The sequence below is a fragment of the Streptomyces sp. NPDC002602 genome, assembly GCF_042889445.1.
Classification (GTDB): domain Bacteria; phylum Actinomycetota; class Actinomycetes; order Streptomycetales; family Streptomycetaceae; genus Streptomyces.
On record NZ_JBIAQX010000009.1, the window covers coordinates 1 to 57,671 of the forward strand.

Genomic DNA, 57,671 nt, shown 5'->3' on the forward strand with positions numbered 1-57,671 from the left:
GGTGAATTCATCTACCCAGAACCGTTCGGCAACGTCTGACGCAGGCACCGCAGCGGACTCCGGCTCGGCGCGATGATCCAAACGATACGGCCTAGGCCGTCTCTTTCGGATCTTGCCGGTCGAGCCCGCGTCGTCCGGTGCCGTGCATCGCAAGGCGGAGAGGCTCCTGAGTACTGGACGTACTCGGGTGCCTCGACAACGCGGCGAGGTGCGGTGCCGGGCGGCGCGGGTCAGGCAAGATCCGAAAGAGACGGCCCAGGAGCGGGCCGACCGGGACCCGCGGTGCGGCCTGGGCCTGGCGGTCGATCCCCTGCGCCAGTACACCGCGGACAACGTCGTGCCGTCCCGGGTGTGGCACGGCGATGTCCTCGCCGCTGACTGCCAGTTGTCCCAGGGGTCGTCCGTCGTCGACGAGGCGAGCCGGCGGTCCACCCGCTGGTTCCACGTCCGACTGCCGCGCGGCTCCACACCCCCCACGGCCTGGCTCCCCGCCGTACGGACGAAGGACCGACCGGCGCTGCCGGGGTGCACGCGCCCCACGACCGTGCGCTGATGCCGGGCGCCGCCGGTGCGGCGGCCCCGGCCCGTGTGAGCGGTGCCGGCGCGGAGCCGGTGTCGGGGCTCGGCCGCGTCTCGCGAGGATCCGCCCTCGGGAGAAGGAACGTTTCTGCGCGACGGTGGTCTCGCGACGGAGCCGGAGCGTCCGTTCGGGTGGCGTCATTCTTTCGCCGACCGCAAGTGCCGCTGGAAGCGCGCCGGTCTGTGCTGTGCTGTGGCCACGACCCGAGGACGGTCGTACGCGGGCCCGCCCGCTGTTCGCGGCAGGTCCGCCCCAACAGCGAAGGAGGACTGATGTCGAGCAACCGGAAGAACCTCCGAAGCCGGAGCGCGATCGGCCAACTTCTGGCCTCCGCGGTCGTCTTGACCGCGGCATTCCTGGATGCCTCCGGGGCTCACGCCGCCGCGGTCCACTCCAAACCGAAGCCCGACTGGGACGCCATCGCCCGGTGTGAATCCGGTGGGAACTGGCGGACGAACACCGGCAACGGCCATTACGGCGGTTTGCAGTTCACCCAATCGAGCTGGAACGCGGCCGGAGGTCGCAGATACGCGCCACGCGCCGACCTCGCCACGAAGGCGGAACAGATCGCCACGGCCAGAAGACTCGCCAAGATGCAGGGCATGGGCGCCTGGACCTGCGCACGCCGCCACTGAAGGGCCACGCCCCGACAGGGCGGCGGGTCCGCCCTGTCGGGGAGGTCTCGACCTGACGCGACGACGACCGGCGGTGGTTGACGACCGCGTCCGCCGTGTCGCCGCACCCCCCCGCACCTGCTCGCCGCCCGTCGATCCGACGGTCGCACCGGCGCGCCGTCGCAGCGCCGTTGGCCGTGCGACGGCGGTCCGATCGCCTGTGCGCAGCGCCGATTTGGCACCGATCGCCCGGGATTGGGCGTCTACGGTCGACGCGGATCGCCGCGAGGCGCAGCCGACGTCGATGTGGGTGGTGGCGGGTCCGGGGGGAACGGCGGCGGGGGCCGTTCGGTCAGTCGGTGGCCGTCGACGGCCGCCCGAAATGGCGGGCCGTGGGTGTCAGCGCCGCGGCGGCGGGCACGAGGAAGCAGGCCGCGGCGCAGACGGCGAGCACCGGTGTGACCCCGAAGACCTCGATGGCCGGGGCGATCAGGGCCAGGCCGACCGGGGCCAGGCCGTAGGAGACGAGGAAGTCCAGGGAGGAGACGCGGGCCAGCTTGTCGGGGGCGACCTCGCGCTGGGCCGCCGTGAACCAGGGCACGTTGAACAGCTCGATTCCGATACCCGCCACCACGTAGGCGGCGATGACCACCAGCGGGTGCGCCGGCAGCATCAGGCTCAGCGGCGCGAAGCCGTAGGCGGCCAGTCCGGCGAACGCCGTCCAGCCCGGGGAGCGGGGCCGTCGCCGGGTGGTGAGCAGGGCGCCGCCGAGCGCGCCGACCGTGTAGGCGGTCATGGCCGCGGCGAGGACCCACTCGGTGCCCCAGCGGTCCCGGCTGATCAGGGGCAGGGCGACGCTGGTGGCGGAGTAGCCCAGTGCGACGACGGCGGTCAGGGCTCCGAGTCCGGCGAGGAACCAGGGGTGGCGTCGGGCCTCGCGTATGCCGTCGACGAACTCCGCGCGGAAGGACACGCGCGGCGTCCGCGCGGTGGACGGATCCGGAGCGGCTCCGCGGCCCGGCACGAAGGCGGCGACCAGCCAGAGCAGGCCGATCCCCGACAGGAGCGTCCGTACGTCGACGAAGGCCGCGACCAGCGCGGTCAGGGTGGGCCCGGCCAGCGTGGAGGTCCGCACCGAGAGGGACATGGCGGCGTTCGCCCGCTGCCGGCGATCAGCGTCGACGACCTCGGCGGTGAGTGCCTGGAAGGCGGGGCGGCAGGCTCCCTGACCGGCTCCCGCGAGGGCGGCGGCGACGGTCATCAGGACGAGTGAGCGGCCGAGGCCGACGGTGAGGAGCGGGGCCGCGACCGCCGCCGCGAGAGCCGACCAGAGCACGACCGCCCGGCGGGAGTGACGGTCGGCCAGTACCCCTCCGACGGCGACGGCGCCGAGGAACCCCGCCGTGCGCGCGGCGAGGACCAGGCCCAGGCCGGCCGCCCCGAGTTCACGGTGCAGGACCGCCAGCCCCAACACGAAGGGCAGCGCCCAGGTGGCGAGTCCGGATGCCGTGGTCCCGGCCCACAGGCGCAGGAAGGCGGGGTCGCGCAGTACGGAACGGGGCGGCGGCGCGGCGGGCCTCGGGGTCATCGGGGCGGGTGTGGTCGTCACGGTGCGGTGCTCCTCATCGGTCGGCAGGCCCCGGTCGCGCCGCACGAGGGCGCCCCGGGGGTGTTAATGAAAACGATAACCATTACAGTACTCTTCGAACGTGGTGCTCCTGCCCCGTGGACGACCACGGCAGTGCACGGCGACAGCCACGCCCTCTCTCGGATCGGAGACTCCATGCGTCAACGCCACCGCGCCCGGCTCGCGACCGCGGCCACCCTCACCCTCGTTCTCGCGACCGGCGGTTGCTCGACCGCCGACGGCGGCCCCGCGGTCGCGGGCGACGGCCCCGCATCGCCCGGCGGGGGAGCGACGGTCACCAACTGCGGGCGCGAACTCGACCTCGGCCCGCCCCCGAAGCGGGCCGTCACCCTGGACCAGACCTCGACGGAGACCCTGCTCGAACTCGGCCTCCAGGACCGGATGGCCGGGACGGCCAACCTGAAGACGAAGATCCCCGATCGGTACCGGGACGCGTACGCCGGGATTCCCGTCATCGCCCCCAAGATCGCCACCGGCGAACAACTGCGCTCCGCCGCACCGGACTTCGTACTGGCCGGCTCCGCCGACCTGTACACCGGCGACCGCGCCGGAACCCGCGAGGAGCTGGGCGCCCTCGATGTGCCCACCTTCGTCAGCGCCGTGGACTGCCCCCAGTCGCACCAGGCGGGGAAGAGCCCCTTCGAACTGCTCTTCTCCGACTATGAGCAACTGGGCAAGGTCTTCGGAGTCGAGGAGCGGGCCGGAAGGCTGGTCGCGGGGCAGCGCGCCGCCGTCGCCAAGGCCGGCGCGAACGCCTCCGCCGCCGTCCGCGACGCGAAGTCGCCCTCCGTCGTCTACCTCTACTCCGTCTTCAACGGAATGCCGTACGTCGCCGGGAAGACCGGCCTGCCCGGCGAGATGAGCCGGATCGTCGGCGCGAGGAACGCCTTCGACGACGTCAACGAGGACTGGCCGGAGGTCTCCTGGGAGGAAGTCGCCAAGCGCGCACCGGACTTCATCGTCATAGGCGACCTGTCCGAGCGCGGGCGCCCCGGTGACAGCGCCGCCGAGAAGCGTGCCGCGATGGCCGCCGACCCCCTGGTGTCGAAGCTGCCGGCGGTACGCGACAACAAGATCATCGTGGTGCCCGGCATCGAGCTCGACCCCTCCGTGCGCTCCGTGCACGCGCTGGGCCTGCTGGCCGAGGGGATGAAGGAGCTCGGGCATGCCCACTGACCTCGCCGGCCGCCCGGGTCCGCCGGACCTGCTGCACCCGACGGCACGCGATGTGCGGTTCACGGCACCCACCCCCGGGACGACGCCCCCGGGTGGGGGGACGAACGGGTCACGCCCCCCGGTACCGGGGGGCCGGACCTCCCCGGCCCGGGCGTGGTCGGTACTCGCCGCCGTCCTCGTACTGGCCGCCTCCGTGGCGGCGGGCCTGCGCATCGGTACCGCCCCCGTGGGGTGGGGCGACCTCGCCCGCGTCCTGGGCACGCACCTCGGCCTGGGCAACGAGCCGCTGCCGCCGCTGACCGACTCGCTCGTCTGGGACCTGCGACTGCCGCGGATCCTGATGGCCGCGCTCGTCGGCGCCTCCCTCGCCGTGTGCGGCACCGTCCTCCAGGCCGTCACCCGCAACACGCTCGCCGACCCGTACCTGATCGGCGTGTCCTCCGGCGCGTCGACCGGAGCCGTGGTCGTGGTCGTCCTGCCCCTGGCCGGCGCCGGGGCCCTGGGGGTCACCGGCGGCGCCCTCGCCGGGGCGCTCCTGTCCTTCGCCCTGCTGACGGCGCTGCTGCGTCGAACGGGGCTGGACTCGGTCCGCATCGTCTTGACGGGTGTGGTCGTCGGACAGCTCTTCACCGCTCTGACCTCGCTGGTCCTGATGTCCTCGGCGGACGCCGACACCACGCGCGCCCTCACCCACTGGCTGCTGGGCTCGATGGCCCCCGCCCGCTGGGACGCCGTCGTGGTCTGCGCGATCGTCACACCGCTGGGGCTGGTCGCCGCGTGGCTGTGCGCCAACGCCCTCGACGCTCTCGCGTTCGGCGCGGACACCGCCGCGTCCCTGGGGATCGACGTACGACGCACCCGGATGCTGCTGCTCGTGGTGACGGCCGTACTGACCTCGGTCGCGGTGGCCACCGTCGGCGCCATCGGTTTCGTGGGGCTGATCGTGCCCCACGGGGCGCGGTTCCTCGTCGGGCCGTCGCACCGGGTGCTGCTCCCCTGCGCGGCGCTCGCGGGCGCGGTGTTCCTGGTGTGGACCGACGCTCTGGCCCGGGTCGCCTTCGCTCCCCGGGAGGTGCCGGTGGGCGTGATCACCGCCCTGATCGGCGTACCGCTGTTCCTCGTCGTCCTGCGCAGGAGGGGTGACCTGTGAGGATCACCGCCGAGGGACTGAGCTGGTCGGCGGCGGGCACCCCCGTCGTACGCGGGGTCGACCTGGACGTGGCCGCCGGCGAGAGCGTCGCGCTGATCGGCCCCAACGGCTCCGGCAAGTCCTCTCTCCTGCGCTGCCTGGCAGGGCTGCGCGTGCCCGACGCCGGCACGGTCCGTTACGACGGCCTGCCCGTGAGGGACTGGAGCGCCCGTAGGATCGCGCGCCGGCTGGCCTTCGTCGAGCAGGACTGCGGACTCGACACCGACCTGCGCGTCGCCGACGTCGTGGGCCTGGGACGGACCCCCTTCCGGGACCGCCGGCGCGGGCCGAGCGACACCGACCGGGCGATCGTCGCCGCCGCACTGGACCGCGTCGGGCTCGGCGCGCTCGCCGCACGCTCCTGGAAGTCCCTGTCCGGCGGCGAACGACAACGCGCCCACATCGCCCGCGCGCTCGCCCAGCAGCCGTACGCGCTGCTCCTCGACGAGCCCACCAACCACCTGGACGTGAAACACCGGTTGGAGCTGATGGAGCTGTTGTCCCGCACCGACCAGACCGTCCTGGTCGCCCTGCACGACCTCTCGTTGGCCGCCCGCCACTGCGACCGCCTGGTGCTCATGCGCTCCGGGCACCTGGTCGCCTCCGGCAGCCCCACCGAGGTCCTCACCCCCGAGAACCTCGCCGAGACCTTCGAGGTCGACGCCGAGCTGACCACCGACCGGCTGGGCCGTCCCATGCTCGTCCACCACGGCCCCCTCCCCGCCGCACCCCGAACCGACCCCGTACCCCGAACCGAGCCCGCACCCCGAACCGACCCCGTACCCCGACCCACCCCGTGACAAGGAACCCCATGACCACCCCGACGACCATCGCGCCCGCACCGACCGTCCACGCCCTCGTCGAGGCCGTACTGAACGGTGAACACGGCCCGCTGCCCTCCGACCTCGTGGCGACCAGCGTCTTCTGGATCCACCACGGCACCCGGCTTGCCGGCGGCGACACCACCTACCTCAACCAGTACGTCCTGGTGCGCCTCGGCGGCTCCTTCGGCGCCTGCGCCTTCGAGGCCGGTGAGATCGACCCGTCGGTCTGCCGCGACTCCTCGGGCGCCGCGCTCGACGCCCTGCTGCGCGAGGGCCCACGCCCGCTGAGGATCGCCGCCCTCGACGCCTACCTCGCCGAGCGGCGCCCGCACCGCGAGGCGGCGGACGCGGGCGACGCCGGTGCGGACACCCGACGGGGCGCGGACACCCGACGGGGCGCGAGCGCCGAACGGGTCGTCCTGCCCGCCGGCACCCCCGAAGTCCGGGCGCGGGCCCGCGACGCGGCGATCGCCGGACTGCTCGACATCGAGGAGGGCGCCAAGGTCGGCCTCATCGGCGTGGTCGACCCGCTGGTCGCGGCGATCCGCGAACGCGGCGGCGACCCGCTGCCCTGCGACCTCAACCTCAAGGCCACCCGATGGGGCGATCCCGTCACCGCCGACATGCACGAGGTACTGGACCGCGCCGACGTCGTCGTCGCCACCGGAATGACCCTGGGCAACGGATCGTTCGACACCATCCTGGACCGCTGCCGCACCCGGGGCGTCCCCCTCGTCGTGTACGCGCAGAGCGGCGGCGCCGTGGCCCGCGCCTTCCTGGGCCGCGGGGTCACCGCCCTGTCCGCCGAACCCTTCCCCTTCTCCCAGTTCAGCGCCGACCCCACCGTCCTGTACCGCTACCGTGCCGAGGCCGGCGCATGACCCCCGCACCCCGCCGCGGCACGTCCGGCGCCGGGCGGCGTCCCGACCCCGGCCGTACCGGCACCGGGCACGCCCCCGGCCACCACGGCGAGATACTCCAAGGCGTCTTCCTCGACGACACCGGACGACACCGCGCCGGCCTGGTCACCCTGCCGTTGCCCGGTCCGGGCAGCCGCGCCGAGTTCACCCGCCGCCCGGGTACGCCGCCGCACCGGCTCACCGTCCTGCCGGCCGACCGCACCAAAGCGGCCCGCGCGGCGGCCCTCGCCGTGGCCGAGTGCGCGCCGGGGCACCCGGAGCCCCCGTGCGGCGGGGAGTTGCGGATCACCGGCGACATCCCGGTCGGCCTCGGCATGGGCAGCTCCAGCAGCGATGTCGTCGCCGTGGTGCGGGCGGTCGCGGACTCCTACGGAACGCGCCTGCCGCCCGAGACGATCGCCCGGCTGGCCGTCCGGGCGGAGCTGGCCTGCGATCCGTTGATGCTCGACGGCCGCCCCGTGCTCTTCGCCCAGCGCCAGGGCCGGGTGCTGGAAGTACTCGGCCGCGCCCTGCCACCCGTGGTCGTCGTGGGCTGTTCCCTGGGCGCGGGCGCACCCGTGGACACGCTCTCCCTGCCGGTCCGCGCGCACGACGACGCAGACGTGCGCGCCTGTGAACGGCTGCGCGTCATGCTGCGGCAGGCCGTGGCCACGGGCGATGTCGCCCTGCTGGGGGAGGTCGCGACCGCCAGCGCCCGGCGCGGGCAGGAGGTCCTGCGCCACCCCGAGTTCGACGGCCTCACCGAAGTCGCCGCGCGCTTCGGGGCCGCGGGCGTCCAGATCGCGCACAGCGGCTCCGTCGCCGGCGTGCTCTTCGACCCGGCCGCCCCCGACCTCCGGCGCCGGATCAGAAGCTGCGTACGGGCCCTGGAACACCGCGCGATCCCCGCCACCCGCGTCTTCTCCACCTTCACCACCACCCCCGCGACCGAGGAGTTCCGCAGTGGACCAGCACATCGCCGAGTCGATCGGCCGACCCGACCTGATACGCCTCGACGACCGGCTCGTCTGTCTCCGCTTTGAGACGATGAAGGTCGTCTCGGCGCTCGCCGCGGTGCGCCATCTGCTCGACACCGGCGCGGTGCGGCGCGGGGACACCCTGGTGGACAGCTCCAGCGGCATCTACGCCCACGCCCTCGCGCTGGCCTGCCACCGCCACGGGATGCGCTGCCACATCGTCGGTTCCACGACGGTCGACCACACGCTGAGCACCCAGCTCGCCGTGCTCGGGGCGACGTTGGAGCGGATGGAGCCCTGCGACGACCTCAAACTGGACCAGAAGCGCCGGGTCGAGCGCGTCCACGAGATCCTCGCCGAGCACCCCGAATACCACTGGATGCGGCAGTACCACGACGACATCCACTACCTGGGCTACCGCGCCGTGGCCGGCCTGATCCGGGAATCCACCGGCACGGACGAGCTCACCGTCGTCGGAGGCGTCGGATCCGGCGCCTCCACGGGCGCTCTCGCCCGCTATCTGCGCGAGGACTCGCCCGGCGTCGAACTCGTCGGCGTCCAGCCCTTCGGCAGCGTCACCTTCGGCGCCGCTCACGTGAGCGACCCCGAGATCATCATCGCGGGGATCGGCAGCTCCATCCCCTTCGGGAACGTCGGCCACACGTCCTACGACACGCTCCACTGGGTGTCCTTCGACGCCGCCCTGGCCGGCAGCGTCGACCTGCTGCGCAGACACGCGGTGTTCGCCGGGCTGTCCTCCGGGGCGGCCTACCTCGCCGCCCGCTGGGAACGGGCGCGCTCCCCGCGGCGTACGGTCCTCTTCATCGCGGCCGACACCGGCCACCGCTACGTGGACACGGTGTACGCCCGCCACCGGGAAGCCGTCGCCATCGACTCCCTGGCGCCCCGGCCGGTCACGACGCAGGGCGACCTCGAACTTCCCTGGTGCCGGATGGACTGGGAGCGGGCCCCGGCGGACCCGCGGTCGAGCGGCGTCCTCGGGCGGGGGTGACCGGGACGCCCGGGGTGATCTGCACGGGGACCGGGGGAGGGGACGCCGCGCCGCCGTGGCTTTCGGGCGACAGCGGCGACGTCACTACCAGGACATTCCGGACGGGCGGCATAGGGTGGCAGCCACTCGCCGGAGACGGAAGAACGGACGTTCATGGCCTACGAACGACGGGAATACGCGAACCCTCGCACCCTCCCGGCTCCCACCGGCACCGCCACCCACGACGTCGGCCTGCTGGTCCTGCGGCTCACCGTCGGCCTCACCATGGCCGGCCACGGCACGCAGAAGCTCTTCGGTTGGTTCGGTGGTCCCGGTCTCACCGCCACCGGCAAGGGCTTCACGATGAGCGGCTATCCCGCCGGCGAGGCCATGGCCGTCATCGCCGGTCTCTCCGAGACCCTGGGCGGCCTCGGCCTCGCCCTCGGTTTTCTCACCCCGCTCGCCGGAGCGGTCCTGATCGGCACCTTCGTCAACATCCTCGCCGTACGCGGTGTGAACAGCTTCTTCGCCCCCAGGGGCGTGGAGCTCGAACTGGCCCTGCTGGCCGCGATCGTCGCCCTCACCCTCACCGGGCCGGGTCGCTTCTCCGTGGACCGCTTCCTGCCCGTGCTGAGCGAATCCAGGCCCCGGTACTCGGTCCTCGGTCTGGTGCTGGGCGTCGTCGTGGGGTTCGTCGTCCTCCTCGTCCGGGACTGACACCCGATCGGGCCCGGGGCGCACGGCGCCCGGCCGCGTCGCGTCACACCGGCGTGGGCCGGGAGCCCGGCAGGTCCTCCGGCAGGAGCAGCCGCAGATCGTCCAGGCCCGGAGCCGTGAACGCACCGAGCCGGCGGGCCTGTTGCGTCATCATCTCCTCGACCAGGATGCGTCCCGTACGGGCGTTGCCGAACGACCGGTCGCGCGGCAGCGCCGCCACGTACGCGCGCAGCGCCTCCACCGTCGGCGGCGGGCAGTCGTACCCCGAGTCGGCGGCCTGCGCGGTGATGATCCCCACCAGCTCCTCCACCGTGTAGTCCCCGAACTCGACCGTGCGGGTGAAACGCGAGGTCAGGCCCGGGTTGGAGTCCAGGAAGCGGCGCATCTCGGCGGTGTATCCGGCGGCGATGACCACCACCTCGTCGCGGTGGTCCTCCATCAGCTTGAGCAGCGTCTCCACCGCCTCCCGCCCGAAGTCCGACGGTGAACCCTCCGGGGTCAACGTGTACGCCTCGTCGATGAACAGCACGCCGCCCAGGGCCCGTTCGAAGACCTCCTTGGTCAACTGCGCGGTGTGGCCGACGTACCTGCCGACGAGATCGGTGCGTGCCACCTCCACCAACTGGCCCTTGGGCAGCACCCCGAGGGAGTGCAGGATGCCCGCGTACAGCCGGGCCACCGTCGTCTTGCCGGTACCGGGCGGGCCGGAGAACACCAGGTGTTGGCTGATCCTGGGGGCGGGAAGCCCGGCGGCCCGCCGCTGCCGGGCGGCGGCGAGCAGATGCACCTGATCGGTCACCGCCCGCTTCACCGCGGACAGGCCGATCATGCCCTCCAGACGGGTGAGCAGCTCCTCGGAGCTGTCGGCGTCCCGTGCGGCGCCCCCCTGCTCGACGGCCACGTCCTCGGGCAGCAGCAGCGACAGGTCGCTCTCCGCGGGATCGGCCATCGAGCCCAGTCGGAAGGCCTGTCGATCCACCATCTCCTCGAACACCCGGCGTGCCGCCCGGCCGTTGCCGAAGGCGGCGCCCCGCTCCATCCGGCCGTAGTGGCCGGCCAGGGCGTCCAGGGTGCGCGGGTCCAGCGCGTAGTGGTGGGCCTCGCACATCCGCTCGGTGATGGTGACCAGCTCCTCCACCGAATAGTTCGCGAAGTCGATGGTGCGGGTGAAACGGGACGCCAGCCCCGGGTTGGAGTCCAGGAAGGCGGCCATCTCGTCGGTATAGCCGGCCGCGATGACCACGACCTCGTCGCGATGGTCCTCCATGAGCTTGAGCAGGGTGTCGATGGCCTCCCGGCCGAAGTCGGCGCCGCCGCCCTTGCCGTCGGACAACAGCGTGTACGCCTCGTCCAGGAACAGCACCCCGCCGAGGGCCTCCCTGAACGCCTCCGTCGTCTTGATCGCCGTACCGCCGATGACCTGGGCGACCAGATCGGCCCGCGACACCTCGACCAGATGGCCGGAACGCAGCACCCCCAACTCGGTGAGGATGCCGCCGTACAACCGGGCCACGGTGGTCTTGCCCGTTCCGGGCGGCCCGGAGAACACCAGGTGGCGGCTCATCGGCGGCATCGGCATGCCGAGCCGGGACCGGCGCTGCGCGAGCTGGTTCAGGTTCACCAGCGTCTTGACCTGGTGCTTCACGTCCGCGAGGCCGATCAGCGATTCCAGCTCCTCCTGCGGACCGCGCGGAGCGACACGGGACGGCCCCCGCGACTCCCCGACCCCGGCCGCCTCGGCGCCCCACGCGTCGGCCGTGCCGTTGCCCGCGCTGGTCAGGTTCTCCACGGTGAGCCGATCGCCGGCCCGGGTCTGCTTCAGGCCGGCGCCCCGGTTGTCCCGCACCGCGCAGCCCGTCGCGGTGATCGGCTCGGCACTGTCCACCCGGATGCCGTCGCCGAGGCTGCCGCTGACCAGGCAGGCGTCCAACGCGAGCCGGGCGCCGTCGGAGGCCAACACCCCATGGGCTCCCGAGTCGGTGATCTCGGTACGCAGGAGCGACAGCTCCCCGCCCATGTCCACTCCGACGCCGGACGCGCCGGAGCCGTGCACACGGCAGTCCCGTACGGTGCCCAGCCCGTCCGCGCCGACCCGTACGCCTGTGTCCGCCGAGGCGCGGACGGCGGTGTCCCGCAGATGGGGATTGCCGCCGGCGGCGATCCGTACACCGCACGCCCCCGCGCCGTCGATCTCGCAGAGCTCCAGCCGGCCGCGCCCCTCGTCCACGACCTCCACGCCGTGGCCCCCCGCGGAGGTCACGCGGGCGTGACGCAGCAGCGGGTTGGCGCCCCCGCGGATCAGGATTCCGGTGCTGGCGGCGTCCACGACGTGCAGACGGTCGAACTCGGCCGCCGAGTTCTCGTCCAGCACCACGGCGCCCAGCGGGTCGGCGCAGTCCCGCACGGTGGTGTCGGTCAACGAGGGCGCGCCGGCACCTATGACCCGGACGGCAGGGCCGCCGGCCGTGTCGAACTCGCACTCCCGGAACACGCCCCGGGACCGCTCGGTGACGGCCAGACCGTTCCCCTTGGTCCGCGAGGTGCGACAGCGCACCAGCTCCGGGGCGGCGCCCGAGGCCACCACGATGCCGGGGCCGTCGATGTCGGTGACGGTGACCTCCTCCAGCACCGGCCGGGAGTCGCTGGTCACGTAGACCCCCACGGCCGCGCCGTGGATCCGCGTGCGCACCACGCGGGTGGCGCTGCTTCCCTCCAGGGCCAGGGCCGGCTTCTCCGTGCCGGTGATCTCGCAGTCCTCCACCACTCCCCGCGCCTCGCCGTTGGCGAGCACCCCGTTGCCCCGGGCGTCACGGATCCGGCAGTCGCGGACCGTGGTGCGGCCCTGCTCACCGATGACCACGCCCGAGGTGCCCAGGTTCTCGATGACGCAGCCGGCGACCACCGTCCCCGTGGGCACGGTGTCGACCACGCCCGCCCCGACCGGGTTGCTGATCCGAGAGTCCCGCACGGCCAGCGACCCGGACTCGCGGGCCAGCAGGGCCGTCCACCCGGAGCCGACGACGGTACAGCCGTCCATGGCGACCTGACCGCGCACCGCGTCCACCACCGGCACGTCCTCCGTGCCGCCGCGCAGCGTGAGGTCGGTCAGCATCACGGCGTCGGCGATCAGGGAGACGGCGCTGCCGCGGCGCGGGCAGATCTCGACACTTCCGCGCTCGCCGTCGGCGACGATCGTGACCCGGTTGCGGACCGTCAGGTTCTCCGGGTACCGGCCGGGCCGTACCCGGATCACCGCTCCGGTACGGGCCTGTGCCAAGGCCTCACCGATGGTCCGGAACCCCTGCGGCTCCTCCGGGCTGACGGTGAGCAACTGCCGTGACACGCTGGTCCTCCTCGCTCCGACGCCGTCTGCGCCCCCTGTGGGGACGACGCGACGCACCGCTTGCAGGCTACGTGAGGGGGACGGTGATCTACCAGGTGGAGCAGGCCAGTTCACGCCGCGATTGCGGGATGCGGGCCGAATCCGCCCTGTCGGCCGATGCGTTGCGCGGCTCGGGACACCGCCTGGTGCTGTGGCCGGGAAGGTTCACCGTGTCACGGCGCCCGGCACGGCACCTCGCCGCGTTGTCGGACCGCCCGAGTACGTCCAGTACGAGAGGCGGTCCTCCGCCTTGCGATGCACCGCACCGGACACCGCGACCCGGCAAACCCTCCCGGCCACAGCACTAGGATGCGCGCCATGAGACACGCGCTTTCCCGTGCACCGGCCTCGGCGGCGGCACTGGCCGCGGTGATGCTCTCCGCGGCGTGGCCGGCGCCCGCGGTGGCGGCCTCCGACCCCATCGCCCTGCCCCTGGTCCGTTCCTCGCTGGCGGCGGACGAACCCTGCGCGGCGGCTTCCGCGCAGGTCGCCGAGGTGGAACCCTGGCCGGTGCGGGCGCTCGGCCTGGCCCGCGCCCGGCGCCTCTCCGAGGGCTCGGGGGTGACCGTCGCGGTGGTCGACACCGGCGTGGGCGCCGGGATTCCGGCGCTCGCCGGCCGGGTCCGTCACATCGGCCCCGCGGACCAGGACTGCGTGGGCCACGGCAGTTTCGCCGCAGGGCTGATCGCCGGGGCGCCTCTGCCCGGCGTGGGCACGGTCGGCGTGGCGCCCGCGGCGCGCCTCCTGGCGGTACGCGGCACCGACGAACGCGGCGTCGCCACACCGGAGTCACTGGCCGGCGCCATCCGGACCGCCGCCGACGAGGGCGCCGGGGTGGTGTACGTCGCCTCCGCGCTGGCGACGGGAGCGGGCGTGCTCACGGACGCGGTCGCGTACGCGGCACGAAAGGACGCCCTGGTCGTCGCCCCCTTCGCGCCCGACCTGCCCCCCGAGCCCGGCGGCGCGAGCCCCGCGGCGCAGCCCTGGTACTGGCCGGCGGCGGCCCCGCACGCCCTGTCCGTCATGGACTACGGTCCCGGCGGCGGGCGTCCGGAGCGCGCGCCGACGGCGGTGGGCGCCGACCTGGCGGCGCCGGGGGACACGGTGGTCGGCCCCGGACCGCGGGGCGCGGGCCACTACCTCGGTTCGGGTTCCTCGCTCGCCGCGGCGCACGTGGCCGGGGCCGCGGCCCTGGTCCGCTCGCGCCACCCCGAGCTGACGGCGGACCAGGTGCGCGATCGGCTCATCATGTCCGGCTATCCGGACACCACCCCGAGGCTGGACCCGTACGCCGCCCTGACGGCCGTGCCGACCGGCCGCGCCGCCCCGGGCCCGAGCCCCGAGCCCGCCCGGGTCCCGGACCCGGCGCCCGCCGCACCCCGGCAGCGGGCCCTCGTCGTCGCCGCGGCGGGCGGCGGCCTGGTGCTCCTGGTGGCCGCCGCCGCGGTGGTGGTCCCCCGGGGCCGGGCCCGCGGGTGGCGCCCCCCGGGCCGGGACCCGGAGCCCTCGCCCGGCCCGGACCGGGACTGACCGCCGGGCGGGTCCCCCTCAGGATTCCGGGTCCCCCAGGAACGCCGTCTGGACCTGCACCGTGCGGCGCCGGGCGATGCGGGTGGCGCGTCCGGGCGGCAGCAGCCGGCCCTTGGTGTTGCCGAGGACGTACCCCTCGGACGGCGGGCAGGAGAACAGCAGGGAGGGCGTGTTGACCTCTTGGAGGCGGCGCATCAGCGCGTCGCCCATGCCGCGCCCGGCGCCGCTCGCGGAGCGGGCCACGATCAGGTGCAGTCCGACCTCCCAACCCAGCGACAGGTGCGGCAGCAGCGGCTCGAACGGCGGGTGTGCGGGGTTGCTGCCCACCATGTCGTAGTCGTCCACGAGGATGAACAGCCGGGGACCGGTCCACCAGTCGGCGAGCCGCATCCGGGCCGGGGCGATGTCGGGTCCCGGCACCCGGGTCCGCACCGCGCGCGCCGCGCCGTCCACCAGGTCCTTCAGCGCGTCGATGGAGACCGCGTGCCCGAGCCGGTAGGTGTCCGGGACGGCCTCGACCAGCTCGCGCCGGTAGTCCACCACCATGATCCTGGCCTCGGCCGGCGTGTACCGGTCCATGATGGCCCGTGCCGCGAGCCGGAGCAGGTTGGTCTTGCCGCTCTCGGTGTCCCCGACCGCGATCATGTGCGGACTCTCGCTGAAGTCGTGCCACACGGTGGCCAGTTCATCCTCCTCCAGGCCGAGCGGAACCCGGAAGTCCCCCTCGGGGGCCGGCAGCTCGGCCACGGGCAGCTCGGTCGGCAGCATCCGTACCTGCGGGGCCGGCGGGCCGCTCCAGCTCTCCCGGACCGCCGCCACCAGACCGGCCACGCCCTCCGTCAGGTCGTCGGTCCGCTCGCCGGCGTCGATGCGGGGCAGGGCGGTCAGATAGTGCAGCTTGCCCTCCCGGGTCAGGCCCCGGCCGGGAACCCGGGGCACGGTCGCGGCCCGCCGGATGTCGATCTCGGAGTCCATGGCGTCGCCCATCCGCAGCTCCAGATGGGTGCCCGCCTGGTCCCGCACCGCCGACGGCAGCTCCACCCAACGCGCCGTGGTCACGATGAGGTGCACGCCGTAGTTGAGACCGCGCGCGGCGATGGCACCGAAGGTCGGGATGTGGCGGTCGTAGTCCTGCCGCACCGTGGACCAGCCGTCGATGACCAGGAACACGTCGCCGTGGTCCTCCGCGGGGAACTCGCCGGCGGCCCGGCGGCGCCGGAAGGTGGCCATGGAGTCGATGCCGTGCTCCAGGAAGAACTTCTCCCGCGCCGCCAGCAGCGCGGTCACCTCCGCGATCGTCCGACCCACCCGCTCGCCGTCCATGCGCGCCGCGACACCGCCCATGTGCGGCAGCCCGGCCAGCCCCGACAGGGTGCCGCCGCCGAAGTCCAGGCAGTAGAACTGCACTTCGCGCGGTGTATGGGTGAGGGCGAGGGACGCCAGGATGGTGCGCACCATGGTGCTCTTGCCGCTCTGCGGGCCGCCGGCGACGGCGATGTGCCCACCGACCCCGGACAGGTCCACGGTCAACAGGTCGCGCAACTGGTCGAAGGGCCGGTCCACGATGCCGATCGGCACCTTCAGCCGCCCCCGGTCCGGCGCGTCCACCGTGGTCAGGCCACGCTCCGGGTCGGGCGTCAGCGGCGGCAGGATCTGGTCGAGCGTCGCCGGCAGGTCCAGCGGCGGCAACCACACCTCGTGCGCCGGCGGGCCCGCCCCGAGGAGCCGCTCCACGGCCACGGACAGCAGCGAGTCGCCGCCCTCCTCCGCCTCGGGCTCGGGCGCCGGCAGGTCGGGCACCGTGCGCGGCACCACGTACCCCGTGCTCCACGGCACGGTCTGGCCGGCGGCGCGCGCCTGGCTCGCTCCGCCCCGCCGGTGCCGGTAGGGCCCGGACACGTACGCCGCCCGGAACCGGGTCAGCGCGTCGACCCCGGACTTGAGGAAGCCGCCGCCCGGAGCCGACGGCAGCTCGTAGGCGTCCGGTACCCCCAGTACCCCGCGGCTCTCCATGGCCGAGAAGGTGCGCAGCCCGATCCGGTACGACAGATGGCTCTCCAACTGGTGCATCCGGCCCTCGTCCAGGCGCTGCGAGGCCAGCAAGAGGTGCACGCCGAGGCTGCGGCCCAGCCGGCCGATCATCACGAACAGCTCCATGAACTCCCGGTGCGCCGCCAACAGTTCACTGAACTCGTCGACGATCACGAACAGGCTCGGCAACGGGGCCAGCGGGGTCCCGGCGGCCCGCGCCTTCTCGTACTCCAACGCCGAGGTGTAGTTCCCGGCGGACCGCAGCAGCTCCTGGCGGCGGATCAGCTCACCGTGCAGGGCGTCCTGCATGCGCGAGACGAGCGCGGCCTCGTCGGCCAGGTTGGTGATCACCGCCGAGGTGTGGGGCAGTTCGTCCAGACCGAGGAAGGTCGCGCCACCCTTGAAGTCCACCAGAACGAAGTTGAGCGTCTCGGAGGAGTTGGTCAGCGCCAATGCCAGCACCAGGGTGCGCAGCAGCTCGCTCTTGCCGGAGCCGGTCGCGCCGATCAGCATGCCGTGCGGACCGGTGCCGCCCTGCGCGGACTCCTTGATGTCCAGCTCGACCGGCACCCCGTCCGCGCCCACCCCGATCGGCACCCGCAGCCGGCTCGGCCCCGTTCCGCGCCGCCACAGCGTGTCCGGCGCGTGCCCGTACAGGTCCGAGATGCCCAGCAGGGTGGTCAACTCCACGTCGGTCGACAGAGGTTCGGCGCTGTCCGTGCCGATGCCCATCCGGTACGGCGCCAGCCGTCTGGCCAGCGCGGTGGCGCCCCGCGTGCCGAAGGCGTCGGGGCGGCCCAGGGGCGCCACCTGCTCCTTGCGGTCACGGTCCGTGCGCACCAGCCGGAAGTCACCGTCGGCCACCTCGAAGCGCAGTGTCACCCGGCCCGGCCTCCAGCTCAGTGCCCCGGTCAGGTCGAGGACCACCGTGTTGCGCAGCCCGGGCCCGTCCAGCCGGTGCCCGCCGGGGACCGTGCCGCCGTCCACCACGATCACCGTGAACGGTTCCTCCCGGCCGGGCATCGACTCCGGGTCGAACGGCGGACGTTCCAGGAACTCCGGGCCCAGCAGGTCCTCCAGCTCGCCGAGCGCCGAACCGGTCATCCGCGCCGGGCCCGCCCCGTCGGTCTCCTGCGGATGCAGATGGTGCGGAAGCCACTTCGCCCACTCCCACTCCGCGCGCCGTTCATCGGACACGCACAGCGCGATCCACAGGTCGTCGGGGGAGTGGAACGCGGCCAACTGCGCGACGAGCGCACGCGCGAGAGCGCGAATCGACACCTCGTCGCCCCGGAACAACACCCGCGCCCAGGCCCGCATGTTGATCGCGATCGGCTGGTCCGGCACGGTGGCGTACGCCCGGATGAAGCTGCGCAGCGCGTGGGCGGCCAGCGGTTCGAGGTCCTCGACCGGACTGGTCGCCATCGGATTCAGTCGCAGCCCCAGTTTCTGGTCGCCCACCGCCACCCGCACCTCGCCGAAGTCCTCGTCCTGCGGACGCCGTTCCCACAGGCGCGTGGTGCCGACCAGGGACCACAGCGCGGCCGGGTCCGGATGCCGCCAGGCCAGGGCCCGCTGCTGGTCGATGACGGCGGCCCGCACCTTGCGCCGCGTCTGGGTGAGGTAGCGCAGGTAGTCGCGCCGTTCGCCCTTGACGCGCTGCTTGCGCTCGCTGTTGCGGCGCATGACCTGTCCCAGCATCATGGCCGCCGACGCGATCACCATCATTCCCAGTGCCAGATAGATGAACCCGCCGCCACCGGCCGCTCCTGGCCGGATGAACATCAGCATCATCGACACCGACATCAGCGCCATCGGCAGATACGTCCACACCGCCGACGAATCGGGCACCACCTCCGGGAGCACGGGAGGCTCCTGCAGGGTCAGTTCCCCGTCCGGCATCTCCGGGCCACGCCTGCGGGCCGGCCTTCGGAACAGCACCACACTCACCGAACGGACTCCTCGCACCAGGGTCGCGGGCGTCGCCACACGCGCAGACGGCGAATACCTCGGACAGGTGAGTGATACTACGATCGTTCGTGCTGACCGCCCAAGGCCCAACCAGCGCGCTGTCGGCGCCCGTTGGCCTGCCGATCGAACCCGGAGAGGCGTGAGCCAGACCGATGAGTGACAACCAGGTGGCCGGATTGTGTCGCCTGACCGTACGCGCCCCCGCCCGCACCGTGGACCTCGCCGTCCCCGCCGACGTCCCCGTCGCCGACCTGCTGCCCGCCGTCCTCGGCTACGCCGGGGACGACCTGGCGGAAGCCGGCATCGACCACGGCGGCTGGGTGCTCCAACGCCTGGGTGGCGAGCCGCTGGACGAGGAGCGCACCCTCGACTCCCTCGACCTGCGCGACGGCGAGACCCTCTACCTGCGCCCGCGGACCGAGGCCCTGCCCGAAGTGCACCTCGACGACCTGGTGGACGGCATCGCCACGGCGCTCCAACGGCAACCCCACGGCTGGACCCCCGGCGCCGCCCGCGCGCTGCTGCGCGCCTCGGCGGTCACCGCGCTCCTCGCCGGCCTGGCGGTGCTCGCCCTGCCCGGCGGCTCCGGCGACACCCGCGCCGTCTGCGCCGCCGTGGCGGCGCTGCTGCTCCTCGCCGGAGCCGCCGCGGCAGCCCGCGCCGTCGGTGACGGCGGCGCCGGAGCCGCCCTGGGCCTGATGGCCGGCCCCTACCTCGCGCTCGCCGGGTGGCTCCTGCCCGGCGGGGCCGTCACCGGCCCGCACGGCCAGGAGGGGCTGGCCGCCCGGCTGCTCGCCGCGTCCGTCGCCGGAGCGGGCGGAACGGTCCTGGCGCTGGCCGCGGTCGCCGCGTACGCCGCGCTGTTCCTGGCCCCGGCCGTACTCGCCGGCCTCGGCGCGCTCACCGGCGCCGTGATGCTCGTCGCCGGACTGCGGCTCGGGGAGGCGGTCGCCGTGACGGCCCTCCTCGCCGTCCTCCTCGGCGCGTTCGTGCCCTCGCTCTCCTTCCGCATGGCGGGCCTGCGCATGCCACCGCTCCCCACCAACGCACAGCAGCTCCAGGAGGGCATCGAACCCCACCCGACGGCCACGGTCACCGCGCGCTCGGTGCTCGCCGACGGCTGGATGAGTTCCTTGTACGGGGCGGTCGGACTGGTCTGCGCCGGCTGCCTCACCGTGCTCGCCCGGCACACCGGGCTCGCGGAAGTGTGCACCTCGGCCGTGCTCGCGCTGCTGCTCCTGCTGCACTCCCGCGGACTCGGCAACGTGTGGCAGCGGTTGTCGCTGGTGGTGCCGGGCGTCTGGGGGCCGGTCCTGCTGGTGTGGACGGCCGCCGCCTCCCACACGCCGTCCGGCAGGCTCCTGCTCGTGGTGGCGCTGCTCGCCGGCGCCGCCGTGCTCGCCATCACCTCCTGGACCGTGCCCGGCCGCCGGCTCGTGCCGTACTGGGGCCGCGCGGCGGAGTTGTTCCACTCGGCGGCGGCCATCGCCCTGCTGCCGCTGGTCCTGTGGGTGCTCGGCGTCTACGGGGCCCTTCGGTCCCTCAACGGCTGATCCGGGGGAGGAGCGGCACGATGCAGTCGAAACGCGACCAGGTCCAGGCCCACATGTTCGTCATGGGCCGTCTCACCTCCGCCATGCTCCGCAGCGACCCGGACGCCCCGGAGAGCCCACAGGGACGCACCAACCGCGGCATCGCCATCGGCGTGGTCATCGCCGTACTGCTGTCGGCCGGCGCGTTCGTGTTCGGCCTGTTCAAACCCGGAACCAAGGACTCCTGGCGGCAGCCGGGCACCCTCGTCGTCGCCAAGGAGACCGGCTCGCGCTACCTCTACCTGGACGGCAGGCTCCGGCCCGTGCGCAACTACACCTCCGCGCGACTGCTCGCCGGAGCCGACCTCAAGGTCACCTCGGTCGGGAGCCGCTCCCTCGCCGACACCCCGCGCGGCGCACCCGCCGGCATCCCCGGCGCACCGGACACGCTGCCCGCCGCCGACCGCCTGGACACCACGCCCTGGCAGGTGTGCTCCGGGACCCCGGGCGGCCCCGCCACCACCGTCCTGGCCATCGGCGCGCCCGCCGGCGGTCGTGGACTGGGCGACGACGAGGCGCTGTTGGTGGTCGGGCCCGACCGGGCGGAGTACCTGGTGTGGCGCGGCAGCCGGCTGCGCCTGGGCGACGAGGTCAAGGCCGCGCGGGCGCTGGGTTACGACGCCCGCCCCCGCACACGGGTCTCGGCGGCCTTCCTCAACGCCCTGCCCGAGGGGCCCGACCTGACCCCGCCGGAGGTGACCGGCCGCGGTACGGACGGTCCGCGGCTCGGCGGACGCGGGACCCGCGTCGGCCAGGTCTTCCGGATCACGGTGCCCGGGGCGACCGCCCGCTACTACCTGCTGCGTCAGGACGGCCTGGCCCCGCTCACCGCGACCGGCGCGGCCCTGGTCCTGGGCGATCCGCGGACCCGCCTCACGGCGTACGCGGGCGCCGCCCCGGCCGCCGCCGAGCTGGGAGCCGACGCCCTGGACGGACATGCCGCCCCCCTGCCGGCCGGGGGCGCCGCCACCGATCTGCCCGAGGCGCCGCCCCGGGCGATCGTCCCCGAGACCGGCTCGACGGCGTGTGCCCGGATCGAGTCGGGCGGCGCCGGCAGCCGGGTGAGCGTCGCGCTCTCCCCGCCGGCCGGCCTCGGTCCGGCGGCGCAGCCCGCCCCGGACGGTCTGACCCCGGCCTGTACGCCCGTCGAGCGGATCACGGTCCGGCCGGGCGGCGGCGCCCTGGTGCGCGCGCTGGGCGCCGGCGGCGGCGAACTCGGCTCCACGCTCTACCTGGTGACCGACGGCGGAACGAAGTACCGGGTCGTCGGGACGGACACGCTCACCGCCCTCGGCTACGCGGGCGGTCAGGCCCGGGGGCTGCCCTCGCCACTGCTGGCGATGCTCCCGACCGGACCCGACCTCAGCCCGCGGGCCGCCGCGACCGGTCGAGGGGCCACCACCGCGACGCCCTGCCCGACGGGGGCCGCCGTATCCGATACCGAGAAGCGGCCGTGAGGAACGCGTCGGAGAACCGTCCGCGAGAACCAGACGTCCTGTCCGTGTAGTTGACGCGAAATGCAGGGTCCATGGCCTACGAAGCTGGATTCTTGACATGGCATCACTGAGAATCCAGGGTGCGGCCATGTTGCAGCAGACGACAACTGAGGTTCTTGTCAGCCCGGTTGAATATCTCGTCGGCTGACGAAGGCTGTCCGCGGACGCCGTACCCGGCGTCACTGCGGGACTCGGCGGTGACAACCACCAGGAGGTGCGGCACATGGCAGGCTTCCAGCAGTCACAGGAACAGGCCACCCGGAACGGCATCATGGCACTGGAGCAGGCGTTCACCGGCGTGCAGAACTGCCGACAGGACGTGGAGAACATGAAGTTCAACCTGTCCTCCGGCCTCAAGGGCTCCGACGGCAAGGCGTTCCAGGACCTGCTCAAGCTGTGGGACGACCAGGCGGAGATCATCTCGCGCAACGTACGGGACATGGTCGACACCCTGAACGAGACGCTGCGCACCCAGGGACTCACCCAGGGGTCCAACAACGAGAGCATCACCACCGCCTACAACCAGTCGCAGTCGGTGTTCGACACGCTCAGTGGCTGATCAAGCCAACTTCGCGGACCGGACCGCATCCCGGTGGGCCCGGTACCGCACGGACCGACTCCCCTCCCGTCCCCTCCAGTTGTGAGACGAGGCCCCACGATGAGCGACTTCACCGACGGTCACATCTACGTCGACTACCGGCACATGTCGAACGCGGCGGACGACATGGTCAACCAGACCAAGGCGATCGCCAGTGTTCTGGCCAACCTGGAAGCCGAGCTCCAGGAGCTCAAGCAGACCTGGGAAGGCGAGGACCGTCAGGTCTACAACAGCAAGCAGCAGGCGTGGGACAACGCTGTCGAGGCGATGAAGAACCTTCTGGCGAACCACTCCCGACTGCTGACCGACGTCTCCGACAACTACCAGTACAGCGAGAAGTCCCTCACCCAGATGTGGGGAGACGTGCGCATCGGCCGCTGACCCGGCCCCCGAAACCTTGAAGCCGGCACGGGCCCACCGGTCCGCGGGGCGCGCCGAGAGCGCTCCCCGCGACCCGGAGGCCAAGCCGGCCGAAGGCGCGGCGTGCGGGTCGGCGTACGAGCCGGCATGCGGGTCGGCGTGCGGGTCGGCAGTGCCGGTCGGAGCGTCGGCAGGAGCAAGAGCGGGATTCCGGAGCGGGATCAGGAGCGGGACATGGCGGAGAACACCCCGGTCAACCTGGACAAGGCCTGGCTGGAGAACTTCCTCAACAACGACATCGCGAACTTCATCGCCGAGATCAAGAAGATCATGGGCGACGGCGTGGGCCCGGGCGGTGTGGTTGTGCCGGCGCTGGACGCCCTCCTGTCCAAGGGGGCCCACGGCGACTGGGCGCTGCCCGGTGCCGAACTTCCCCTCACCATCGGGGGAATGACCAAGGACGGCGCCACCAACGGCCAACACATCAAGGAGGCGGTGGAGGAACTCATCGGCTCCGTCACCACCGTCCTGGAGGACCAGAAACTCCTCTTCGACGACATCGACGACAATCTGCGCACCAGTATCGACACCCTCCTCAAGACCCAGGGCGACAATCTGGCCAAGATCGACGGGGACAAGTTCCTCGACATCTTCTCCGACGTCGACGGGTCCCTCGGCGGCCGTGACGAGGACGACGACTAGCAGGAACCGGACCTGCCCCGCCCCGCCTCCCGTCCGCCCGAGTCCCCGGAGCCCGACCGTGCGTGAAGAGAACATCAAGCCGCTGACCTCGGACAACGATGCCTGGCACCAGGCCGTCAAGCTCTTCACCGGCTACGACGCGCCGCTGCGCCACACGCTCTTCGACGAACTCGCCGGCAACGCGGGCATCCCGCAGATGAAGGTGGAGATCAGCAAGCAGGCCCACGTCGACTACGCCGACCCGAACGACTTCAACTGGCGTGTGGAGAACGCGGGCTGGCGGATCGAGAACACCGACTTCGTCATCCCCTTCTACCTCACCGGCGGCGACAACCCGTCCAGCGGCGACCAGGTCTCCATGTACAAGGCCAGGATCACCCTGCTCGGCAACAAGGGAAGCGACGGCCCGCCGGCCGGTGGTGTCGTCGAGGGCGGGGAGTTCAAGAGCCAGTACGACAACCACCTCGGCCTGACGGGCGACGCCGCCGTCTGGACCACCCAGCCCCTCACCCAGTACAGCTATGGGACGGGGCGGGCCCTGGAGGCCCTGCTGAACGACGAGGACGGCACACACGGCTTCCACTGGAACGGCAAGAACGTTCCCAACGACCAGGCGGTCACCCTCACCTCCTTCGACACCGCGGCTTCGGCGTTCGACCGGGCCGCCCAGTTCTTCGTCGACCGCCGTGACGCGGTGGAGGAGTGGGAGCGCCGGATCGGCGTCGAGCAGAACGAGGCCTGGCGCGGCCAGGCGGCCGGGGTCTTCTGGAACCTCGTCCACACCCTCGGCAAGCAGTACGACGGTTACGCCAAGGACATGCGCCCCTCCGGCGCGACGGGCTCCAAGCAGGGCGATGAACTCCGGCAGGCCAAGACGGACTTCCGCAACGCCGTATCCACCCTCCAGCGCAGTTGGGTCCGTTGGGAGTACATGGAGGGCAACCCGCTGCGGTGGCTGCACGACCTGCTCGTGGAGATCACCAACCACGTGTGGGAACGCAACATCAAGATGATCACCTACAAGGTGCATGCCAACCGGTACGGAGCCACCACGACGTACCACGCCACGTCGGGCTTCGACCAGACCGCCACCCGGTTCGGAATGGGTGACAACTTCGGGCAGCTCGACGACCTCACCACCTGGAAGAAGGTGGGGGAGCGGGCCGTCCAGAACTGGCAGGCGTCCGTCATCGAGAGCCTGGAGGTGCCCGCCAACGAGGCGATCCGCCAGGTCCACAACAGCTGGAGCACCAAGAACTTCGACCTCGGATCCGTCCGCACCCGCGGTGGGAGCGACCTCACCAGCTCCTACACCGAGGACAAGAACGAGAAGAAGGAGGCGGACGCCGCGAAGGCCGCGGCGGACGCCGCGCGCAAGCAGGAAGAGTTCATGGCCTGGCAGAAGGAGCAGGCCGCCAAGGCGGAGGCGGAGGCCAAGCGCCGGGAGGAAGAGGCCAAGAAGGAGCAGGAGCGCCGGGAGAAGGAGGCCGACGAGAAGGAGGCCAAGGCCAAGGCGGAACAGGAACGCAAGGAGAAGGAGGCCGAGGAGAAGGAAGCCGCGCTCCGGGCCGAGCAGGAACGCAAGGAAGCCGAAGCGAAGGCGGAGCAGGAACGCAAGGAACAGGAAGCCAAGGCCGAACAGGGGCGCAAGGAGCAGGAGGCGGGCGAGAAGGAGGCCCAGGCCAAGGCGGAGCAGGAACGCAAGGAAGCCGAGGCGGAGGCGAAAGCCGGCGAGAAGGAGGCCGAGGCCGAGCGCAGGCAGGCCGAGGCGGAGGCCAAGGCGGAGCAGAAGGAAGCCGAGCAGGAGCGCAAGCAGGCCGAGGCGGAGGCCAAGGCCGAGGAGAAGCAGCGCGAGCAGGAAGCCAAGCAGGAAGAGGCCCAGCGCAAGCAGGAAGAGGCCCAACAGCGCCAGGAGCAGGTCCAGGCCACCCAGTTCAACCAGGCCCGCACCGACCAGGAACGGGCCCGCAAGGAGCAGGAGCAGAAGGAGGCCCAGGCCGCGGCGAAGGCCGAGGAGAAGGAGCGGGAAGCCGAGGCCAAGCAGGCGGAGGCGGAAGCCGAGGCCGAGCGCAGGCAGGCGGAGGCGCAGGAGAAGGCGGAGCAGAAGGAAGCCGAGCAGGAGCGCAAGCAGGCCGATGCGGAGGCGAAGGCCGAGGAGAAGCAGCGCGAGCAGGAAGCCAAGCAGGAAGAGGCCCAGGCGAAGGCCGAGGCCGCTCAGCGGGAGCGGCAGGAGGAGCAGGGACGACTCCAGACCGAGCAGGAGCTGCGGCAGGAGCAACTCCTCACCGAGCAGGAGAAGCGCGAGGCCGAGCAGCGCGCCGAGGCGCAGGCCCGCCAGAACGAGGCGCAGGCCCGCCAGGAGGCCGCCATCGAACAGGCCCGGGCGGCACACGAGAGCGCCGGCGCCCGGCAACTTCCCGGCCTGGACCGGCCCGGCTCCGTGGACCTGACCGGCGGACAACTGAATCCCGGCGGCCTGCCGGGCGGGCAGTTGAACCCCGGCGACCTGCCGGGCGGGCAGTTGAACCCCGGCGACCTGCCGGGCGGACATCTGAACCCCGGCGACCTGTCCTCGCTGATGCCCGACCCGACCGGTGGCCCCGTTTACTCGGACAACGGCCTCACGATGTCCGACGGCAGCGCGACGACCATCGACGGCCACGGCCGGATCGTCACCCACCACCCCGACGGCAGCACCGTCACCATCGACCCGGACCTCCACACCGCCACCGTGACCCGCCCCGACGGCACCTCCACGACGGGCCCCCTCAACATCGGTGACCGTCTGCCGCACTCCGACGGCAGCGTGTCCCACATCGGCGCCGACGGCCGGATCGTCACTGACTACCCGGACGGCACGACGACCACCATCGACCCCGACACGGGCATCGGCATCACCACCCGACCCGACGGCACCGTGATCAGCGGTCATCTGAACGGCGACGGGGCCCTGCCCGCCGGCCCCGGTTCTCACTCCTCGCTCCCCGGCGTCTCCCGCCCCTCGTCCCACGACGGCTCCCTGGGCTCGTACGAGGAGGAGCTGTACGACCACACCCCGTACCAGCCGTCGTTCGCGGGCAGTGCCTCCGGGCCCGCTCCAGCCCACGGGGCCCTCGGTGACATCGGCACACCGCTCAACACCGGTTCGCTGCCCGGCTCCGGCTCCGGCGCGGGCAGTCCCGCCGGGCCGATGGGCACACCGATGGGCGGGATGGGCGGTCCCATGGGCGGGATGGGCGGCGGCGGGGGCGGCGGCGGGTCGGGCACCTCCGAGCGGGTCCGCAACGTCATCGACGACGGCCGGACGAACGCCGGCCCGCGCGGCGGACGGCCACGTGCGGGAAGCCCGCGGGGCGTGCAGGAGGAGAACGACGTCCGGGTGTCCGCTCCCCGGACCGCCACCACGACCGGCGCCTCTCCGTTCGCGCCTATGGGCGGCGCCGCCCCCGGCGGGCAGCAGACCCAGAGCGGCGACCGCACCCGCGACGCGTGGGTACAGGAGGAAGAGGACGTCTGGGGCACCGACGAGGGAGGCGCGCCCGCCGTGATCGGCCGATGACCCCCGCCGCCGTTCCCCTCACCCGTCAGGCAGCCGATCCGGGCGCCGGCCCGGCCGACCGGAGGTACCACCGGTGACCGAACCGATCGAGCAGCGCATCGCCAAGGCCATGGCGGAACTGGAGTCCGTCAAGGCCGCCGTGGCCCGCGCCGAGGAGCAACTGGCCGACGCCGGCGCGACCGTACGTTCCCGCGACCGCTCCGTGGAGGTCACGGTCGGCTCGCGGGGCGAGCTCACCGGACTCAAGTTCCTTGACGGCAAGTACCGTTCGATGAACCCGGCCCAACTGTCCGCGTCGGTCATGGAAGCCGCCGAACGAGGACGGGCGCAGATGGCCCGCCAGGTCATGGACCTCTTCGATCCCCTCACCGGGCCGAGTGCCGCGATGCCCGAACTGCGCGGCATGACCGTCGACTGGGAGCGCATCTACGGCTCCGCGCTGCTCGACGAGGCCGAAGGCGAGCCGGTCCGCCGTCCGGGGGACCGGCTGCGGGACGAGATCCACGAGGACACGAACGACGGACAGAGAGGAAGGAGCCGGTCATGAGCGGTGTGTACGAGGCGAGCCCGGAGGCGCTCAGGAGGGCCGTCGAGCGCATGCGGCGACTGCCCGAGCTGGCAGAGGGCCTCAGTCGGAGCTTCACCGCGGACGAGCGCAACTACACTCCGTGGCCCGGCTGGACGGACGACTACGCCCTCCAGGTCCGCCCGGTCTACGAACGGAACAACGAGTACTGCCTGGGCACCGGGCGGGTGTTGTACGAAGCCCTCGACGGACTCGTGCAGGCCACGCTGGCGAACCTGGACAACATCGAGCGCACCCGGTCGTACTCCACCGAGCAGATCGCGGAGCATCGGCGCCGCACCCCCGACACGGTCTTCGACGACCCGGGCACCGGCGGGCGCCACTGACCGCGGGCGCCACGGGGTCGACCGGTCCGCGGTGATGGGGGGGCAAGGGTGAACGGAGGCTTGGGTGCAGGAGATCAACTTCCCGGACGACGTCCGCAGGATGCTCTGGATCCTCATCGGCGAAATGCCGTTGGAGGCCCGGGAGAACCTCGCGTACGACAGCCGTGAGCTGTACCTGAGGTTCGGCCGCGGCATCCGGGACCTCCAGGACGAGATCCAGCTCTCCATCTCCGAGGCCGCCACCTCCCTGCCGGACGACGTGGCCGACCCGTACGTCCGGGCGCTGTCACTGCTCACCAACGACGGGGGAGTGAACCACCTCAACGCGATGGTCGACAAGCTGGACGACATCGCCCGGGGCCAGATCGACCACTCGATGAGCATCCAGCAGGCCAAATGGGAGATCATCGCCGAGATCATCGCCCTTCTCGTCGAACTCGCCGTGCTGGCCGCGCTGGCCGTGATCACCGGTGGCACGTCCGTCTCCCAGATGATGCTGGCGAGAGCGCGGAGCCGGCTGGCCGTCCTGCTCATCGTGGACCGGCTGCTGCGCATGACCCACCTCGCGCCCACCCTCACCAGCGCCATCGAGGAGGCGCTCCAGGTCCTCGCCGTCCGACTCGCACAGATCGCCCTGAACCCGCGCGACCGCAGGCCCCACGGGATCGACTGGGAGGACGTGGGGAAGGGAGCCGCGTTCGGCGCGCTCGCCGGCGGGTTCGCCGGAGTCCTCGGCGGCGCGTTCGACCACGCCGGGAAGTGGTTCAAGAACACCTTCGACTCCTTCGACGACTTCGCGAAGAAGAACCCCTTCACGACCAGACTCCTCGACGGCGTCAACGACCTCGCCGAGGCGTTCCTCGTCGGCGCGATCAGCGAATCCGCGGCCGAGGTCCTGGTCAAGGGAGCGTTCGAGGGCGTCTGGGAGTTCACATGGGAGACGTTCGTCGGCTCCGGCACCAGCTCGATGTTCGAGGTGATGGCCGACGGAGCGCTCGGCGGCGGCGGTCTGTGGCTGCACAAGTGGCTGACCGACTCCCGCGACTTCACCGACCTCAACGACATCGACTTCTCCGGCGGTCCGGACGGCCGCGGTCCCGGCGGCCTCGACGGCCCGCCGCGTTCCGCCCCCGCCCCCGTTCCCGCTCCCACGCCGAGCCCGACCCCGATTCCCGCGCCCGTGCCGCACGCGCCGCCGACCGCGACGGTGGGCGACGACACCCCGTTCGGTGACCGGCCGTCCACCGCGCCCACCCCGCCACCGCCGACCCCGCGGTCCCCGGTCCCGATGGCGCCGACGGCACTTCTCGCCACCAACCCGCCCACAGCGCCCGGCGGCACGGGTTCCGACGGGCTCACCGGCCCGGAGGCACGAGCCTCCGCCCCCGACCCACTGCCGCACGTCGCCGCCCCGAACCCCGCACCCCCGCAGGCGATCGGGCGGACGCCCGGTCCGATCGGAATGGGCACCTCGCCGCCCGAGGTCCTCGCCGGCACGCCCGCCGCTTCCGACGCTCCTCTCGTCCGCGACAGCGGCCCGGACCGCACCGTGCCCTCCGGGCCCGCGGCCGGCAGTACCGTGCCCCCTCCGGCCACGGCCGCCCCGGGGACCGGCGGCCGCCCGCTCCCGGTCGCCACCGGAGCGGGCGGCGCGCCCGAGGACGCGACGCGGACCGTCTTCGAGGACGTGAACGGGGACACGGACCCGGACGTTCACGCGGCCACGGGAGCGGACGCGAACGCGGCCACCGGTACGGGCTCGGACAAAGGCGCCGGCACGGGTACGGGTGCGGACACGAGTACGGGTACCGGTACGGGCAAGGGCGCCGGCACGGGTACGGACACGAGTACGGGTACCGGTACGGGCAAGGGCGCCGGCACGGGTACGGACACGAGTACGAGTACCGGTACGGGCAAGGGCGCCGGTACGGGCACGGGGGCGCGGTCCGGCGGGCAGGTGCGACCCGGTGACACCGAGGCCGGCGGCCCACCGGAGGCCACGGGCGGCGAGGGTGCAACGCGCTCCGCCCCGCCCCCGGAGAGCGCCGCGCCCCGCCCGACGACCCCCGGCGGTGCCCCCGATCCGCTGAGCCGGGTCCGCGGGTCCTCCCCGGAGACGTCCACCGCGCCCGACGACGAGCCCCCGGCCCGGGAGAGCGCCGGGCCCCTGGTCAGCGCCGTGGACACCCTCACGTCGGCCGCCCCGCACGGCGGACCCGCCCCGCGGACCGGGAACCCGGTCTGGGAGGCCGCGCGGGCCGCCGTACCGCCCGTCACCCGCGAACACATGTGGACCGACGACGTGCCCGTCCCCGCCGATCCGTCGCGGCCCGGCGAGAGCATCCCGCGCACCGTCCGGTCGGCGTTCGACGTCCGCCGGATCGAGCACGTCGGCGAGTGGGTCACCGACCTCACCGTCCGGGTCGCGACCGGGCCCGACGGCATGCCCGAGGACGCCTGGCAGCGCCTCCGTGCGGGCGTCGAGGAGTACTTCAACGCGCCGGGCCACCGGCTGCCGGGCGGCGACCTGCTCCAGGTGACCGTCGAGCGGGCGACCGGCGCCTCACACCCGGAAGGCGTCACCGGCGCCCCGGCGGAACGCGACGGGGAGACGAACCGCACCCCGTGGTGGACCGGCGCCGACCCGGCCGCCCACGCCGTACGGATCGCCCGACAACTCGGCCTGCACGGCGACATCCCCGCCGGCCCGGCCGGGGATCCCGCCCGGTCCCTCCCGTCGGGGCCGCCCCGCGAAGGGCTGCGCGGCCGTGACCTGAGCCTGCTCGCCTCCCTCATCGACGCCCCCACCGTCCCTACCGCCTTCCCGGACGCTGACGCGGACGCGAACACCGGCCCCGCACCGGCCGCCCCGGCGCCGGTGCGTACCGTCGGCGGCCCACCCGCCGCCGCGACGCACACCCCCTCGCTCCCGGCTCCCGACACGACGAGCGGGCCCCCGGCACCGGCTCCGGCGCCACCGGCGCCCGCGCCGCTCCCGACCGGGACGGGTCCCACCGGTACGCCCCGCCCCGCCACCGTGCCCGCCGTCGTGCCCGCTTCCGCAGAGCGGGGCGGGGACGGTGAGGGCCCGCCGTCCACCGGGGAGGAAGCGGCGGGGGTGGAACCCGTACGGCTCGGGCAGTGGAGCCGGCGGCGTCCGTCCGCTCCGGCGTCCTCCCTGCACCTGGACTGGTTCGATCCCGCGAGCGACCCGCTCGACGGGAGGCGCGCGCCGGGCACGCTGCACGGCCTCACCACGCTGGTCCGTGCCCGTGTCCGGCGCGTCCAGGCCGACGACGGGCGCTGGGTGCGCGACGTCTCCCTGCACCTGCCGGTCCGGTTCGGGCCCGGCTTCGACCCCGCCGGGCTGCCCGCCTTCCAGGAGCGGATGCGCGCGCTCCTCGCCGTGCACGTCAACCAGGGCCTGCGGCTGCCGGGTTCGGGCGATCAACTGCACGTGGACCTGGTGCTGACCCACGCCCCGGAGCACGCCGAGGCCGTGGAGCTCAGCCGCGCCGACGACCCGGCCCGCAGCGACCAGTTGCACATCCGGCTCGGCGCGGGGCCCGGGCGCGACGACGCCGTGGCACTGCACGAGATCCTGCACTACACGGGGATGCGCGACCGGGGACGCGACCCCGAGTCGTTGTTCCGCCGGCTCCTCGCCGCCGATCCCACCGGAGTGATGGCCGACACCGGTGGGCTCCCCACGACGGGAGCCGTCACCGAAGCCGACCTGCGCACGCTGGAGTCGGCCCTCGACTCCGGCCCCGCGGTGCGCGACCATCCGCTCACCGCGGGCACCCCCGAGGTCGGGGCCACCACCCCGGACGCCGGATCGCCGGACGTCGACCCGCTGCCCCCGGACGAGCACGACGACCGCTGGGATTCCGCCCGGGCCCCGCGCGACTGGAGCGCGCCCCTCTCCACGTACGCCACCACCTACGGCACCGGGTACGACGGGACCGTCGGCCTCGTCCACGTCGAACCGCTGTCCGACGCCGTGGTGGAGGGGCTGCACCGCCAGATCCTGACCCGCCTGGGCATTCCCGCCGGCGCCGCCCACGACCATCCGGTACGGGTCCAGCTACGGGAGCGCGCCAACGCTGTCGAGTTGGCGCGGCAGTTGCCGTACCTGCGCAGCACCGGCAGGCGGATCACCGTCACGCACGAGGGCCGGGAGCGCACCGTGGACGTCCGGCTCGGCTTACGGGACCCCGCCCGGTCCCGACGGTACGGCGAGCACGGCGTCGAGGACCCCGAGGGCCGTGTGGAGCGTCGCGGCCAGGGCAGTTCCGAGTCCTCGGTGGCCCAGAACACGGGGAACGTCCGCACGGTGCCGGTGACCTGGTCCGGTTCGTTCACCGTCGGGCGGGCGGGACCGGTCAGCCGGGTGGACGCGGGGCTGGCGGTCACGCTGACCCACAACCAGTTCTCCACGAGCAGCACCGTCACCTCCGCGGTCCAGACGATGACGGCGCAGCGCAGCAACGAGCTGTCCCAGCCCGTGGAGTTCGTCTCGGAGTGGCAGCTCCGGGTCGACCGTCCGGCGGCCGCCGGACCGGGGAGCGGGAACGCCGACTGGGGGGACGGCGAGCGGCACGGCCCGGTCACCGTCTGGTTCCCCCAGCACCTGGCCGTGGAACCGAACGGACCGATGCCGGCGCCCGCCGCCCTCGACGACCTGCCGGTGTGGGGCGTGGACACCGTCACACAACCCGCCCGACTGCTCTCCGAGGTCCGCCACGCCTTCCGCGACGACCTGTCGAACCTGTCGGAAGCCTCTGCGGAGGAACTGGAGGCGTTCCTGTCCGAGCCGGTGCTGCGCGGCACCCTTCCCCTCCAGCGGGGCGGCGGCCTGTACTCGCCGATCCTGCTGAACGACCGGGGCAAGGCGATCGGCGTCTTCAAGCTGACCGCCGTGGTCGAACCCGATCCGGCCCCCACCCACCGCTCGATCGACGGCAAGATCAACCTTGAGGCACATGTCTCCGAGATCCTGAAGGTGGACAGCTCCGCCAAGTACACCAGCGGTGTCGCGGTCGACGGCAGCGTCGCCCCCGTCTTCACGTCCGACACGGAGCGGGGCCACCCCGGGGCCTCCGCGCGCGCCCAGGGCACCATCGCCTTCAAGGGCGGCGGGAAGTGGCAGACCAACTCCTCGCTCTCGGCCGGCGGTTCCGCCACCCTCGCGCACGCCGTACGCACCAACCGCAGCCATCTGCTCACCCCGGCGCGGGTCACCTACCGGGTCACCCTCGTGCGCGCTCGCGGCGGAAGCACCACGCACCGGGCCGGCCCCTGGGACGGGGGCCTGCGCATGCGCATGCTCACCGCGGCCGACGCGCAGGGCCAGGAACACCCCGTCGGCAAGGGGACCCGGCAGCTCCCCGACGACCTGGAGAACCTCGCGACGATCGGCCTGTCCGCCGCCCCGCTGGCCGTCACCGGCGCCGAGCCCATGTTCCGACGGGCCGAGGCATGGCTGCGGGAGGAGGGATTCCTGCCGCCCTCCCAACGCCCCTCCGCCCCCTACGTGGAGGACGAGGAGCGGGCGCAGGCCCAGCTCGCCAACCTGCGCCGCTTCGAACAGGCCCGCTCCGACGTGGGCCTGCGTGCCTCGGCCGACGCCCTCCTCGACGGCGGCCGACCGTTCTGGATGGAGCTGCCGTCGCGTACCGGCGGCACCCGGCGCGTCCAACTGCGACTGAGCGCCACCCGCGACCCGGCCGCCCGGACCCGCCACCGGCGCACCCTGCCGGGCATCCAGGTCATGGGCATCTCCTCGGTCGGCGTCCCCGGCAACGAGTCCAGGGGGCGCGCCCACGGCTGGCAGGTCGGCATCGGCGGCGGCCCGTCCGGCCCGGTCGGCGATCCCGACGAGGCGCCGTGGACGCTCGCCGGCGCCGGCGACTACACGTACGGCCGGCAGGGCGCCGACACCCTCGCGGCGGGCTCCGGGAACAGTCAGGACCAGTTCTTCATCGGCAGCGGGCAGGACGCCGAGGTCTTCGAGGTGCCCGCGCTGCTGGCGCTCGACCTGTACGAGGACGACACCCGGCCGAAGAAACGCTTCGCCGACCCCGGTGGCCCGCCCCGTACGCGCCCGCGTCCGCCCGACGAGGAAAGGCCGCCCGTCCACACCGTCCCGGGCCGGCTCACCCTCGCCGTCCCGCACCACCGCACCCAGCCGGCCGGCGCCGCCCGCCAGGCGCCCGCAGGCCCCCGGATACGTGCCGTCAACGCGGCGGACCGGACTCGCCTGGCCCTGACGGACCCGACCGGAAACCCCGTACCGAACGTCGTCCGCCTGCCCGACGACGCGATCATGGACAGCCTCCAGGGATCGGCCGCCCTCGTCGACGCCTTCGACCGGATCGTGACCGGAACCCACCCGGGCAACCCCCCGAAGGGCGCCCTCCACAAGGCGTGGGACGCCACCACCGGCTTCCTGACGGATCTGGCGAACAAGGCGGGCGGCCTCGCCGACAACCTCGACGGGGCCGACCCCACCGACGAGAGCACGCCGTTCAGGGAGGCGTTGCGCGCCGGGCTCGGCACCTCCAACCTGATCGCCCGCTCCCACCAGATCTTCAAGGGCGGCTACGTCATCGAGGGTCTGACCCTGCCCGGCCTCGGCGCCGACCACGAGTTCTCCGTGGAACTCCAGGGCTACCTGCACGACCCGGAGAACCCGAACAGCGCGACCCAGTACCTGGAGACGGACGTCGGCGCCACCGACACCATCGCGCACCAGACCACCACCAGCGCCACCCATCAGGTCGCCGGAGCCTTCACCGCCGCGCAGCGGCCCGCTCCGGCTCCCCACGCCGCCGAGAGCGGCGCGGGGAAGTCGGCCCGCGCGACGAAGGGCGACGGGCCGGCGCCGGAACCGACCACGCTGTTCAACCCCTCGGGCCGCCAGGCCCTCACCCGCCGCACCGACAACAGCAAGACCGTCACCTCCTCCACCGGGGTGACGCGCACACCCACGGAAAGCGGCACGCAGCACCGCATCCGCACGGGCGCGACCATCCTCCTCACCGTGCGCCACGGCCGGCGCAACCTGGTCGGCAACACCCTGGGAGCCACCGGTGCCGATCCCGTCACCATCGCCGTCGAGATCCCGCGCGGCGCCCAGTTCCTCATGAGCGACACCCAACTCAGCCGGGACACCGAGTGGTTCGGGAGCGTCCCCTCGCTGACTCCGACCCCCCGTCCGGCCGCCGACCTGCCCCTGCCGGATCGTTTCGCCCGTACCGGGGAGCCCGGACTCGCCGGCATCCTCTCGGTCCGGCAGTTCGCACCCGCGGCACACACGCCCGCGACGGCGGCGAACGCGACCGCCGCGAGTACGTCCGCCCAGAACGCGCCGGTCCAGAACGCACCGGTCCAGAACGCCCCCGCGCCGAACATGAACGCCCTGAGCACGAACGCCCCGAGCACGAACGCGAAGAACACGAACGCGCCGAACACGAGCGCCCCGAGCACGAACGCCGCCCCGAACACGAGCGCCCCGCCGCTGCCCGTTCCGCCCGCGACCGGCCCCGTGGAGCGGCGCGACGCGCTGCGGACCGAACTGACCCGGCTGGTCGAGCAGGAGGCGCCCGGCTCCACCAGCCCCGGCCACTCCGCGTACCTGTCCGGGGTGCGGACCCGGATCGCCGACCTGACCACCTCCACCGCCCTGCGCGCCCTGCCCGCCCGCGGCCCCGGCCACGCCCAGCGGTTCCACTTCCTGCACGTCGCCAAGGGAGGCGCCCGGCTCGTCGAGGTGTCGCTCCAGGCCAGGCCCCGGCAGGACACCGCCGGACTGCGCACCGTGCGCGGTCGGCGTGCCGGGGCGGGCGCCGGTCAGGAGCAGGTGCACGTCCACGCCCCGTCGAACACCTCCGTCGGCACCACCACGACCCGCCAGAGCGCCACCACCTTCACCCCCAACGCCCGCTACCCGCGCCCGGCCGAGGACACCCGCACCGACCGCACCGGTCCGGCCGTGACATACACCACCAGCAGTTCCGACACGGCCAGGACCTCCTCGACGGACGAGGACCGCTACTGGATGCGCACGGACAACGCGGCGGACTTCGAAGTGGAGTACGAGTACACGGCCGCCGTCCGCTCCGAACTGGTCACCGAATGGCCGCTCAACATCCCCGGCGGGATCGTCGAGGCCGGCGTGATCGGCTGGTTCGACGAGAACACCGGCTGGATCGAGTGGGCCCGGCGCACCCTGTTCGGTCGGCCCGAACGCACCGCCACCGTGCCCGCCCTGGTCACCCTGCGCTTCACCGGCAGCGAGGCCGTCGACCCGCCGGCGCCCGCGAACCCGATGGCCCCGGCCGTGTCGGCCGCCGACCCGAGGACCGCCACCGCGCCGGCGCCCACGGCCGGCCGCCGTATCGGCGACGGGCAGCGCGTCGTGCCGAGCGGCCCGGCCCCGGTGCTCCACTTCAACGCCTATCGGGAACTCTCCCGGGCCCTCACCGAGGTCGCTCCGGCCCTCGCTCCGGGCCTCGCCTCGACTTCCCTCTCCGAGTCCGCCGAGGCGGCGGCCGTACGCGTCGGGGAGCTGATCCAGGCCGAGAACGTCACCGTGGACCTGCCCCGCGGCGCCGGCGTCACCTTCTCCATGCCCGGCGCGTATCCGGCGGAGCAGGACGCGGACGCAACGCCGGGCCTGCGGATCGAGCTGCGCAACCCCCGGCGGGTCACCGATGCCGGAGACGTCACCCTGGACCGGCTGCGGCTGCCCGGTCTGACCGCGTCGACGGCCCTCACGGTCGGGGGCGCCTCCAACACCGTCCTGCAGACCGCCCACACCGCCGACTCGCTCGATCCCGGCCACCTGTTCGGCGTGGGCCTTCCCGTGCTGGGCCGGCAGCCCCCGACCCAGGGACCCGGCTCCGCCGTCACCGCGAGCCGCCGCGAGTGGTTCAAGCTGGGAGGCACCGCCCTGCCGGCCGACGGCGGACGAGGCACCCGCAGTTACGAGACCATGGTCGACGTCCTGATCACCGTCAACGGGCCGGGTGGCACCCGGTACGTCACCGGAAGCGCCGAGATGCGCCTGACCGAACGCGACGTGCTCGGCCACGGCATCACCGACGCCCGTACCGACCCCCAGGTCTACGACCTCCGGTCGATGCTCGCCGGGCAGCCCGCGGCCGATCTCCGCGACTGGACCAGGCACCCCGTCGGCGACCTGCCCGCCGCGCTGGCCGGCGTACTCGACCTGAACGAGGACGCCGCGCAGATCTGGCTCGCCCCCGGCCCCGACCCGGACGGCTCGCTCCTCGCGCGCGCCCTCTACGCGGCCTCCCGCACCGCCGTACTGGCCGCCCGGCCGGTGGAACTCGTCCTGCGGACGGACGACGGGCTCCAGCACTGGGTGTTCGCCGAGGACGGCTCCCTGGCGAGCACCGACGCGGCCACCGTCACCGCCTGGAACTCCCTGGCCGACAGCATCACCGAGCACAGCGACGCCCTGCGCGGTCAGGCCGCGGCCCGACGCCGGGAGAGCGGCCAACGCGCCCCGCGGGCCGCCGCCCTCACCGCCCTGGACGCAGCCGTGAAGGCACTCACCACCGAGGAGGCCGGCCACCGGCGAGCCGTCGGGGAACTGCGGGACGCGGTCAAGGCCCACACCAGGGCCCGGACCGCCCTGACCGACGGGAAGAACACCGAAGTCCGCCTGAACGGCCGGATACGGAGGACGGAGAAGGACATCGCCGCCGTGGAACGGCGGATCGCCGCCACCGAGCGCGACGAGCGGGCCCGGTCGGTCGAAGCCCGGACCGCCGCCGCCGAACTGCGGCACATGGCACGCCAGACGAAGGCCCCCCGCCCACCGCTCAGCGTCGCGGCCGTACAGGCCCGTGAACAGCGCGCGCGGACCGAACTGACCCGGATCCAAGGGCAGCAGGCCCGGCTGCGCACCCGGCTGGGCCGGCTCGGGACCGATCTGGCGACCGCCCGTACCGACGCGCAGGCCGCCGGCCGGCGCCTGCCCGGTCTCACGGCGGCCGTGACGACCGCCCGGGCCGCCGAGGGCGACCGGCGCACCGATCTCGGGGCCGCCGGCGACCGTCGGAACACGGCCGAAGGGTTGCGCGACCTGCGGCGGAAGACCCTCGACGCCGTCGACTTGGCCATCGCCACCGCGCGGAAGGAGCAGATCCGTCAGGCCGGCATCCAGACCACCGCGGCTCGGCGCCTGCCCCGCCTCGCCCGTACGCTCGGCGCCGCCCGCCGCACCGCCGGCGAGGGCCTGGTAGACGTCCCGCTGTCCTCCGTGACGTCGATCCCCGCCCGCGGCCCGCACACCGCCCTGGCGACCCGTTCCACGGCCACCCCCGCGACGCGGACCGCCACGGCGGCCTCCTCGAAGAAGCCCCAGGGGAAGACCGGGGTGAAGCCCCCGCCGCCGTCCACGCCCAAGGGAACGGTGGGCGGAACACAGACCCTGCCGGGAACGGGAACGGGAACGGGAACGGGAACGGGAACGGGCACGGGTACCGGAACGGGAACGGTCGGCGGCACCGGCACCGGCACCGGCACCGGCACGGGCACGGGCACGGGTGTCGGCACCGGGCCGGCCACCCCGGACGCGCAGGGGCAGTCCTCGCGCCGCCCTCCCGCCGGCCGTGCGCTCCGTACCGTCGCGAACGGCGAGTGCCTGCTGTACGCGTTCCTCGCCAGTGCGCCCCGACTGGTGCGCGACCGGCTGCCCGGTCTGGCCTCCAATGACCCGGCGGTCTTCGCCTGGCTCTCGAACACCGCCGGAGTCCGCGCCGACCTGCACGCCCAGGCCACCGCACTGTCGTACACCGGCACGCTGCCCACGCACCACCCGTCGCAGGCAGCCGTGGCCGCCCTGCGCGCCACCATCGCGCACCGCGTTCAACAATCGGTCGGCGGAACGCCGTTGCCCGACCAGGTCGTCCTCCAACTGCGCGCGTCCATCGCCGACGAGTTCGCACGTCACCTGAATGACCCGGGCACCAGCCGGGCCGACCTGCGGGCGCTCGCCGTGCGGCACGGCGTCGGCACCGCCGCCCGCCTGACCGACGCCGAACTGCGGGACGAACTGGAGATCGCCTACCAGATGAGCACCGCGCCGCTCGACGCCACCGAACTCCAAGGGCTGTTGAACGCGGTGCGGACCTGGGAGAACAGTTGGGCCTCCGATCACGGGGACGCGTTCCTGATGCTGACGGCACATGTCCTCGGTGTCGCCGTTGACGTCGCCCAGCCCGAGTGGGACGGCGGCCCGTCCAGTGTCTTCGACCGCTACGGACCTCAGGGCGCCCCCGTGGTCGAGGTCCACTACTCACCCGCCCGCCGCCACTACTGGGGCAGCGACGCGATCCCCGCCACCGCGCCCGGCACCACACCGGCCCCCGGCACCACACCGGCGCCCACCACCGCGCCCACCACCGCCCCCGGCACCACACCGGCCCCCACGCTGAACCCCGTACCCGTCCCGGCTCGCGGCGCCGACGACGCGCTGAACGCCCGCGCCCGGTCGGCGGGGATCGAAGCCCTCGACATCGACGCGGCGCTGCTGTCGGCGTTGGGGTCCGCGGAGGTCACCCGGCTGCTGGACCGGGGCCGGCCGGTCCCGTTGCCGGAGCTCACCGGCGCGGGCGTGGCGCTCACCGCGGGGCAGACCGCACAAGCCGTGCTGCTCGGAGGCTCGTTGACGGTGGAGGAGCTCGGCTTGACGCCGCTTCAACACCTGCGGTGGCTGTTGAGCGGCCCTGCGGGGGAGCCGCCTGCGGCGGCGGTGTGGGAGGCCGTCGCGCGGGCCCTGGGGATCCCGGGCACGGCTGCCCCGGCCGGCGGCGCCCCCGGCACCGACGGAGGCACGTCCGTGAACTTCGACGACCCGGCGTACGTGGTCACAGGAGACGCGTCATGACGAACCCGCACCCCCGCCCCGTGGCATCGATGACGGTCGGATCCTTCACTTTGCCGTCAACTGCCGTACGCACGAGTAGCGTTGACTCGAACTGCCGGTCGAATGCCGTCCGGCCGGCCAGGATCGGAACGATGACGACAGCGATGACGAGGATCAGCCACGACGGCCGCTCGGCGGCGACGGACGGGGATCGCCGGTGATGCTCTGGAACCGACGCAGGGACGAGCCCACCTCGCAGGACCCCCTGTCCGAGGAGGTCGCCGTCGGGGGAGGGGGCTTCCTGGTCGAGGAGTACGACCGGGTCCTGCTGCTCCGCCGGCCGTCCGACGAGCTGCTCGGGCCGGAGGAGATCGCCGACCTGGTCCGGTGCGCCGAGTCCGACGACCCCGGCACCGTCACCGTGGTCGCCGGCGCCGACGAGGAGTCCGCCCCCGCGCTGTGGCCACGGCTCGGCGACCTGCTCGACTGGGTACGCGACGAAGGCGCCACCGCCGTGCGACTGGTCATGTCCGGCTCCGGCGACGGTCGACCGGGAGAGTACCCGGCGGTGGCCCAACGCATAGCTGACGCATGGGAGTTCGAAGTCGTCGCCCCGGACGGCACGGTGCTCTGCGTGCCCGGCGGCGGACTCTTCGTCCACGGACCGCCCGCCGGGGAAGCCGGCGGGGAACGCGGGTGGTGGAGCTTCCGCCCGGGCGTCGCCCCCGTGGCGCTGGGGCCGCGCCAGCCGGTGCCCGCCTGGCAACCCGCCCGCCTGCCCTCCCGCACCCGCGGCGGTCGCGTCGTCGAGGAGATCCCGGCCGGCGTCCTCATCCGCTCCGGTGACGGCCCGGCACCCCGGCCCGGCGACCTCTGCTACGCGGTACCGATGGACGGCCGAGGCCCGCTGCTGGTGCTCGGCGTCCCGGACGGCGAGGACATCGACACCGAGGACGTCTCCGACGTCGTCGCCTCCTTACCCGACACGGCGAGGGCCGCGCTGCGGGTGGCCCCCGGCGGTCGACGGGACGTGCTGCGCGCCGGACAGGCCGCCGCCGACCTCGTCGGCGCCGGCGTCGTCGTCTACAGCGGCCTTCCGCTGATCGTCGACTCGGGCAAGGGGTCGGACGAGAGCGTGCGGTCCATGGTGGTCGGCCGGGACGGAGCGCCGCGCTGGCAACCCTTCGTCGACTCGGTGCTCTGCGCCCCCGGCGCGTCGGAGCCGAGCCTGCTGCGCTGGAGCCCGCCACTGCCGGACCGGGAGCCGGCCGAGCACGGGGTGGTGCACCTCTCCGATCGCTGGCAGGTCTCCGTGAGCCGGGCGGGCCTGCTGGTCGGCGCCCGGGGCGACGGCCCGCAGCCCCTGGCCTCGCGTCCGGTGGACGCGGACGGTCCGGCGATCGAGGTGGGACGCCCGGGAGAGGAACTGGACACCTCGCTCTGGCCGGCCCTGTCCGAGCTGCTCGACGGGCTGGAGCCCGATCTGCGGACCAGAGCCCGCCTGCACGTGCACGGCAAGGCCCTGGACGGCGGCCGTGAACTGCGGCGCCTGGCAGCTCTGCACGGCGTCCGCAGCGTGCGCTTCGCGACCTTCGGCCGCCCTGCGGAGGGCGCACCCCGCCCCGGTGGGGCGCTGCGTGCCGAAACCGGCCCCGGATCGTCGCCCGCCGTCTCGGGGCCGGTCGTCCCCACCACGGCCGGACCGCCCGTCGCGGCGCCGCCCGGTACGACCGCCGGGACGGCCGTCTCCGCCCCCCGGGTGCGACGCCCGGCGCGGGAGACACGGGGAGCGGACGGCGAGTCCGCCCACCAGAGCCCGGTCCCGAGTTCGGCCGCGGCCCCGGTCCCAGTCCCGAGTTCGGCCCCGGTCCCGGTCCCAGTCCCGGGTTGGGCCCCGGTCCCGAGCTCGGCCCCGAGTCCGAGTTCGGTTACGGACCCGGGTTCGCGCCCGGCGCCGGTCCCGGCCCCCCGACCGGCGCCCCTCCCGGCCACCGGTTCGGGGCCGCTCCCGATCATCGGCGCGGGACGTGGGGCGGAAGGCGAGCCGGCCGGCCCCCCGACCGTCCCGCAGCCCGTCGCGACGGCCACCGTGACCACCACCGCGACCCTGCCGGATCCGGGTGCGGGCTCCTCCGGGAACGGATCCCGTGCCCCCGAGAGCGCTCCCGGCCCGGGCGCCGCCCCGGCGGCTGCGGCGAGCGGTGGCCCGGCCGTCGCGGGCGCCGCCCCGGCGGCACCGGCGGGCAGTGTGGCCGCCTCCGCCTCGGGCCGTGTCCGGTCCTCCGAGCCCCCGGCTCGCGCCGCACCCCGTACCGCCACCTCACCCGCGCCGCCCGTCGCACCTTCCGCCTCCTCGTACACGGCTCCCTCCGGCACCCGTCCCGCCCCGGACCCGGACCCGGTCCCCGCCGCGCCGCCCGTCGCCGGCCCGGAGAGCGCACCGTCCGGGACTCCGGCAGGCGCGCCGGGCCCGCAGCCGCCGCTTCCGGAGCTCGCCGTCGAGGCGGCGAGCCTGGCTTCCGCTCGCCCGTCGGAGCCGCCGCGAGGATTGCTGCCCCCCGTGCCCGTCCTGCCGGAGCACCACAGCACCGAGGCCGAACGGGCGGCGTTCCGGACGCTCGCCGACACGGCCTGGGAACGCCATGCGGCCGCCGTGGCCCGTACGTTGACCCGGCTGCCCGCGCTGCGGGGCGCGGAACAGGTGGCCGCCCGCGCCGACCTGGTGGCCCTGCTGCTCTACCTCGGCCCCCCGGACGGTCCCTTCGGCCATCGGGAGCTGGACCGGGCCTTGCGCGACGGGGGCGGGCGACTCCTGCCGTACGCGGCCTGCGTCGCGTCGGCGCTCCGGCGGCTGCCGTCCTTCCGGGGCGCGGCACTGCGGGGCGCGCCACCTGGAACGGGGCTCGGTACGGGACCCGGCGCGGGGGCCGGCGCCGACGTCGAACTTCCCCGGCCCGGAACCGTACTGCGCGAGCCGGCTGCCGTGAGCGCCCTGCCGTGCGGCGGGACGGGCCAGGACACCGGGCGGGCCCGGTTCGCGATCTGGTCGGTGACCGGCCGCCGCGTACGGCAGCTCTTCGGTGCCGCGGGCTCCTCCGCCGCGCACGATGAGATCGTCTTCGCCCCGGGCACCGCCTTTCGCGTGCTCGACGTGCGGACGGACGGCCCCGACCCGCTCGTGCTGCTGCGTCAACTGGCCACCCCGGCGGCCGCCCCGCCACCCGCCCGGTACGCGGAACCGGACGCCGAGGACCGTGCGGTGCTCGCACGTCTCGACGAGGCGTTGCGCGGACGCACCGCCGCCCGGGGCGGCTTCGTCTGGCCCGAGCGCTGCGCGGGACCGCTGGGGGGAGCCGGACCGCACACCGACTGACCATCCACGTGGCCGCGCTCCGTCGCGGTCTCCGCGAGACCAAGGCGCACCACGACGACCGACTGTTCGAACGAGGCATGAGGAGTGTCAATGCCCCACCAACAAGGCGGCTCGCAGATGTCGAGCCCTGCCGTGAGACTCGCGGCGGTCCTGCCCGCGGTACCGGGCGAACCCGGCTCCGCACTCGGACCACGCGGATCCGCCACGACGCGGGTACCGGCGACCCCACCGGGCGCTGTCGTCCAGGAGAGCCGGGCCACGGTGTCCGGGACCGCGAGCACCGGTGCGTCCGCGACCGCGACCGGGGCGGGGGCCGAGACGGCCGCCGAGGCACGGAGCGGGTCCCGGACCTCCGCACGCGCGGGCGGCGCGGTCGCGAGGGCCGCCGCCACCTGGCGCGGGAGCGAGACGCGGGCCGCGCCGGCCGCGGCGCCGTCCGCACCGTACGGCGGCGCGGTCGCGGCCGCGCGAGGTGACGAGCCGCCGAGCGGACGGCCCAACAAGCCGCTGCTGGCCGCGGCGGCGATAGCGGGAACCGTGCTCATCGGCGCGCCGTTCCTCCTCCTCGGTCTCGGCAACGACGACCACCGCAACCAGGCCTCGGTGCAGGAAGTGCCGGTCGGGGGAACGGTGTTGGAGAACCTCGTCCCCAACGGGGGGCAGGTCGGGAACGACTACGCCACGGCCGCGCCGACCCGCAAGCCCGCGTCGCAGCCCCGGACGGTGCCCGTGCCGGAGCGGCAGGCGGGGACCGCCGAGCGTCCGGCCGGCGCGAACGTGGGCTCCGACGTGGAGAAGCGGAACGACGGGCGTACCGGCACCAACGCGCCGCCGGTCACCGCGGAGGGCACGGGGACGGACGGCAAGACACCGGGCACGCAGGCGCAACCGGTACCCGGACCTCCGGAGAACGCCCAGACGGAGAGGAAGTCCCCGAAGCAGGACGAAGCCGCGGAGGACAAGACAGCGGGACAGGACAAGACAGCGGGACAGGACAAGACGGCAGGACAGGACAAGGCCGCGGGACAGGACAAGGCCGCGGAGCAGGACGGGACGGCGGGACAGGGCAAGTCCGTCGCCTCGAAGGAGTCGCCCGCCCTGGCCGTACCCCGGCACGGGGACGCCCCCGCGCAGGAGCGTCGCGCCGCCCCGGCGAACGCCGACGCGCCGACCCCCGGCGCGGTGAAGCAGGTGGCCGACGAGGCGCCGGAGAAGGACACCGCGCCCGCGGCGCCCGGAGCGATCAAGGCCCCGGCACCGGCGAAGCCCGCCCCGAAGGACCAGCCCGAGACCGACCCCGCCGCGAGGAAGGCGCCCGAACCGGCGAAGCCCGCCCCGAAGAAGGAGACCCCGGCCCAGCCCGCCGCGAAGAAGAAGGTCGCGGCCAAGCCCGCGACCCGTGCGGGCGGCGCCCTGCCGCAGAGCGCCAACTTCAGCACCGTACGGAGCGTGCCGCTCAAGAACGCCATGACGGGCATGTGCGCCGACGTCCCGAACTACGGCAAGGGCACGGTGGACGGTCCCGTCAACCAGTTCACCTGCAATACGACGACCGGGGACAACCAGCTCTGGGACCTCGTCGTGAGCCGTCCCGGCGCCGGCCCCGACGGCGCGGACCTCTTCACCATCCGCAACAGCAAGGACGGTCTCTGCCTGGACCTGCCGAACTTCGCCGGACAGTCGGCCGGTACCGGTGTGTCCGAGTTCCACTGCCGCCCCACCAGCGCCGACAACCAACTCTGGTACCTGGAGAAGCGGTCGGACGGGAAGTTCTGGATCCGCAACCAGTCCAGCGATGGACAGTGCCTGGACGTGTCGGGTCAACACGGCAGCGGCGGCAAGGACGCCCGGCTGACGATCTTCGACTGCAACAGGCGCGACGACCACGTGTGGTCCTTCTCCTGATCCGACTCCCGTCTCGCGCGGGCGGTTGACGCGACGTATCCGTGCCCCGGGCGGCCTCCGCCCGGGGCACGGCCGTACCCGGCACCCGGCACCCGGTGCCCCTTGCGCACCGCGCCCGGGAAGCCCCGCTCGGTCGGTCGGAATCGCTGCGGGGTGAGTGGACTTAAGCCCGGGGAACGGGCTCCGGAACACTTGCCCCACTCCTCTCACTGAACACGTCGAAGCCTCTCCTTCCCGACATTTCTCACTGGGTACTCCGTCTTCCCGCGTCCTAGCATCGGGCGATCCCCGGCCCTCTGGCGCCGCACACCGCTGCCCACCCGACGGAGCCCGACCGTGCGTCAAGACAACGTCACACCCTTCCCCTCCGACAGGGGTGGAGAACGTCGAGCGGGGCCGCAGGACGACACGCCCCCCGGTCGCCGTCGAGCGCACACGCCGGACGGAACACGCCGGGCGGAGCGTTAGATGCAGGAAATCGACTTCCCGGAGGACGTTCGGCGGATGCTCTGGGTGCTGATCGGCGAAATGCCGGTCCAGGCCCGCGAGAACCTCGCCTACGACAGCCGTGAGTTGTACCTGCGGCTCGGACGGGGCATCAGGGAGCTGCGTGACGAGATCCGGTCCTCCATCGCGGAAGCGTCCACCGCCCTGCCCCGGGAGGTGGCGGACCGCTATGTCCGGGGCCTGTCGTTGCTCACCGACGACGGGGGAGTGAACCACCTCGACGCGATGACCGACCAACTCGACGACATCGCCCGGGGCCAGGTCGACCACTCCATGAACATCCAGCAGGCGAAGTGGGAGATCATCGCCGAGATCATCGCCCTTCTCGTCGAACTCGCCGTGCTGGCCGCGCTGGCCGTGATCACCGGTGGCACGTCCGTCTCCCAGATGATGCTGGCGAGGGCGCGGAGCCGGCTGGCCGTCCTGCTCATCGTGGACCGGCTGCTGCGCATGACCCACCTCGCCCCCAGCCTCACCGGAGCCCTCGAAGAGGCCCTGCAGACCCTCGCCGTGCGCCTCGCCCAGATCGCCCTGAACCCGAACGACCGCCGACCGGACGGCATCGACTGGAAGGACGTCGGCAAGTCCGCCGCCTTCGGCGCGGTCGTCGGCCTGCTCGGCGGTGCGCTCGGCGGAGCCGCCGACCACTTCCGGAACTGGTTCAAGCACTCCTTCGACGACTTCGACCGCTTCGCCAAGGATTATCCGCGCTTCACGACCCTGCTCGACGGGGTGAACGACGTGGCGGAGGCGTTCGTCGTCGGAGCGGTCAGCGAGGCCGCCGGCGAGACGCTGATCCAGGGCGCCTTCGAGGGAACCTGGGAGTTCTCGTGGGACACCTTCGTCGGATCCGGCACCAGTTCGGCGTTCGAGACGATCGCCGGGGGCGCCGTCGGCGGCGGCGCCCTCTGGCTACGCCGCGCGTACCTCTCGGACCTCGGCTCCGGTGATCCCTCGTCCGTCAACCGGCCCCCCGGGCGCGGTGGTCCGGAGGGGACGGGCGGACCGCGCCCCTCGGGCGGCGCCGTTCCGCCCGTCCCCGCTGCTTTCCCGGTCCCGGTGCCGGTCGCCGTGCCGGTGCCCTCCGCGGCACCGATCGCGGCCGGCACCGATCCCGAGGTCGCCGGTCCGCCCGTGCCCGCCCCGTCGCCATGGCCGCACACCCCTGCGACGCCCGCCACGCTCGGTCCACCGCCCCGCGTCCTCACGTCGAGCGCCCCGGTGGCGTACGGCGGCCCCGGCCGTGAAAGCCCCGCCGACCCCGGCCCCCACCCGGCCCGTCCAGGTCCCACGAGCCGTACGGCCGGAGTCACGACCCCCACCCCGGGGGCCCCGGTTCCTGCCGGGCCTCGGGACCCCTGGGCCCCCGGCCCGGGTTCCTCGACGGTCGGCCCCCCGCTTCCGGTTTCCCCGCCCGCGCTCAGGGAAGCGGCGACAGGCCCGCAACGGCCTGCGGGCACGGGAACCCACGCCGACGGCCCCGGCGATGAAACCCCGGAGCTCCCCGCGCCCCGCACCGTCGACTCCACTCGCCCTGGGGTCGGTTCCCTTCCCGGTGCCGGTGCCGGCGCGGGCGCGGAGGAGGAAGGAGTGTCGGCTTCGGGGGGAACGGGGGCGGACCCGGGGTCCGGCGCACCGCGTCCCACGTCGTCCGGTCACGCCCCCGACAGCGGCACGGATCCCCGCGCCACTCCCGACGCGTCGAACGCCGGCCGGGACGCGGGCGCCCCCCGGACCCGCGGGGACGCGGGCGCGCCCGAACCCGAAGCGGAGGGCGGGCAGGGTCGGGCGGCGGCGCGCGAACAGCAGACGGAGGCCGACGGGGAAGAGAAGACGGCGGACGACGCGCCGGACAGCACGGCGGACGACGCGCCGGACGACACTCGGGCCCCCGGCACCGTCATCCGTCCCGCGCCCGCCGCCACCCCTCTGACCGGGAACGCGATCTGGGAGGCCGCGCGGGCCGCCGTACCCCCGGTCACGCGCGCACACACCTGGGTCGACCCCGTGTCCACGCCCGCAGATCCCGAGCGACCCGGGGAGAGCACCCGGTACGTGGTGCGGTCCAAGTTCGAGGTCCGTCAGGTCGCCCTCGACGGCGACCTGGTCACGGACCTGACCGTCCGCGTCGCCACCGGTCCCGGGGGCCTGCCGGCGGCCGTCTGGGACAAGGTGCGGGGCGGGGTCGAGGCGTACTTCAACGAGCCGGCGCACCGACTGCCGGACGGTGGTCGCCTCCATGTCACCGTCGAGCAGACGGCCGAGGACCCGCACCCCAACGGACTCACGGTCACCCTGGTCGGTCACGACCAACCGATGACCCGTACGGACTGGTGGGCGGACGCGGACCCCGTCGACTACGCCCACGAGATCGCCCACCAACTCGGGCTGCGCGACGAGGCCCGGGGTGACGACGCCACCGGGCGTCCGGACATCCCCGGCAGTCTGCTCGGCGACTACACCCGGCCCGCTCCGGCCGGGCTCCCGCAGGGAGGGCTGCGCGGCCGCCACCTGAGTCTCCTGGCCGCCCACATCGGTGATCTCACCGACGACCACCCGCCCGGCGAACCCGCTCCCGAGAGGGCCGCGCGGCCCATCCGTACCATGGGCGGCCCCCGGGGCGCGGAGCCGCGCGCACCCCGGCCCGCGGAGCCGCCACCGACCACGACCGGACAGACACCCGTCACCGGGACCGCTCCCGTCCCACCCGCTCCCCCCACAGCGATCCCGTCCGTACCGGCGCCGCCTGCCCCCTCCACCACGGCGACCCCCTCCATCACGCCGACCGTCTCCATCACGCCGATCGTCTCCACCCCCGCCACCGGTACCGGCAACCGCCTGGACGGGACCCGCCCGCCCCGGCTGGACCGGGGCGCCCCGGCGCCGGCCGCCAGGGGCGGGCGCACCCTGTTCCCGGACGGGACGGGCATCCCCGCGTACGTCGACGACCTGGCCTCCCTGCTCACGGACGCCCCCGCCGACCTGATGGAGGAACTCCTCTCCCAACCGGCGACGTTCGGCCAGAGCAGCGTCGTCCTGCGCGGTGCCGAGCTGATCGCCGCCGAAGCCGAGACCCTGCTGCGGCGCGACGCGTCCCTGCGGCCCACGGCACCCGAAGCCGGCTCACCCGCCGGCGCCGGCCCCCTGGCGGATCTCCGCGCGGCCCTGCGCCGACGCCCCCGCGCCCTGATCGGCGGGCTTGCCCTCCCGTACACCAACGCCGCCGGCCAGGCCCGGATCCTGCACGTCACCGCCCGCCACCACGGGAACTGGGAACGGTTCGCCGACACCTACGGCAGCCCGACCAAGATCGACACGATGGACCGGGCCACCGTCCAGGCCGGCCGGAACAGCAGTGTGCGGTCCTCGACACAACTGGGCCTGGGCGGACCGTTCCTCGGGCCGTCCTCCGCCGCCGCGTTCGGTGGCTTCGGCCGGCTCACCCTGCGCGGCGGGTTCGGCACCAAAGTGGGCCACGGCCACACCGACCAGGCCTCCGCGCAGGCGGAGACGCGTACCCTCGACGGCTCCCACGTCTACCTGGACGACCTCCACCTCACCCTCCGGGTCACCGACGCCGACGGCCGCCTGATCACCGAACCGACGCCGCCGGGGACCGCCGGCCCGGCACGCGCGGCGCAGGTCGGCTTCACCGTCCGCGACGGACTGGCCCTGCGCCTGCCGGACAGCGCCGTGAAGCCGTCCAAGCCGGGCCGGACACCCCGCACGATCGCCATGGACCACCAGACGCAGTACCGGCTGGTGCGCACCGAGGGCTTCGGCCCCGTCAGCCGCATCCGGGACTGGGCCGCCGCCCGGATCGGCGCCGCGCCCGGCAGCTCCGCCCATCAGGAACTGGACGCCTTCTTCTCCGGCGACTCCTTCCAGCGGCACGCCCGGATGCTGGCCGCCGGACGACTGACCACCGCACCCCTGTTCGCGGACGACCGGCGCCGCACCCCCCTCGGCGTCTTCGTGGTCGAGCGCGTGGTGCCCGTCCGCGCCACCCTCGTCACGGAGACCCCGGACGCCGAACTGCGCGACATCGCCACCTCCACCGTCCGCAACGACCGCTCCCTGACCAAGGGCGTCAACCTCGGCATCGACGGTGTGCTCGGCCCCGCCTTCAACTTCCTCGACCTGGGCGGCGACGTCCTCAACCTGCGCCTCCAGTTCGGCCCGGCCTTCCGCCACCTCTTCTCCGTGTCCCGCACCACCGCACTCGGCGGCTTCGGCGGACTCAAGACCTCCGGCCAGGTCAAGGGCGCCCCCACCGCCCTGTACCTGGTCCGCAAGACGGTGTACGTGCGCCACGCCGGCAGCGGCGCCCCGGCCGAGCGCTTCCACACCTGGAGCCTGGACCGGATGACCCGCACGGAGGCCCGCAGACTCGCCGGCTGGGACGACGGAACGACCCTGGCACTCCGACACGGCCTGCCCGAACCCTTCGCCCCGGCCTACCTCACCCCCGACCACCCGCCCACCCTCGGCATGCACCGCGTCGAGGAGTTCGCCCACGCCGACGGCCGCCGCACCCACGAGGTCGACGGCCGCCCCCGCACCCTCCTGGACGCGTTCGCCGACACGGTCCTGACCGTCCTCGCCCAGACCCACCCCGGAATGGTCGCCCCCCTCGACGGACTCGCCCCGCCCGTCCGCCGAAGCCTCCTCGCCAGGGCCCGGGCCGCCGGCGGGAGCGCCGGGCCGCTCGGACCGCCCCGCCCCGCCTCCCCGTGGAACGACGCCGACGCCTACCAGAGCGCCCTGTCGAACACACTGACCGTCCTGACCGCCCTCTCTCATCTGAGCCTGGCCGCGGGCCTGGAAGCCCTGACCACCACCGGCATCCGCATCCGGCTCACCGAACCCGGCACTTTCGGCCAAGGCCACCGCCACGTCTGGGTGCACGGCGAACTGACCAACCGCCGGTACGAGGGCCGCCAGGACGACCTGAAGCTGCGGCACAGCGCCCCCGGCGGCCAACGGCTGGACGGCCAGGAGAGCCGCACGCGCACGACGGGCGGCGGAGCCGACCTCCAACTCGCCTTCCGCGACCCGGACCCGGGAGCCGGCGAGAGCATCGGCGCCCCCGACAACGCCGGAGTGCTCTCCCTCGGCTGGCGGAGCACGGTCCGGCACGACTCCGAATCCGGGCACGGCTCCTCCGCCACCAACGAGCCGATGTCGGTGAGCACCAAGCCCTCCCACCTCTACCGCTACGACCTCGCGCTCAGCGTGAGCCACGGCGGATACTGGCGCTTCCGCGGAATGCTGCGCGGCGTCGCCACCCTCGGGCTCCTCGGCACCCAGCCGTTCGTCTTCCAGCGCCCCCGAACCCGACTGATCGGCACCGGACCGCACGGCATCCCCGTCCGCGGGGGCCCGATCACCGGGCAGGTCCTGATCAGCATCCCCGATCGGCACGCCCCCGCGGTCGACCCGCACCGCCCCGGCGCCCCCAACCCGTACCGCGCCCTCGCCGGCCCACCGGCGAGCACGCCCATGCCCCGCCGCCGGGCCCACGCCCTCGCCACCGGGAACCTCACGGAGACCGGCGACCCCGACGCCGGAGGCCGGGCGGACCGGCGCGGCGACCGCCTCTTCCGGGACCTCCAGCACCACCCCTTCCTCACCGTCACCGTCCTCGTGCCACCCACACTGGTCGACGCCGTCGCCGACGTCATGCGCACCGCCTCCGGCGGATCCTGGCAGTTCGCCCACGAGGGCGCCCCGGCCCGGGAAGCCGTCATGCGGGCCTTCCAACCGCAGTACGCCACCGCCAACTTCGACCAGAGCTCCGGACCGCTCGGCTTCGCCCTGGCCGGCCTGATGGGCAAACCGCCGTACGGCACCCTGTGGGGCACCTTCCGGCACTACACGGCGGTCCGCGGGATCCACGCGCTGACCGGCCCGGTCGAGATGGACACCGAGATGGTCCTCGGCAGCTCGACCCAGGCGACCGGAAAGACCGGGCGGAGCGTCACGCACTCCTTCGGCGGACAGCTCACCTACGCCAAACCGCACGCCAACGCCCGCGGCCCCCTCGGCGCCTACGGGTTCGTCGTCAACCCCTGGTCCGAGAGCACGCAACTCAGCCGGACCCTCACCCGCAGCGTCGTCGCCGACCTCAACCTCAAGAGCTTCGGCCACCAGGTCCTGATCACCGGCACGGTCGAGCACGGGACCGCGATGGTGTCCAGCATGCTCGGAACCACCGCCGCCCGGCTTCCCCTCGTCCCCTCGTCCTTCGCCGGCGCCGCCGGGTCGGTCACCACCGTTCCCGGCGGCTGGCTCGCGCACGTGCCGGAGAAGAGCGCCCACCTGCTGGGGATCCTCGACGACGGCATGGGAGACGTACCCCGCTACACCGCCAAGAGCTGGTCCCCGCAACCCTGGACGCGCGGCAACTCCTTCGGCACGTACCCCGTCAACACCCTCGACCCGACCGACGTCCTCGCCGCCTTCCAGGCGAAGGTGCGCGAACTGGGCCTCGACGACGACGCCCGGGAGGACGTCCGCCGGCACGTGACCTCCCGCGTCCTGCGCGCCCTGCACCGCGAGATGACCGGAACGGGCACGAGCGCGCCGGCCCGGACCGGCGGTTGGGGCTGGGGCGGCGCCCGGATCGGCGGCCGCCGGGCCCGGGTACGAGTGGAACTCCTGCCCGGCACGCCCGTCCTGCGGATGCTCGACCACGGCACCGAGATGGAGGAGAACCGGCGGGCCGTCGAAACCCGCCAGGAGGGAGCCGAGTTCACCTCCGGCCGGGACATCGGCGTACTCGTCGGCGAAAGCGTGTACACCGGCGACCCCACCGCGGTCGCCTCCGGACCCACCTACACCGAGACCGGCACCTCGCGCCGCTCGGTGTCGACCGCCCTTTCCGCCTCCACCGGCACCACCTACCGGGCGGCGTCCACCGAACCGCACGCCGAGACCACCACCCCCTACCGGCTGCGCCTCACCCTGGAGTTCGACGACGCCCCGCAACCCCCCGGGACAGCGGGCCCGAACGCCGGGTCCGCAGCCGCCCGTACCGCGCTGCGCCGGTTCGCCGGCAGGCAGCGGATCTCCACCACCGGAGCCATCGGCGACCTGCGCGAACACGTACCGCTCAGCCTGATGGCCCCGGACCCCGACCCCGCCGACCCCGCACCCGACCCCCGGCTCGACCCACCCGACCTCACCGTCGCCACGCGGCCCCGGTCCGGCCCGCGCCCGGAACTCCTCGGCCCCGACACCCTCCACGGAGACGGCACCGCACGGCCGTTCACCTTTCCCGAGAACGGCTTCCACGTCCGCCGGATCGTCGGTCTGGAACACGTCCGGGAGGCCGGCCTGCGCGCCATCGGCGAGGCCTACGGGCTCGACCTCGGCGACCTCGACGACGCCGACGTCACACGGGAGCGGCGCGGTGAACTCCTGTCCCGGGCCGCCGGAACCGCCCTCACCCGGCCCGGCGGCGGCGCCGCGCAGACCCTGGAGGACGGCACCACCGACACGGCGCTTTCCACCTTCTACGACCAGGCCCTCACCCCGGCCGGATACGAGGTCCCCGGCCTCACCCACCGCAACCCGGCCGGCACCGACTCCGCCCGGCTCTCCCTGCACGCGAAACCGGACTTCTCCCGGGCGATCCTGCTGTCCGTCGCCGACGGCAAGAAACTCGAGGTCCTGCGTGAGAGCGCCGAGGGCGTCGGCACCTCCGTGAGCCACGAGAACGCCCAGGACTCCGCGTTCGGCGGGGGCGTCGCGATCCGCACCGAGGACACCGGCCTCAACCCCCTCGCCGCGAACACCACCGGCCCGAACGGCGCGGACGGCGACGGCGCCCCGGTCGGCGAGGACCGGCTCTCCTCGCTCAACGTCAAACCCAAGACCGGCCGGGCCTTCCTGTTCGCCGTCCCCACGGACTGGTTGAGCGTCGCCGAGGTCCACCGCGGCATCAAGGACAGCGGCCTCGGCAGGTTCCTCGCCGGAACCTTCGGCCACCCGCCGCGCGGCCCCAAGGCCGTCTCCTCCCGGACCTACGCCCTGGCCTGGATCCGCGACGACGTCGCCCGGGAACTCGGCCTGATCGACGACACCGGCTTTCCCGCCCGGGTCTCCGCCGCCTGGGACGCCACCGGCAAGGCGGCCAAGGCCTGGACCGAGGCGGACCAGGCGTACTGGAAGAAGCGCCGCGCCTCGACCGGACTGCGCGAGCGGCGGGACGCGGCCCGGGCCGCCCTCGGCCCCGCCCGCACCGCCGCCGAGGGCACCGCCCGCCGCCTCGCCCCCCTCCTGGACGCCTCCGAGACCGCCGACACCGCCCTGGCCCGTGCCGAGGCCGACGCCGTACGGGACCGCGCCGCGGCGACCGCCCTGGACAGCGCCGCCGACGCCCTCGACGCCGCGTCCACCGCCCTGCGGCGGGCCGAGGCGGACGCCGAGCGGGCCGAGCGCACCGCCCGGGCCACCGAGGACGCCGCCCGGGAGGTCCTGGACTCCCTCCACGGCTGGGCCGCCCTGCCCGGCGGCGACACCGACACCGACCCGGACGCCGTGCACCAGGCCGAGGAGGGCCTCACCGCCGCCCGGCGCACCGCCACCGCGCTCCGAGAGGCCGCCGCCCGACGCGTCACCACCGCGCGCGCTCTGCACGCCGCCGCCGGCCCCGCACTCGCCGCCGCCGAACGGGCCGCACCGCCGGCGACCGCCCAGCCCGCGATCACCCCGGCCCCCGCCGGTGCCGGGCTCGCTCCGCCTGCCGCGGACCCCGGTTCCGGGCCCGAACGGGCCCGGCGGACCGCGACCGCACTGCGCACCGCCGCCGACCGAAGGACCACCGAAGCCCGCGCCCGACAGACGGCCGCCGCGCGGCGCCTCACCGGGCCCGCCCGCGCCGACGAAGCCGCCCGCGCCGCCCTCGCCCGGGCGACCGCCCGAACCGACGCGGCCGACCGGGCCTTCGACACCCGCCGGGCCGAACTCGACGCCCTCGCCCGGACGGCGGAGACCGCCGCCGCCGAGTTCCACCGGGTACGCGCCGCCACCGACCGGCTCACCCGCTGGCACCGGCTCCACGCCACCGCCGAAGGCCGCCGGCGCCTCGACGGCCTCCCCGAACCGGCCCCGGTGACGTACGCGGCTCCGCCGAAGCCCCCGCCGCCGGCCACCGCCGTACGGCCCCCGACACCCCGCTACACCCCGTCCACCGACGGCGCACGGCTGACCTCGCCCGACCACCTCGCGTACACCGTGCACGAGGTGCCCCGGGACGGCGACGCCTTCTTCCACGCGCTCGCCGAAGGCCTGGCCAGGACCGCGCCCGCCCTCCGGGCCCGGCACGGCATCGACCCGGCCGACCCGGGGACCCCCCGAGCCCTGCGCCGGCTCCTCGCCGCCCGCCTGACCGACCCCGCCGACGCCGACCTCCTGGCCGCCATGGCCCCGGACGACACCGACGTCTTCACCGCCGCCGAGATCGACGCCACCGGCCCGGCCCCGGACCTCACCGCCGGCACGCCCGGCCGCCGCGAGTTCGACCAACTCGGCGTCGTCCCGCACGCCGTCCGCCTGGACGCCACCGCCCGCGCCGCCCTCGGGACCGCCCAGTTGAACAGACGCGGCGACGCCGACGACGACACCGGGTGGGACCACGCCGCCGCCGACCTCCTCCCGCTCCTCGCCGCCCGTACCTTCGGCATCGACGTGACCGTGGTCCTCGGCGACGGAACCTTCCAGACCTTCACCCCGGGCGACCGACCGGGCTCGGGCCGCCTCCAGGGCCTCGTCGAGCCCCCGGAGACCGACCGCCCCCACGTGGTCCTCGTCCTGGACGACCGCCACTACCGCCTCGCCGTCCCGGATCCCGTGCGCCCGCCGCCTCCGGTACCGGAGGCCGCCCCGCCGACCGCCGCGCCCACCGTTCGTTCGTCCGCCGTTCGTTCGTCCGCCGTCGAGGGAACCGGTAGCGACCGGCCGTTCAAGGACACCCCGCGCCCCGCTCCCACCGCGCCGACGCCGCAGGAGCGGGAGCCCCGCCGGGCGCCGGTGCCGCTGCCGGTGCCGCGCGAGGTCACGGCAGCAGCCGAAACGGGTACCGGCGCCGCTCCCACCCCGGCGGACACCGGAACGCCCCCCGGGCGGAACGGACCGGACGATCAGGGGACGTCCTTCGAGGAGGCACTGCTGGCGGCACTCGGCGACGAGAGCGGCAGACGCCTGTTGAACCGCGGCCAACCCGTGCCCGTGGCGGACCTCGCCCGCACGGACGTGAGTCTGACCGCCGGTCAGGCCGCCCACGCGGTGCTGCTCGGCGGTTCGCTGACCGTCGACGAACTGGGTCTCACGCCCCTCCAACACCTCCGCTGGCTGCTCGGGCGCCGTGCCGACGCCGCGGGCCGGCCCGGGGGCGAGGCCTCCGCCGACGTGGCCGCCGCCGCGCGGATCCTCGGCATCGCCATCGAGGTCACCGCCCCGGGGGGACGGACCCACCGGTACGGATCGGCCTCGGGTGACCTCGTGAGACTGCTCTTCGACGGCTCGTGGTCCACCACCACCGTCCCGTGACCGGGCACACGGCCACGCGCCGGTCGGGCGCAAGAGCCCGGCATCCCCATGGCGTCGCATGTCACAGGGCCGTCACGGAGCCCTCGTACGCGTCTCCCGGCGGCCACGATGTCCCGATGCGCACTCAAGACGGCATCGCCCTCGGCGCCGTGGCCGCCTGAGACCCAGCCATCCACTTGGCCCTGTGGAGTCGTGGTTGGCCCCAGTGCGCGCTCCAGGTGGCCCGCGGGGCGACAACGCCCGCCCCCACCACGCCGTTTGGACGTCCGGCGGACAGCGGAAGACACGTGGTTGACCACATCGCTGGGCGTTCGGGATGAGCCCGTCCCAGGTGGCGGTCGCCCTCGGCGGTGAGATACCGGCAGGCCGGACAGGCGACTTCCCCCACTGGTGTTTCCGCAGGGCCGGACAGTGGGATCTCAGCGAGGACCGGTTCGAGAAGGCCGGCGTGAGCGCGCACCACGGTGCGCATCCAGACGCCGTCCCGCGGCCGGGTGCCGACCGCGTACGGCCGCACCGGACCGCGGGTCCTCCACGCCGGCATCCCGCCGGTCGGTGTGACGCCCGCCAGGCACAGCCGGAGGATCCCGATTCCTGGCACGTGGCCGGCCGGCCGGGCCGACCACGGTGGCACGTCACACCGCCGGGCTCCTCGCCCTCACCGACTGCGACTCGCGGACCGGGAGTCCCGCGGGCCGGGATCCGAAACCCGCCACCTCGGCGCCGCCGCCTCGACAGCGCCGCGGACGTCCGTCGCGCTCTCGGCCAAGAGCAGGAGGGCCACCCTGCCGAACGTGATCGACAAAGGGCTGCGGAGCGCCAGGACGAAGCCCAGGCAGCCGGCCCGTGTGCCGGTCGCGGTGCGGCCGAGGCGACGGCGACGGCGAGGTCGATCTCCCGCCGGCGCGTCGCGCGGGCCGGTGGCCGTCCCATGGGGCCGGTCGGGCCCCTTCAGGTGGTGAGGTGGCTGTTTCCGTCGTGCCGGCCGTCGACGGTGTCGTCGTTGAACCAGTAGTCGCCGGCGGCCAGGTAACGGAAGGAGTGGTCGGCCTTCGGGGGCAGGGCGACGGTGACGGCGCGGGTACCGTCGGGGCGCGGCCGCAGCTCGTGGGTGCCGGGAGTCCAGGCGTTGAAATCGCCCACGACACTGACCGGGCCCGGCGGGGTCTCGGCGGGCAGGACGAAGGTGACCTCGGTGCGGTCCTTGCGGCGCTTGCGTTCGAGCACGGCACAACTCCAGACGTGATCGGTATCGAGCCTTGATGAGCGACGCTCGGGACTCATGATGGCGCCGCCGGCCCCCGCCCGCAGGTCGGCGCTCCGGAGCACCGATGATGACCTTCCGTCGCGCGCTGATGCGGTCCGTCACGACTCGTGGCAACGTGAGGAGGGACCGACCCGTGTCCCGGCGAGACAAGGGTCGGGGGACGGCGCGGCCGGCGGAAGGGACGATGGAGGCCGTGGCGCGACCGGTGTGGGCCGGGAAACTCGTGCTTCGGGCCGGCCCGAACCTCGCCCGTGGGCCTTCCCCCGGGGACCTGCCGCCTGACCCGCCCCGCCCGCCGCCGTGCGCGCCACGCGGGTGCGGCGGTGTGCACGCCGTTCACGGACGCCTGGCCGGCCCCCTCGGCCACCGCCGACCTCAGCGGGGAGGGCGTGAGGGCGCCGACGGGTGAAATGCC

Annotated in this window: 26 protein-coding genes; 22 read left to right on the forward strand and 4 right to left on the reverse strand. The window is 74.0% G+C overall.

Annotation, left to right across the window (positions count from 1 at the left end):
- Positions 1-187 precede the first annotated feature (187 nt).
- Positions 188-553: a hypothetical protein gene (locus tag ACFYW3_RS23330; RefSeq protein ID WP_389387188.1), complete on the forward strand. Its 366-nt coding sequence runs from the start codon at positions 188-190 to the stop codon at positions 551-553.
- 299 nt (positions 554-852) lie between these two features.
- Positions 853-1,215: a transglycosylase family protein gene (locus ACFYW3_RS23335; RefSeq protein WP_351759100.1), complete on the forward strand. Its 363-nt coding sequence runs from the start codon at positions 853-855 to the stop codon at positions 1,213-1,215.
- A gap of 331 nt (positions 1,216-1,546) precedes the next feature.
- On the opposite strand, the gene ACFYW3_RS23340 is transcribed toward ACFYW3_RS23335, so the two are convergent.
- On the reverse strand, positions 1,547-2,782 hold the full coding sequence (locus ACFYW3_RS23340) for an MFS transporter (RefSeq protein WP_389387316.1): 1,236 nt from the start codon (positions 2,780-2,782) through the stop codon (positions 1,547-1,549).
- A gap of 195 nt (positions 2,783-2,977) precedes the next feature.
- On the opposite strand from ACFYW3_RS23340, the gene ACFYW3_RS23345 reads away from it, so the two are divergent.
- The 7 genes from ACFYW3_RS23345 to ACFYW3_RS23375 all read left to right on the forward strand — a co-directional run bounded on the left by ACFYW3_RS23345 (position 2,978) and on the right by ACFYW3_RS23375 (position 9,615).
- The gene (locus ACFYW3_RS23345) at positions 2,978-4,018 is read left to right on the forward strand and encodes an ABC transporter substrate-binding protein (RefSeq protein ID WP_389387189.1); all 1,041 of its coding nucleotides are present in this window, start codon (positions 2,978-2,980) and stop codon (positions 4,016-4,018) included.
- Positions 4,008-5,168 (forward strand): FecCD family ABC transporter permease, encoded by a 1,161-nt coding sequence (locus ACFYW3_RS23350; RefSeq protein ID WP_389387190.1) that lies wholly within the window; start codon positions 4,008-4,010, stop codon positions 5,166-5,168. Before ACFYW3_RS23345 ends, ACFYW3_RS23350 begins: the two co-directional genes overlap by 11 nt.
- The gene (locus ACFYW3_RS23355; RefSeq protein WP_389387191.1) at positions 5,165-6,007 is read left to right on the forward strand and encodes an ABC transporter ATP-binding protein; all 843 of its coding nucleotides are present in this window, start codon (positions 5,165-5,167) and stop codon (positions 6,005-6,007) included. The genes ACFYW3_RS23350 and ACFYW3_RS23355 overlap by 4 nt, the downstream gene beginning before the upstream one ends.
- Positions 6,008-6,018: 11 nt before the next feature.
- Entirely contained in the window at positions 6,019-6,912 is an 894-nt protein-coding gene (locus ACFYW3_RS23360; protein ID WP_389387192.1) for a Rossmann-like domain-containing protein, read from the forward strand.
- Entirely contained in the window at positions 6,909-7,973 is a 1,065-nt protein-coding gene (locus ACFYW3_RS23365) for a GHMP kinase (protein WP_389387193.1), read from the forward strand. Before ACFYW3_RS23360 ends, ACFYW3_RS23365 begins: the two co-directional genes overlap by 4 nt.
- Positions 7,894-8,919 (forward strand): pyridoxal-phosphate dependent enzyme, encoded by a 1,026-nt coding sequence (locus ACFYW3_RS23370; RefSeq protein ID WP_389387194.1) that lies wholly within the window; start codon positions 7,894-7,896, stop codon positions 8,917-8,919. The genes ACFYW3_RS23365 and ACFYW3_RS23370 overlap by 80 nt, the downstream gene beginning before the upstream one ends.
- A 153-nt stretch (positions 8,920-9,072) precedes the next feature.
- Entirely contained in the window at positions 9,073-9,615 is a 543-nt protein-coding gene (locus tag ACFYW3_RS23375) for a DoxX family protein (RefSeq protein ID WP_351759081.1), read from the forward strand.
- Between the two features lie 43 nt (positions 9,616-9,658).
- Here ACFYW3_RS23375 and ACFYW3_RS23380 read toward each other — a convergent pair whose 3' ends face one another.
- Entirely contained in the window at positions 9,659-12,958 is a 3,300-nt protein-coding gene (locus ACFYW3_RS23380; protein ID WP_389387195.1) for a right-handed parallel beta-helix repeat-containing protein, read from the reverse strand.
- Between the two features lie 357 nt (positions 12,959-13,315).
- On the opposite strand from ACFYW3_RS23380, the gene ACFYW3_RS23385 reads away from it, so the two are divergent.
- Positions 13,316-14,527: a S8 family serine peptidase gene (locus ACFYW3_RS23385; protein ID WP_389387196.1), complete on the forward strand. Its 1,212-nt coding sequence runs from the start codon at positions 13,316-13,318 to the stop codon at positions 14,525-14,527.
- 18 nt (positions 14,528-14,545) lie between these two features.
- On the opposite strand, the gene eccCa is transcribed toward ACFYW3_RS23385, so the two are convergent.
- Positions 14,546-18,502 (reverse strand): type VII secretion protein EccCa, encoded by a 3,957-nt coding sequence (gene eccCa / locus ACFYW3_RS23390; RefSeq protein WP_389387317.1) that lies wholly within the window; start codon positions 18,500-18,502, stop codon positions 14,546-14,548.
- 179 nt (positions 18,503-18,681) lie between these two features.
- Between eccCa and eccD the strand changes: the two genes are divergently transcribed.
- The 12 genes from eccD to ACFYW3_RS23450 all read left to right on the forward strand — a co-directional run bounded on the left by eccD (position 18,682) and on the right by ACFYW3_RS23450 (position 55,989).
- A complete protein-coding gene (gene eccD / locus ACFYW3_RS23395) occupies positions 18,682-20,082 on the forward strand; it encodes a type VII secretion integral membrane protein EccD (RefSeq protein WP_389387197.1) in 1,401 nt (466 codons plus the stop codon).
- Positions 20,083-20,102: 20 nt separating this feature from the next.
- Positions 20,103-21,578 carry a type VII secretion protein EccB gene (gene eccB / locus ACFYW3_RS23400; protein WP_389387198.1) on the forward strand — a complete coding sequence of 492 codons (1,476 nt, stop codon included), beginning with the start codon at positions 20,103-20,105 and terminating at the stop codon, positions 21,576-21,578.
- Positions 21,579-21,840: 262 nt separating this feature from the next.
- Entirely contained in the window at positions 21,841-22,176 is a 336-nt protein-coding gene (locus tag ACFYW3_RS23405; RefSeq protein WP_150521410.1) for a hypothetical protein, read from the forward strand.
- 99 nt (positions 22,177-22,275) lie between these two features.
- Positions 22,276-22,596 carry a WXG100 family type VII secretion target gene (locus ACFYW3_RS23410; protein WP_351761013.1) on the forward strand — a complete coding sequence of 107 codons (321 nt, stop codon included), beginning with the start codon at positions 22,276-22,278 and terminating at the stop codon, positions 22,594-22,596.
- A gap of 213 nt (positions 22,597-22,809) precedes the next feature.
- Positions 22,810-23,277, forward strand: coding sequence for a type VII secretion system-associated protein (locus ACFYW3_RS23415; protein ID WP_351761016.1), 468 nt, complete (start codon positions 22,810-22,812; stop codon positions 23,275-23,277).
- Between the two features lie 58 nt (positions 23,278-23,335).
- Positions 23,336-26,836 carry an AAWKG family protein gene (locus ACFYW3_RS23420; RefSeq protein ID WP_389387199.1) on the forward strand — a complete coding sequence of 1,167 codons (3,501 nt, stop codon included), beginning with the start codon at positions 23,336-23,338 and terminating at the stop codon, positions 26,834-26,836.
- A gap of 73 nt (positions 26,837-26,909) precedes the next feature.
- On the forward strand, positions 26,910-27,383 hold the full coding sequence (locus ACFYW3_RS23425; RefSeq protein WP_351761022.1) for a YbaB/EbfC family nucleoid-associated protein: 474 nt from the start codon (positions 26,910-26,912) through the stop codon (positions 27,381-27,383).
- Positions 27,380-27,748, forward strand: coding sequence for a hypothetical protein (locus ACFYW3_RS23430; RefSeq protein WP_351371582.1), 369 nt, complete (start codon positions 27,380-27,382; stop codon positions 27,746-27,748). Before ACFYW3_RS23425 ends, ACFYW3_RS23430 begins: the two co-directional genes overlap by 4 nt.
- A 64-nt stretch (positions 27,749-27,812) precedes the next feature.
- On the forward strand, positions 27,813-39,671 hold the full coding sequence (locus ACFYW3_RS23435; protein ID WP_389387200.1) for a hypothetical protein: 11,859 nt from the start codon (positions 27,813-27,815) through the stop codon (positions 39,669-39,671).
- Between the two features lie 199 nt (positions 39,672-39,870).
- Complete coding sequence (locus ACFYW3_RS23440) at positions 39,871-43,023, forward strand: hypothetical protein (protein WP_389387201.1); 3,153 nt, start codon at positions 39,871-39,873, stop codon at positions 43,021-43,023.
- Between the two features lie 90 nt (positions 43,024-43,113).
- A complete protein-coding gene (locus ACFYW3_RS23445; protein ID WP_389387202.1) occupies positions 43,114-44,928 on the forward strand; it encodes an RICIN domain-containing protein in 1,815 nt (604 codons plus the stop codon).
- 468 nt (positions 44,929-45,396) lie between these two features.
- Positions 45,397-55,989, forward strand: a complete 10,593-nt coding sequence (locus tag ACFYW3_RS23450) for a hypothetical protein (RefSeq protein WP_389387203.1) — start codon at positions 45,397-45,399, stop codon at positions 55,987-55,989.
- A gap of 951 nt (positions 55,990-56,940) precedes the next feature.
- Here ACFYW3_RS23450 and ACFYW3_RS23455 read toward each other — a convergent pair.
- Positions 56,941-57,216: an isoamylase early set domain-containing protein gene (locus ACFYW3_RS23455; RefSeq protein WP_389387204.1), complete on the reverse strand. Its 276-nt coding sequence runs from the start codon at positions 57,214-57,216 to the stop codon at positions 56,941-56,943.
- Between the last annotated feature and the right edge of the window lie 455 nt (positions 57,217-57,671).

Coding starts and splice junctions, on each gene's coding strand:
- ACFYW3_RS23335 (WP_351759100.1), top strand. CDS start 853: ATGTCGAGCAACCGGAAGAACCTCCGAAGCCGGAGCGCGATCGGCCAA.
- ACFYW3_RS23340 (WP_389387316.1), bottom strand. CDS start 2,782: ATGACCCCGAGGCCCGCCGCGCCGCCGCCCCGTTCCGTACTGCGCGAC.
- ACFYW3_RS23345 (WP_389387189.1), top strand. CDS start 2,978: ATGCGTCAACGCCACCGCGCCCGGCTCGCGACCGCGGCCACCCTCACC.
- ACFYW3_RS23350 (WP_389387190.1), top strand. CDS start 4,008: ATGCCCACTGACCTCGCCGGCCGCCCGGGTCCGCCGGACCTGCTGCAC.
- ACFYW3_RS23360 (WP_389387192.1), top strand. CDS start 6,019: ATGACCACCCCGACGACCATCGCGCCCGCACCGACCGTCCACGCCCTC.
- ACFYW3_RS23365 (WP_389387193.1), top strand. CDS start 6,909: ATGACCCCCGCACCCCGCCGCGGCACGTCCGGCGCCGGGCGGCGTCCC.
- ACFYW3_RS23375 (WP_351759081.1), top strand. CDS start 9,073: ATGGCCTACGAACGACGGGAATACGCGAACCCTCGCACCCTCCCGGCT.
- ACFYW3_RS23385 (WP_389387196.1), top strand. CDS start 13,316: ATGAGACACGCGCTTTCCCGTGCACCGGCCTCGGCGGCGGCACTGGCC.
- eccD (WP_389387197.1), top strand. CDS start 18,682: ATGAGTGACAACCAGGTGGCCGGATTGTGTCGCCTGACCGTACGCGCC.
- eccB (WP_389387198.1), top strand. CDS start 20,103: ATGCAGTCGAAACGCGACCAGGTCCAGGCCCACATGTTCGTCATGGGC.
- ACFYW3_RS23405 (WP_150521410.1), top strand. CDS start 21,841: ATGGCAGGCTTCCAGCAGTCACAGGAACAGGCCACCCGGAACGGCATC.
- ACFYW3_RS23410 (WP_351761013.1), top strand. CDS start 22,276: ATGAGCGACTTCACCGACGGTCACATCTACGTCGACTACCGGCACATG.
- ACFYW3_RS23415 (WP_351761016.1), top strand. CDS start 22,810: ATGGCGGAGAACACCCCGGTCAACCTGGACAAGGCCTGGCTGGAGAAC.
- ACFYW3_RS23430 (WP_351371582.1), top strand. CDS start 27,380: ATGAGCGGTGTGTACGAGGCGAGCCCGGAGGCGCTCAGGAGGGCCGTC.
- ACFYW3_RS23440 (WP_389387201.1), top strand. CDS start 39,871: ATGCTCTGGAACCGACGCAGGGACGAGCCCACCTCGCAGGACCCCCTG.
- ACFYW3_RS23445 (WP_389387202.1), top strand. CDS start 43,114: ATGCCCCACCAACAAGGCGGCTCGCAGATGTCGAGCCCTGCCGTGAGA.
- ACFYW3_RS23450 (WP_389387203.1), top strand. CDS start 45,397: ATGCAGGAAATCGACTTCCCGGAGGACGTTCGGCGGATGCTCTGGGTG.